This window comes from Bradyrhizobium sp. USDA 4541 (genome assembly GCF_024171085.1).
GTDB classification, from domain to species: domain Bacteria; phylum Pseudomonadota; class Alphaproteobacteria; order Rhizobiales; family Xanthobacteraceae; genus Bradyrhizobium; species Bradyrhizobium australafricanum.
In genome coordinates this window covers 5,946,455-6,000,253 of the sequence record NZ_JALJZF010000001.1, presented here as the reverse complement: position 1 = coordinate 6,000,253, position 53,799 = coordinate 5,946,455, and the positions used below count along the sequence as shown (strand labels likewise).

At 64.2% G+C, this 53,799-nt stretch carries 62 protein-coding genes and 1 tRNA gene (2 of these 63 only partly in view); 28 read left to right on the top strand and 35 right to left on the bottom strand.

The features are described from left to right. Positions 1-181, top strand: the end of a protein-coding gene (locus J2R80_RS28550; protein WP_141342390.1) for a DHA2 family efflux MFS transporter permease subunit. It extends 1,433 nt beyond the left edge of the window; the window shows 181 of its 1,614 coding nt (coding positions 1,434-1,614); the start codon falls outside the window, past its left edge; its stop codon occupies positions 179-181. Between the two features lie 80 nt (positions 182-261). Next, positions 262-1,605 (top strand): sorbosone dehydrogenase family protein, encoded by a 1,344-nt coding sequence (locus J2R80_RS28545; protein WP_141342389.1) that lies wholly within the window; start codon positions 262-264, stop codon positions 1,603-1,605. 18 nt (positions 1,606-1,623) lie between these two features. Here J2R80_RS28545 and J2R80_RS28540 read toward each other — a convergent pair whose 3' ends face one another. Next, the gene (locus tag J2R80_RS28540; protein ID WP_028340659.1) at positions 1,624-1,881 is read right to left on the bottom strand and encodes a hypothetical protein; all 258 of its coding nucleotides are present in this window, start codon (positions 1,879-1,881) and stop codon (positions 1,624-1,626) included. A 201-nt stretch (positions 1,882-2,082) separates the two neighbouring features. Between J2R80_RS28540 and J2R80_RS28535 the strand changes: the two genes are divergently transcribed. Continuing rightward, a complete protein-coding gene (locus J2R80_RS28535) occupies positions 2,083-2,901 on the top strand; it encodes an aminoglycoside phosphotransferase family protein (protein WP_141342388.1) in 819 nt (272 codons plus the stop codon). A gap of 12 nt (positions 2,902-2,913) precedes the next feature. Here J2R80_RS28535 and J2R80_RS28530 read toward each other — a convergent pair whose 3' ends face one another. Together J2R80_RS28530 and J2R80_RS28525 are read right to left on the bottom strand one after the other, a co-directional pair. Further along, entirely contained in the window at positions 2,914-3,081 is a 168-nt protein-coding gene (locus tag J2R80_RS28530) for a hypothetical protein (RefSeq protein ID WP_200844494.1), read from the bottom strand. A gap of 86 nt (positions 3,082-3,167) precedes the next feature. Beyond that, positions 3,168-3,626: a helix-turn-helix domain-containing protein gene (locus J2R80_RS28525; protein ID WP_082653901.1), complete on the bottom strand. Its 459-nt coding sequence runs from the start codon at positions 3,624-3,626 to the stop codon at positions 3,168-3,170. A gap of 150 nt (positions 3,627-3,776) precedes the next feature. Here J2R80_RS28525 and J2R80_RS28520 point away from each other — a divergent pair, with 150 nt between their 5' ends. Beyond that, positions 3,777-4,697 (top strand): alpha/beta fold hydrolase, encoded by a 921-nt coding sequence (locus tag J2R80_RS28520; RefSeq protein WP_141342387.1) that lies wholly within the window; start codon positions 3,777-3,779, stop codon positions 4,695-4,697. 7 nt (positions 4,698-4,704) lie between these two features. Here the strand turns inward: J2R80_RS28520 and J2R80_RS28515 are convergent, their stop codons facing one another. From J2R80_RS28515 to J2R80_RS28495, 5 genes are all read right to left on the bottom strand, one after another. Next, positions 4,705-5,259: an SGNH/GDSL hydrolase family protein gene (locus tag J2R80_RS28515; RefSeq protein ID WP_253590256.1), complete on the bottom strand. Its 555-nt coding sequence runs from the start codon at positions 5,257-5,259 to the stop codon at positions 4,705-4,707. Between the two features lie 297 nt (positions 5,260-5,556). Beyond that, positions 5,557-5,646 (bottom strand) — tRNA-Ser (locus tag J2R80_RS28510). Between the two features lie 72 nt (positions 5,647-5,718). Further along, on the bottom strand, positions 5,719-6,009 hold the full coding sequence (locus J2R80_RS28505; RefSeq protein WP_253590232.1) for a tyrosine-type recombinase/integrase: 291 nt from the start codon (positions 6,007-6,009) through the stop codon (positions 5,719-5,721). Between the two features lie 100 nt (positions 6,010-6,109). After that, on the bottom strand, positions 6,110-6,586 hold the full coding sequence (locus J2R80_RS28500; protein ID WP_141343490.1) for a hypothetical protein: 477 nt from the start codon (positions 6,584-6,586) through the stop codon (positions 6,110-6,112). A gap of 269 nt (positions 6,587-6,855) precedes the next feature. After that, a protein-coding gene (locus tag J2R80_RS28495) for an IS630 family transposase (RefSeq protein ID WP_141343507.1) occupies positions 6,856-7,798 on the bottom strand; the annotation gives its coding sequence in 2 pieces (ribosomal slippage) (positions 6,856-7,458 and positions 7,460-7,798; 942 coding nt in all). A gap of 796 nt (positions 7,799-8,594) precedes the next feature. Here J2R80_RS28495 and J2R80_RS28490 point away from each other — a divergent pair. Continuing rightward, complete coding sequence (locus tag J2R80_RS28490) at positions 8,595-8,840, top strand: hypothetical protein (protein WP_141342008.1); 246 nt, start codon at positions 8,595-8,597, stop codon at positions 8,838-8,840. A gap of 296 nt (positions 8,841-9,136) precedes the next feature. Here the strand turns inward: J2R80_RS28490 and J2R80_RS28485 are convergent. Continuing rightward, positions 9,137-10,079, bottom strand: a protein-coding gene (locus J2R80_RS28485) for an IS630 family transposase (RefSeq protein ID WP_141343507.1) whose coding sequence is annotated in 2 segments (ribosomal slippage) — positions 9,137-9,739 and positions 9,741-10,079 — 942 coding nt in all. Because the reading frame shifts where the segments join, the coding sequence is not laid out codon by codon here. 703 nt (positions 10,080-10,782) lie between these two features. Between J2R80_RS28485 and J2R80_RS28480 the strand changes: the two genes are divergently transcribed. Beyond that, positions 10,783-11,253 carry a low molecular weight phosphatase family protein gene (locus J2R80_RS28480; RefSeq protein WP_253590231.1) on the top strand — a complete coding sequence of 157 codons (471 nt, stop codon included), beginning with the start codon at positions 10,783-10,785 and terminating at the stop codon, positions 11,251-11,253. Here J2R80_RS28480 and J2R80_RS28475 read toward each other — a convergent pair. Then, a complete protein-coding gene (locus J2R80_RS28475) occupies positions 11,207-11,641 on the bottom strand; it encodes an NUDIX domain-containing protein (protein WP_141342005.1) in 435 nt (144 codons plus the stop codon). The genes J2R80_RS28480 and J2R80_RS28475 overlap by 47 nt on opposite strands. Before the next feature lie 787 nt (positions 11,642-12,428). On the opposite strand from J2R80_RS28475, the gene J2R80_RS28470 reads away from it, so the two are divergent. Further along, the gene (locus J2R80_RS28470) at positions 12,429-13,361 is read left to right on the top strand and encodes a septal ring lytic transglycosylase RlpA family protein (protein ID WP_141342002.1); all 933 of its coding nucleotides are present in this window, start codon (positions 12,429-12,431) and stop codon (positions 13,359-13,361) included. A gap of 33 nt (positions 13,362-13,394) precedes the next feature. On the opposite strand, the gene J2R80_RS28465 is transcribed toward J2R80_RS28470, so the two are convergent. Next, positions 13,395-14,330, bottom strand: coding sequence for an alpha/beta fold hydrolase (locus J2R80_RS28465; protein ID WP_076828838.1), 936 nt, complete (start codon positions 14,328-14,330; stop codon positions 13,395-13,397). A gap of 267 nt (positions 14,331-14,597) precedes the next feature. On the opposite strand from J2R80_RS28465, the gene J2R80_RS28460 reads away from it, so the two are divergent. The 6 genes from J2R80_RS28460 to J2R80_RS28435 all read left to right on the top strand — a co-directional run bounded on the left by J2R80_RS28460 (position 14,598) and on the right by J2R80_RS28435 (position 21,168). Further along, entirely contained in the window at positions 14,598-15,752 is a 1,155-nt protein-coding gene (locus tag J2R80_RS28460) for a D-alanyl-D-alanine carboxypeptidase family protein (protein ID WP_200844659.1), read from the top strand. A 1-nt stretch (position 15,753) separates the two neighbouring features. Beyond that, a complete protein-coding gene (gene tmk, locus J2R80_RS28455) occupies positions 15,754-16,440 on the top strand; it encodes a dTMP kinase (protein WP_076828834.1) in 687 nt (228 codons plus the stop codon). Next, complete coding sequence (locus tag J2R80_RS28450; RefSeq protein ID WP_076828832.1) at positions 16,437-17,477, top strand: DNA polymerase III subunit delta'; 1,041 nt, start codon at positions 16,437-16,439, stop codon at positions 17,475-17,477. Before tmk ends, J2R80_RS28450 begins: the two co-directional genes overlap by 4 nt. A gap of 87 nt (positions 17,478-17,564) precedes the next feature. Beyond that, on the top strand, positions 17,565-19,559 hold the full coding sequence (metG, locus tag J2R80_RS28445; protein WP_141341996.1) for a methionine--tRNA ligase: 1,995 nt from the start codon (positions 17,565-17,567) through the stop codon (positions 19,557-19,559). 14 nt (positions 19,560-19,573) lie between these two features. Beyond that, positions 19,574-20,365 carry a TatD family hydrolase gene (locus tag J2R80_RS28440; RefSeq protein ID WP_141342014.1) on the top strand — a complete coding sequence of 264 codons (792 nt, stop codon included), beginning with the start codon at positions 19,574-19,576 and terminating at the stop codon, positions 20,363-20,365. Continuing rightward, positions 20,362-21,168 carry an MBL fold metallo-hydrolase gene (locus J2R80_RS28435; RefSeq protein WP_057018661.1) on the top strand — a complete coding sequence of 269 codons (807 nt, stop codon included), beginning with the start codon at positions 20,362-20,364 and terminating at the stop codon, positions 21,166-21,168. Before J2R80_RS28440 ends, J2R80_RS28435 begins: the two co-directional genes overlap by 4 nt. Positions 21,169-21,172: 4 nt before the next feature. Here J2R80_RS28435 and J2R80_RS28430 read toward each other — a convergent pair whose 3' ends face one another. From J2R80_RS28430 to J2R80_RS28410, 5 genes are all read right to left on the bottom strand, one after another. Continuing rightward, entirely contained in the window at positions 21,173-22,822 is a 1,650-nt protein-coding gene (locus tag J2R80_RS28430; RefSeq protein WP_141341993.1) for an acyl-CoA synthetase, read from the bottom strand. Between the two features lie 25 nt (positions 22,823-22,847). Next, positions 22,848-24,734, bottom strand: a complete 1,887-nt coding sequence (locus tag J2R80_RS28425; RefSeq protein WP_141341990.1) for a TRAP transporter large permease subunit — start codon at positions 24,732-24,734, stop codon at positions 22,848-22,850. A 23-nt stretch (positions 24,735-24,757) separates the two neighbouring features. Continuing rightward, positions 24,758-25,777, bottom strand: a complete 1,020-nt coding sequence (locus J2R80_RS28420) for a TRAP transporter substrate-binding protein (protein WP_018271684.1) — start codon at positions 25,775-25,777, stop codon at positions 24,758-24,760. A gap of 568 nt (positions 25,778-26,345) precedes the next feature. After that, positions 26,346-26,954 (bottom strand): cysteine hydrolase family protein, encoded by a 609-nt coding sequence (locus J2R80_RS28415; RefSeq protein ID WP_082653898.1) that lies wholly within the window; start codon positions 26,952-26,954, stop codon positions 26,346-26,348. A gap of 101 nt (positions 26,955-27,055) precedes the next feature. After that, positions 27,056-27,259, bottom strand: coding sequence for a CsbD family protein (locus J2R80_RS28410; RefSeq protein ID WP_028331989.1), 204 nt, complete (start codon positions 27,257-27,259; stop codon positions 27,056-27,058). Between the two features lie 238 nt (positions 27,260-27,497). On the opposite strand from J2R80_RS28410, the gene J2R80_RS28405 reads away from it, so the two are divergent. The 5 genes from J2R80_RS28405 to J2R80_RS28385 all read left to right on the top strand — a co-directional run bounded on the left by J2R80_RS28405 (position 27,498) and on the right by J2R80_RS28385 (position 30,907). Further along, complete coding sequence (locus J2R80_RS28405; protein ID WP_028344048.1) at positions 27,498-27,986, top strand: ferritin-like domain-containing protein; 489 nt, start codon at positions 27,498-27,500, stop codon at positions 27,984-27,986. An 87-nt stretch (positions 27,987-28,073) separates the two neighbouring features. Then, positions 28,074-29,321, top strand: coding sequence for a DUF763 domain-containing protein (locus J2R80_RS28400; protein WP_057018657.1), 1,248 nt, complete (start codon positions 28,074-28,076; stop codon positions 29,319-29,321). A 33-nt stretch (positions 29,322-29,354) separates the two neighbouring features. Further along, complete coding sequence (locus tag J2R80_RS28395; RefSeq protein ID WP_057018656.1) at positions 29,355-30,107, top strand: DUF72 domain-containing protein; 753 nt, start codon at positions 29,355-29,357, stop codon at positions 30,105-30,107. A 21-nt stretch (positions 30,108-30,128) separates the two neighbouring features. After that, positions 30,129-30,347: a hypothetical protein gene (locus J2R80_RS28390; RefSeq protein WP_057018655.1), complete on the top strand. Its 219-nt coding sequence runs from the start codon at positions 30,129-30,131 to the stop codon at positions 30,345-30,347. Positions 30,348-30,475: 128 nt separating this feature from the next. After that, positions 30,476-30,907, top strand: coding sequence for a CBS domain-containing protein (locus J2R80_RS28385; protein ID WP_057018654.1), 432 nt, complete (start codon positions 30,476-30,478; stop codon positions 30,905-30,907). 192 nt (positions 30,908-31,099) lie between these two features. Here the strand turns inward: J2R80_RS28385 and J2R80_RS28380 are convergent, their stop codons facing one another. The 14 genes from J2R80_RS28380 to J2R80_RS28315 form a co-directional block, all read right to left on the bottom strand. Further along, a complete protein-coding gene (locus J2R80_RS28380; protein WP_225647588.1) occupies positions 31,100-31,429 on the bottom strand; it encodes a four-helix bundle copper-binding protein in 330 nt (109 codons plus the stop codon). Positions 31,430-31,438: 9 nt separating this feature from the next. Further along, positions 31,439-31,663 carry a hypothetical protein gene (locus J2R80_RS28375; RefSeq protein ID WP_028331984.1) on the bottom strand — a complete coding sequence of 75 codons (225 nt, stop codon included), beginning with the start codon at positions 31,661-31,663 and terminating at the stop codon, positions 31,439-31,441. A gap of 60 nt (positions 31,664-31,723) precedes the next feature. Next, positions 31,724-32,809 carry a YihY/virulence factor BrkB family protein gene (locus J2R80_RS28370; protein WP_253590227.1) on the bottom strand — a complete coding sequence of 362 codons (1,086 nt, stop codon included), beginning with the start codon at positions 32,807-32,809 and terminating at the stop codon, positions 31,724-31,726. A 2-nt stretch (positions 32,810-32,811) separates the two neighbouring features. Further along, on the bottom strand, positions 32,812-33,312 hold the full coding sequence (locus tag J2R80_RS28365; RefSeq protein ID WP_253639811.1) for a hypothetical protein: 501 nt from the start codon (positions 33,310-33,312) through the stop codon (positions 32,812-32,814). A gap of 108 nt (positions 33,313-33,420) precedes the next feature. After that, a complete protein-coding gene (locus tag J2R80_RS28360; protein ID WP_253590225.1) occupies positions 33,421-33,864 on the bottom strand; it encodes a hypothetical protein in 444 nt (147 codons plus the stop codon). 4 nt (positions 33,865-33,868) lie between these two features. Beyond that, positions 33,869-34,090, bottom strand: coding sequence for a hypothetical protein (locus tag J2R80_RS28355; protein ID WP_050385371.1), 222 nt, complete (start codon positions 34,088-34,090; stop codon positions 33,869-33,871). Positions 34,091-34,123: 33 nt separating this feature from the next. Continuing rightward, positions 34,124-34,972 (bottom strand): hypothetical protein, encoded by an 849-nt coding sequence (locus J2R80_RS28350; protein ID WP_253639810.1) that lies wholly within the window; start codon positions 34,970-34,972, stop codon positions 34,124-34,126. 245 nt (positions 34,973-35,217) lie between these two features. Then, positions 35,218-35,472 (bottom strand): hypothetical protein, encoded by a 255-nt coding sequence (locus J2R80_RS28345; RefSeq protein ID WP_156436345.1) that lies wholly within the window; start codon positions 35,470-35,472, stop codon positions 35,218-35,220. A 359-nt stretch (positions 35,473-35,831) separates the two neighbouring features. After that, the gene (locus J2R80_RS28340) at positions 35,832-36,032 is read right to left on the bottom strand and encodes a hypothetical protein (protein ID WP_028331978.1); all 201 of its coding nucleotides are present in this window, start codon (positions 36,030-36,032) and stop codon (positions 35,832-35,834) included. A 303-nt stretch (positions 36,033-36,335) separates the two neighbouring features. Beyond that, positions 36,336-37,082 (bottom strand): Crp/Fnr family transcriptional regulator, encoded by a 747-nt coding sequence (locus tag J2R80_RS28335; RefSeq protein ID WP_253623872.1) that lies wholly within the window; start codon positions 37,080-37,082, stop codon positions 36,336-36,338. Next, positions 37,083-40,253 (bottom strand): CheR family methyltransferase, encoded by a 3,171-nt coding sequence (locus J2R80_RS28330; protein WP_253639809.1) that lies wholly within the window; start codon positions 40,251-40,253, stop codon positions 37,083-37,085. It lies immediately after the preceding gene. A gap of 148 nt (positions 40,254-40,401) precedes the next feature. Further along, positions 40,402-40,554, bottom strand: a complete 153-nt coding sequence (locus J2R80_RS28325) for a hypothetical protein (RefSeq protein WP_253639808.1) — start codon at positions 40,552-40,554, stop codon at positions 40,402-40,404. A 62-nt stretch (positions 40,555-40,616) separates the two neighbouring features. Then, a complete protein-coding gene (locus J2R80_RS28320; RefSeq protein WP_057018646.1) occupies positions 40,617-40,886 on the bottom strand; it encodes a hypothetical protein in 270 nt (89 codons plus the stop codon). After that, positions 40,886-41,896, bottom strand: coding sequence for a chemotaxis protein CheB (locus tag J2R80_RS28315; RefSeq protein ID WP_253639807.1), 1,011 nt, complete (start codon positions 41,894-41,896; stop codon positions 40,886-40,888). Before J2R80_RS28315 ends, J2R80_RS28320 begins: the two co-directional genes overlap by 1 nt. A gap of 97 nt (positions 41,897-41,993) precedes the next feature. Here J2R80_RS28315 and J2R80_RS28310 point away from each other — a divergent pair, with 97 nt between their 5' ends. Both J2R80_RS28310 and J2R80_RS28305 read left to right on the top strand, forming a co-directional pair. After that, on the top strand, positions 41,994-42,410 hold the full coding sequence (locus J2R80_RS28310; protein ID WP_057018717.1) for a response regulator: 417 nt from the start codon (positions 41,994-41,996) through the stop codon (positions 42,408-42,410). Positions 42,411-42,496: 86 nt separating this feature from the next. After that, positions 42,497-42,676 (top strand): hypothetical protein, encoded by a 180-nt coding sequence (locus tag J2R80_RS28305; protein ID WP_229192086.1) that lies wholly within the window; start codon positions 42,497-42,499, stop codon positions 42,674-42,676. 316 nt (positions 42,677-42,992) lie between these two features. Here the strand turns inward: J2R80_RS28305 and J2R80_RS28300 are convergent, their stop codons facing one another. The 3 genes from J2R80_RS28300 to J2R80_RS28290 form a co-directional block, all read right to left on the bottom strand. Next, positions 42,993-43,172, bottom strand: a complete 180-nt coding sequence (locus J2R80_RS28300; RefSeq protein WP_057018644.1) for a hypothetical protein — start codon at positions 43,170-43,172, stop codon at positions 42,993-42,995. A gap of 217 nt (positions 43,173-43,389) precedes the next feature. Continuing rightward, entirely contained in the window at positions 43,390-43,587 is a 198-nt protein-coding gene (locus tag J2R80_RS28295; RefSeq protein ID WP_253639806.1) for a hypothetical protein, read from the bottom strand. A gap of 274 nt (positions 43,588-43,861) precedes the next feature. Then, positions 43,862-44,209, bottom strand: a complete 348-nt coding sequence (locus J2R80_RS28290; RefSeq protein WP_253639805.1) for a response regulator — start codon at positions 44,207-44,209, stop codon at positions 43,862-43,864. A gap of 107 nt (positions 44,210-44,316) precedes the next feature. Here J2R80_RS28290 and J2R80_RS28285 point away from each other — a divergent pair, with 107 nt between their 5' ends. The 4 genes from J2R80_RS28285 (at position 44,317) to J2R80_RS28270 (ending at position 49,080) form a co-directional block, all read left to right on the top strand. After that, positions 44,317-44,457: a hypothetical protein gene (locus tag J2R80_RS28285; RefSeq protein ID WP_253590219.1), complete on the top strand. Its 141-nt coding sequence runs from the start codon at positions 44,317-44,319 to the stop codon at positions 44,455-44,457. A 414-nt stretch (positions 44,458-44,871) separates the two neighbouring features. After that, positions 44,872-47,277, top strand: a complete 2,406-nt coding sequence (locus J2R80_RS28280) for a phosphoketolase (protein ID WP_253639804.1) — start codon at positions 44,872-44,874, stop codon at positions 47,275-47,277. 3 nt (positions 47,278-47,280) lie between these two features. Beyond that, the gene (locus tag J2R80_RS28275; RefSeq protein WP_253639803.1) at positions 47,281-48,465 is read left to right on the top strand and encodes an acetate/propionate family kinase; all 1,185 of its coding nucleotides are present in this window, start codon (positions 47,281-47,283) and stop codon (positions 48,463-48,465) included. 42 nt (positions 48,466-48,507) lie between these two features. Continuing rightward, on the top strand, positions 48,508-49,080 hold the full coding sequence (locus J2R80_RS28270; protein ID WP_253639802.1) for a DUF6496 domain-containing protein: 573 nt from the start codon (positions 48,508-48,510) through the stop codon (positions 49,078-49,080). Between the two features lie 256 nt (positions 49,081-49,336). Here the strand turns inward: J2R80_RS28270 and J2R80_RS28265 are convergent, their stop codons facing one another. Then, a complete protein-coding gene (locus tag J2R80_RS28265; protein ID WP_253639801.1) occupies positions 49,337-50,143 on the bottom strand; it encodes an enoyl-CoA hydratase/isomerase family protein in 807 nt (268 codons plus the stop codon). A 74-nt stretch (positions 50,144-50,217) separates the two neighbouring features. On the opposite strand from J2R80_RS28265, the gene nthA reads away from it, so the two are divergent. From nthA to J2R80_RS28250, 3 genes are read left to right on the top strand one after another with little or no spacing between them, the layout of a single operon-like run. Then, positions 50,218-50,847 (top strand): nitrile hydratase subunit alpha, encoded by a 630-nt coding sequence (gene nthA / locus J2R80_RS28260; protein ID WP_028344028.1) that lies wholly within the window; start codon positions 50,218-50,220, stop codon positions 50,845-50,847. After that, positions 50,844-51,503, top strand: a complete 660-nt coding sequence (nthB, locus tag J2R80_RS28255) for a nitrile hydratase subunit beta (RefSeq protein ID WP_253639800.1) — start codon at positions 50,844-50,846, stop codon at positions 51,501-51,503. Before nthA ends, nthB begins: the two co-directional genes overlap by 4 nt. Continuing rightward, a complete protein-coding gene (locus J2R80_RS28250) occupies positions 51,503-51,880 on the top strand; it encodes a nitrile hydratase accessory protein (protein ID WP_253639799.1) in 378 nt (125 codons plus the stop codon). The genes nthB and J2R80_RS28250 overlap by 1 nt, the downstream gene beginning before the upstream one ends. A gap of 449 nt (positions 51,881-52,329) precedes the next feature. Here J2R80_RS28250 and queC read toward each other — a convergent pair whose 3' ends face one another. Further along, positions 52,330-53,049, bottom strand: a complete 720-nt coding sequence (queC, locus tag J2R80_RS28245) for a 7-cyano-7-deazaguanine synthase QueC (protein WP_168856406.1) — start codon at positions 53,047-53,049, stop codon at positions 52,330-52,332. Positions 53,050-53,177: 128 nt separating this feature from the next. Here queC and mazG point away from each other — a divergent pair, with 128 nt between their 5' ends. After that, on the top strand, positions 53,178-53,799 hold the 5' portion of the coding sequence (mazG, locus tag J2R80_RS28240; protein ID WP_253639798.1) for a nucleoside triphosphate pyrophosphohydrolase. It continues 224 nt past the right edge of the window; the window shows 622 of its 846 coding nt (coding positions 1-622); its start codon is at positions 53,178-53,180; its stop codon lies off the right edge, out of view.

Sequence of the window (53,799 nt, the reverse complement as noted above, 5' to 3'; positions counted from 1 at the left end):
GAACGCATCGGACGCCGCGTCCCAGGCGGTCGCCTGGGTCGGCCAGACCTTGCAGCGGCAGGTCGACCTGCTCGCCTATATCGACGTGTTCTGGATGCTCTCGATCATCGGCCTCGTGATGATCCCGCTGGCGCTGATCATCAAACCGGTCGATCTGACGGCGCCACCCAAGGGACATTAGAGCAGACGACATTGTGAACGCGGGAGCGGCCGAACCACGCTATGAACGGCGTGGCCGAAGGGAAATCGCGCGAGGAGCATATGCCCAGGACGAGTCTTGTCGGTGCGGGTCTGTCGGTCGTCTTCCTCGCGGCGATCAGCATCACGCGGTCGGGCGCCGAGCCCGTGCTGAAAGGCGCGGAAGCCTTCGGCGACTGGCAACGCGACAAGCCGGGCACGGTGCGCCTGATCACGCCGCAGGACTTGCCCAAGCCCGGGGCAACGGCGTCGAGCAGCAAGTTTCCGCGCGTCATGCCGAGACCTGCGTCGGCCGCGCCGCAGGTGCCGGCAGGGTTCAAGGTCGAACTGTTTGCGAGCGGGCTCAGCGGTCCGCGGATCATCCGGACCGCGCCCAATGGCGATATCTACGTGGTGGAAACGGGCTCCGGCCGCATTCGTATCCTGCGCAGCGCCGAGGGCGCCACCAGGCCTGCGACCAATGAAGTCTACGCAACCGGCCTGAACCAGCCGTTCGGCATCGCGTTCTTTCCGAGCGGTGACAATCCGCAATGGCTCTATGTCGCCAACACCGACAGCGTCGTGCGATTTGCCTACCGTAACGGCGATCTCAAGGCGTCGGGAAAACCCGAGACGATCGTCGCCCGGCTGCCGCCCGGCTACGGCCATTCCACGCGTGATATCGTGTTCACGCCGGACGACAAGCGGATGCTGGTGTCTGTCGGCTCCGCCGGCAACGCAGGCGAGGGGCTGGGTCGCCCGCCGAAGGGCATCGAGGCCTGGAGCCGCGACCATGCGCTCGGCGCTGCATGGGGCGACGAGACCGATCGCGCCGCCGTGCTCGCCTTCGATCCTGATGGCAAGAACCAGAAGCTGTTTGCCACGGGGATCCGCAACTGCGTCGGACTTGCGATCCAGCCCGGAAGCGGTACGCCGTGGTGCTCGACCAACGAGCGCGACGGCCGCGGCGACAACCTCGTGCCCGACTATGTGACGCGGGTCCGCGAAGGCGCGTTCTACGGCTGGCCCTGGTACTACATCGGCGGCAACGAAGACCCCGCGCATGCCGGCGCGCGGCCCGACCTGAAGGACAAGGTGACGGTCCCTGACGTGCTATTGCAGGCCCACTCGGCGTCGCTTGGCCTGACCTTCTACACCGGCAGCAGTTTTCCGCCGGAATATCGCGGCGATGCTTTTGCTGCCGAACACGGCTCGTGGAATCGGTCGAAGCGCACCGGCTACAAGGTCATCCGCATCAGGCTGAAGGACGGCGTGCCGACCGGCGAGTACGAGGATTTCGTCACCGGCTTCGTCATCGGCGACAATGAGGTCTGGGGCCGTCCGGTCGGTGTGACGGTCGCGCGCGACGGCGCACTGCTGGTCTCCGAAGACGGCAACGGCACGATCTGGCGCGTCAGCCGCGACTAGCGCTGCAGGCGGCGCGCGCTAGCCGAGCCCGTCCTTGAGGCCATACTCCTCGTAGATGGTCAGGGGATCGGTGTCGGGAAACAACCGGCACTTGGCCTGCGCAAGATGCAGCGTGACGGCGCCGGCCTCACATCTGGCGGTCAGGATTTTTCGGACATCCTCCATATGCGCGCGCGGCTGATGCTTTGACGGCAATTGTTCGAGCGCCACCAGCGCTGTGGCCAGGGCCTCCGTGACCACCCATTCGTCGTGTCCGGTAATTCCCTTTCGCGGCATCGCCACACCCTCCGTAGCACCGGCTGCGACATTGTAGCGCGAGATGGGTGGGGGCTGTCATCAGCCAACATGGCCAGGGCAGCGGGGAACCGGTTCGCGTGGCCCTGCCACGATGCGCCGCAGGGAACCGGCGTGGCAGCGCGCGGAAGCAATGATTAGAACCACGAGGCTCGCTTCTTCGTCTCGGGTCAGTCCACCCAAATGTTCGCTCCCTATCTTTTGGCCTGGAGTCTTGTCCCCGACGGCGCCCCGATCGTGACGCATGCCGCACGGTTGCTGCCGGTGCGCCGGCATGGGGAGCCGGCCATGCTCAAGCTCTCGCACGAGCCGGACGAGCGCCTCGGTGCCATCGTGATGGAGTGGTGGGACGGCGAAGGTGCGGCGCGGGTTCTTGCCCGTGACGGCGACGCCCTTCTGCTCGAGAGGGCGACGGGATCGGCTTCGCTCAGCGAAATGGCGCGAACCGGCCGGGACGACGAGGCCTGCAGGATCCTCTGCGCAACGGCTGATCGGCTTCACGCCGAGCGAGCGAAGCCGCGGCCGGATCTGACGCCGCTGACGCATTGGTTTCGTGAGTTGTGGCCCGCGGCGAGGGCGCATGGCGGCATTCTGAACCGATCGGCGGAAGTTGCCGAAGCTCTGCTGGGCAGTCAGCGCGAGATCGTGGTCCTGCATGGCGACCTGCACCATGACAACGTGCTCGACTTCGGCGCGCGCGGCTGGCTTGCGATCGATCCGAAGCATCTCGTCGGCGAGCGCGGCTTCGACTTCGCCAACATCTTCACCAATCCGGATCTTGCGGATCCGACACGGCCGGTCGCGACCGAACCCGGACGCTTTGGGCGGCGGCTCGACATCGTCGTTGAAGCCGCGCGGCTGGATCGCCGGCGCCTGCTGTCATGGATCGTAGCCTGGACCGGCTTGTCGGCCGCATGGTTTCTGGGGGATGACGATCCGCTCGCCGAAATCGACCTTACGATTGCACAGCTCGCCGCCGCCGAACTCGACCGGATGGCGTAGGGCGCGCAGCGACTACGCCGCCTCGGCGCTGGCTCCACTCAGCGACACGCTCAGAATCCGCCACTTCGAGATATCGAAGAAGTAGGCGGCCTTGATGCGCGCGGAAGCGGGGTCCGGCGCCTGAATCACGGTGTGGAATTGCCGCGTCCCATCGCTCAGCGAAATCCGGAATGTCTGCATTGGTCGAACCTCCACGCGCGGATGCTGCGGCACGGGGAGTTAACATCCAGTTGCTGTTGACGGCGCGCGCGACACGCTTGCTTCACTCACTCAGGTGAAGCCGGCGGCAGCCGCACCATCGTGTCCTCTGCGCCAACGACGCGTCCATCCTGCGCGCGCAATTCGAGCCGTCGCACCGGCAGCCCGTTCTTGCGGTCGACCAGCAGCACATGCGCCTCATCGGGCTCAAAGAAGAAATCCTCACCCCACTGCCGGAGCGCGACAAGAAGAGGGAAGAGCCCGCGTCCCTTTTCGGTCAGCACATATTCCTGGTAGGGGCTGCCGTCGCTTGCGGGCATCGTCTCCATGATGCCGTGCGCCAGAAGATTGCGGAGCCGGGCCGAGAGAATGTTCTTGGCAAGCCCGAGGCTCTTCTGAAACTCGCCGAAGCGGCGCAGCCCGTCGAACGCATCGCGGACAATCAGCAGCGACCACCAGTCGCCGATCGCATCCAGCGGCCGGGCAACGCCGCACATCGAGTCCCTGTGGCTCACTCGCTTGGCCATCGTGATCCTCAACACTCATTCCCTGGGGGATGATCGGCGCTCAGAGCCGCGGCCGGAAAACCACCCGATCGTGGGTTCGATATATTGGTTGCAAAGTAAAACCTCAAGCGATACACGATGGTTGCAAATTAAAACCTCCTGAGGTGCGCCATGATCCAAGCCGACGCCGCGTTCGACGGCACTTTTCCTTTCGCACCGCATTTCAGCGCGGCGCCGGGCTTTCAGATGCATTATGTCGACGAAGGTCCGCGGGACGGCGAGGTGGTGCTTTGCCTGCACGGCGAACCAAGCTGGGGCTATCTGTTCCGCCACCTCGTGCCGAGCCTCAGTGCGACGCACCGGGTGGTCGTTCCGGATCACATGGGTTTTGGCAAGAGCGCGACGCCGGCGCATCGCAGCTATTGGCTGCAGGACCATGTCGACAATCTCGAAGCGCTGGTCCGCGCGCTCGATCTCACCGACATCACGCTGGTCATGCATGATTTCGGCGGCCCGGTCGGCATGGGGCTGACGGCCCGGCATCCGGGCCGGATTCGCCGCATCGTCTCCGCCAACGGGCCAACGCCGTTCGGGCAGAGCGATCTGTTCGATCGCGTCGCCGCAAACGCGCAGGTCTCGCCGTGGTTTCAATGGATCGCAAAGGCCGAGGCGAGCGGCGACCTTGAGCCGGTTCTCGGACAGCTCGGCTTCAACATTTTGAGCACGCTGAAGCTCAACGGATTCGAGAACAACGCCGTCATCACGGACGCCTGGCTCGCCGCCTACGGCGCGCACTTCGCCCGTCCGGCGGACTGCCTCGGTGCGATCGGCTGGGCCAAGGGTTTTGCGATCGGCGCGCATCAATTCCAGGCGCCCGATCCCGCCGCCGACCGCTTGATCCGCAGCAAGCCTGCGCTCGCGATCTGGGGCGAGGCGGACCGCACGCTGCGCGCGGAGCATTTCCTGCCGCTGTTTTCCGCAATCTTCCCGACGGCGCCGGTCAGGCGCCTTGCCGGCGTCGGGCATTACTGCTTCGAGGATGCGCCTGGGGAAATCGCCGGCCTGATTGCGGAGTTCATGCGGCAGACGTGACTACGCGTCACATCGTGCATTCCGCCGAGATCGCAGCCTCAAGTGCCGGCACCCAGGCCTTGTAGGCGGCGGCGGTGAAGTGAATGCCGTCGGCCATCTTCGCGCCCGGCGGCAGATGCGGGTCGATAAACCGAACACCACGCGCAACTGCGGCGGCTTCGATCGCCCGGTTGGTCGATTCGTCAGCTGCGACGGCGATGGCCACCAATGGCCGCGTCGAGAGCGACTTGACGGTCTCGATGAGGTTGGCGAAGTCGCGTTGCGCCGTTGGCGATCCGGCGTCGTTGGCGCCGACCGCGAGCACGAGCAAGAATGCGCCCTGGTCCTGCAGCACGCGCCCGGCGAGCTGCTTTGCCTCCGCGATGGTCTGACCGCCAACACCGGCATTGATGACCGGACGTCCGCAGAGCTGCCGGGGCAGCGGAGCCATTTCGGTGATGCTATCGCCAAGCACGACGATCGGCGCCGGCGCGTCGGCGATCGCAGCGCGTATCATGAATTCGCGCACCGCGGCATGATCGTGAAAGGCGTGCTGAGACACTTCGCCGAAACGGTTGCGCATCCTCTGCAGCTCCGCAAAGGAAGCGACAAAACCAATCAGAAAAGTAACGGCCAAAACCCAAGGTAGTGCGCGACGCATTGCTCCTCAGAGCTATCATCACGGCTCCAGCCCGAGCAATATTCGGAAACAACCGCACAACGCCGAAGCGATCACTTTCTGCGGATCACGTCCTGCGGGAGGTGGCTGGATACGGCGGCGCACAACACGTTACTTCGTTGCGGCCATCTGGTGGTTGGCTATCGCGGCCGCTTTGGTCTCAGCTCCGAACCCGGCTGGACAGCGCCCAATCGAAAGCAATGGCGGAAGGGGTGGGATTCGAACCCACGGTACCCTTGCGGGCACGCCGGTTTTCAAGACCGGTGCCTTAAACCACTCGGCCACCCTTCCAATCCAACAATTTCAATCGCTTAGCAGCTTGTTTGAATAGAACAAACTGCGAAATTGGCACCCGATTGGCACCTAACGCGCAAACGCCGCATTGATCGCCGCCGCCTTGCCGTCGTCGTTCCTAAACAAGTGGGCGTTGACGCGCAAGGTGATGTCCGGCTTCGCGTGGCCGAGCAAGATGGTGAGGATGTCCACGCCGGCGTCGATCAGCTGAGATGCGTGGGTGTGCCGGAGATTGTGGAACCCTATCTCGGGCTGCAAGTCGCTCCACGCCTTGCTGTAGCGCTTTGGTACGGTATCCTCGGCTGGTTTTGCGAATCGAATTGGCGAAGCAGCCGGGGTTGGGCTTTTTCTGGCCGCCAAGTATTCAATCACACAACGGCAGATGGTTCTCCGGCGGTGACGGACATATTGTCCAATGCGGCTTGCGGTAACGAAGTCGCGGATTTCGCATTTTCCCCTCCTATACGAGTATTGTTGTTCCATCGGTGAGATGAACGAGGTTCGTGGCGGAGAACGACGTATTCGTGCTCAGTGTGTCGAAGACGTATGCGTCAACGGATCGAAAGTCGGTGTATGCCGAAGCTAAACTATTCACGATGGAGGGATCGTCGTCCGTAGGTGGAAACCCTTTAATCATCGCCACGTTCGTTACGTTCTCGTAGGTGAAATCACTTGGAGCATTTATGAAGGCGATGACATCACGATCAGCTTCGAAGTTGTCGATTGCGTCAACGCTATTGCCTTGGTACTGGCTCAAATCAAAAACGAAGACGTCAGTTGCGCCGGTGGTACCAGTATAGAGTTGGAATTGGATACTTGCGTCGTCATGAACGATGTGCACCGCCGGAGAAATGTTTGACGGCAGTTGCTGCTGACCTATCGTCGACATGTGATCGGTAGCAGCTTGAGGAAGCGTAATTAGAGGCCTGTTGGGCATAACTTTAATCCTCCAATGGGTGCGCACGGCAAGAGACGCCGAGCAGGTGTGAAGGCACACGCAAAAAACATTGCCCGTCGATTTCAAAGAGGATTCTCAAAGACAGGGCGCGGTCGAGGAGCCCCGGCGGCATAGACGCCGGAGCAGTCTCGCTCCCATGGGCGCCCCGCGGTGCACCTATGCAAAGTGTATGGGGAAAAGGTGGCAATCGGAGATGCGGCGGGTTGTCATAACTCTAAATAGCTAGAGCATTTTCCACATGATGTGGATCATCTGGTGTATCCAGCATGCCTAAAGTAGTTGGCACACATCTGCGGCGCAAACGACTTGACGAGTTTGCCGATGAGTTTGAGCAGGGCTTGGACCGTGCGGGTGGCGCCTTTGCGCAGCGCAGCTTTCAACCGGGAGAAGGCCTGTTCGATTGGATTGAGGTCGGGCGAGTAGGCCGGCAGATAACGCACGCGGGCGCCGACAGCCTCGATCGCCTCGCGGACACCGGCGATCTTGTGAGTGCGCAAGTTGTCCATGAAGACGATGTCGCCCTTGCGCAAGGTCGGCGCCAGGACTTGCTCGACATAAGCCAGGAACGAGGGCCCATCCATTGCACCGTCGATGACATAGGGCGCCGTGAGGCCATCGATGCGCAGCGCGGCGACAAGCGTCAGCGTCTTCCAGTGACCATGGGGCACGCCAGAGACGAGGCGCTCACCGCGAGGAGAGCGCCCATAGTGCCGGACCATCTTCGTCGTGACCGCAGTCTCGTCGATAAAGATGAGGCGCGGTGCACGCAGCTTGGGCTGCTCGGCTTTCAGCGCGGCACGCTCGGCAGCGACGTCAGGTCGATCCTGCTCGGCGGCGTGCAGTGTTTTTTTTGAAGGTGATGCTGTGACGGTCGAAGAAACGCCAGATCGAACCGATGCCGGCCTTTTGCTTTCTCTGAGAGCGCAGACGCGCGCGGATCTCCTCGAGCGTCAGGTCCGGCTCCGCGGCGATCAGCTCGATCAGCCACTGCTTGTGCTGCTCCAACGGCGAGCGGCTGTGCCCGGTGCCGGGCTTGGCCTCAACGTTTCCGGTCTTCCTCCAACGATCCATCCATCGGATCGTAGTCGAAGCGCCGAGATTGAGAATGCGCGCAGCCTCACGTGCGCTTTCGCCGGACTCAACAAGCTCAACCGCACGCACCCTGAGGTCCTTGGAGTATCCCTTCGCCATCGCATGCCCCGCATGTTGTCGCGGGCAACACCGAATCTGATTTGCGTGCCCGTGGGAATCCCCTTTGACTGTTCCGATTCACCTCAACTGGAAACCGCTCTAGGCGACGTCAGGGAAATTGCGACCTCCATCCCTGACTGAGTGTCACCGCGTGACCAATTCTGTCATGCCAATCCGGAACGATGTTCGCAACGCCGGCCGCGCCGCAAGCTGTGCAGACCAGGCGCGCCAGCCAACGCGCGACCACGGCTCTGCGCGGGGGTAGCCCCAAGCGGCCCTAGGAGCATCCGGAACGATGAGGGCGCCAAGGTCAGACTAGCTAAATGCGATAACGAGCAGGCCCGAGCACAACAGCACAAGGCAGGTCGCGATTAACGCGAGGAATCCATCGGACACGAAGTCATGGTTACGCATGATACACCTCCCTGTCGCGGAAGGAGGCTGGTCCGAATTTATTAAAGATTTTGTAATCGGGCTTTTGGTGAGGGGCGGCTAGCTACTGTCTTTGCTGCCCAGCAGCTTCACGATACCCCTGTGGATCATCGAAATAGTTCCAGGAAAAGACGCCGCCAGTCTCACAAATACACTCCCCGGCGGCGTTTCCTTCCTAAACTGGGACGCTGAAATCCCCAGCACCGAGCAAACTGCAGGGGGCTATGCGGCTATGCCACGGCCAATGACCTGAAGCCGAACGCTCCGGCATCAAGTGTGCGTGATGTGTGAGGCCGTTCACACTCGAGCATCGCGAGTTGGCCTAACGCACGGATGGGTGGCAACTCGGTGTCGGAGAATCATGATGCCGTTTTTTAGCAGCCAAAGCTTGCCGTCAGCAGCCGCCGCTTCAGTGCTCAGTATTCTCATCGTGGGAGCGTTCGCCTTTTCGGCTATTGGTTATGTGGAGTGGTCATCGGGCGTTAATCTGACCCATTTCATTGGCCGGACTGCCCCGGATGCCTCGACGCCGGTTCTACCGGTCAAGGGGCGAACAGGTTGCGAGCAGGGCAATAAGCCGCTGCCGACGCTTTCTCTACCGCTCGAATGACGGCGACCTAAACCGACAGCGCCCAATCTACCAAGTAGGGGGCCTCATCGCCTGCTGGCGACGTGCATCGGCGAATTTGTGCCTGGCTCGGGCGCCCCCATAGTTGCCCATACGGCAATGCCGATGGCCAGCGCGAACAGCACGGTCTCTGCAGCAATCTTGTCGCCAGACATCTCGAGACGCCTCTCACGCGTCAGCGCGGCAAATCTCAAAAATTACGCCGCCGGGCCCGAAATGGTTTGTCCCGGCGGCGCCCTGTCATTCCCAGCGCTAGAGCATTTTCCACATGATGTGGATCATCTGGTGTATCCAGCATGCCTAAAGTAGTTGGCACACATCTGCGGCGCAAACGACTTGACGAGTTTGCCGATGAGTTTGAGCAGGGCTTGGACCGTGCGGGTGGCGCCTTTGCGCAGCGCAGCTTTCAACCGGGAGAAGGCCTGTTCGATTGGATTGAGGTCGGGCGAGTAGGCCGGCAGATAACGCACGCGGGCGCCGACAGCCTCGATCGCCTCGCGGACACCGGCGATCTTGTGAGTGCGCAAGTTGTCCATGAAGACGATGTCGCCCTTGCGCAAGGTCGGCGCCAGGACTTGCTCGACATAAGCCAGGAACGAGGGCCCATCCATTGCACCGTCGATGACATAGGGCGCCGTGAGGCCATCGATGCGCAGCGCGGCGACAAGCGTCAGCGTCTTCCAGTGACCATGGGGCACGCCAGAGACGAGGCGCTCACCGCGAGGAGAGCGCCCATAGTGCCGGACCATCTTCGTCGTGACCGCAGTCTCGTCGATAAAGATGAGGCGCGGTGCACGCAGCTTGGGCTGCTCGGCTTTCAGCGCGGCACGCTCGGCAGCGACGTCAGGTCGATCCTGCTCGGCGGCGTGCAGTGTTTTTTTTGAAGGTGATGCTGTGACGGTCGAAGAAACGCCAGATCGAACCGATGCCGGCCTTTTGCTTTCTCTGAGAGCGCAGACGCGCGCGGATCTCCTCGAGCGTCAGGTCCGGCTCCGCGGCGATCAGCTCGATCAGCCACTGCTTGTGCTGCTCCAACGGCGAGCGGCTGTGCCCGGTGCCGGGCTTGGCCTCAACGTTTCCGGTCTTCCTCCAACGATCCATCCATCGGATCGTAGTCGAAGCGCCGAGATTGAGAATGCGCGCAGCCTCACGTGCGCTTTCGCCGGACTCAACAAGCTCAACCGCACGCACCCTGAGGTCCTTGGAGTATCCCTTCGCCATCGCATGCCCCGCATGTTGTCGCGGGCAACACCGAATCTGATTTGCGTGCCCGTGGGAATCCCCTTTGACTGTTCCGATTCACCTCAACTGGAAACCGCTCTAGGGCCCTGAAATTCCCAGCATCATCTCCTTAGCAGGCACGCGGAGTGACGGCTGTTGCCTAGCTCACACAAGGTCCAAAAAGAGGAGCCGACGCTCAGGGCCGGCGTGCCAGCTCCTCCGAAACGTGATCATGCTGCGTCCCCAACGGTCCCGTCCCTCAGAGGAGCCTGCATCGCCGGGGTTGCTGATTTGCTAACGGCCCCACATTTCGGGATGCGCCCTGTGGGGTACCCCATGAGACCTCGGCAAGCACGCGCGACGTCGAATACAATTCAGACTGCCGCGGATGTACCGGCGCTCTGCTGAATCGAGGCGGCCTACTCACTGGCGCCCGCGCCCCCAGCAGACGAAACGACGGCCTCAGCGATCCCCAAGCTGGGGCCGTTTTCGTTGTCCACCGCCGCTTAAAATTGGGCACCACAATTGGCACCCAGCTCATCGGGACGGGCAGGGATGATTGAGGATTGGTTGGTTCCGAACGCAACGCGAACCTGGCAGCGAAACCCGGGCCGACCCGTCATTCGCCCGGTCCGTGAACTCAAAGGGCTCATGCTCGCAACGCCGTTGACCGCGAGGGTCCACCTTGGCCATCATGACGCCCATGAAGCGTGTCCTCTTTCTCTGCACCGGCAACTACTATCGCAGTCGATACGCCGAGGAACTGTTCAATCATCTTGCAAGAGCCGAACAACTGGCGTGGCGCGCGTCCTCCAGAGGCGCGGCCGAGCGGGGATCGCCCGACAATGTCGGGCCGATGTCAGTCTTCACCGACGATCGTCTCCGCGCGAGCGGCATCGTTCCGGAAGGCGCGACGCGCTTCCCGCAGCCCTGTTCATTGGCCGACTTCGACGACGCCGACCTCGTGATCGCGCTCAAGGAGACCGAGCACCGTCCGCTGATCGAGCGCCGGTTCCGAGAGGTCGCCGACAGGGTGACTTACTGGCACGTGGACGATATCGACTTTGCTCATCCGTCAGTCGCGTTGGCCATGATCGACGATCACATCCGCACGCTGGTTTCGGCGCTCAGGTCATCGGTTCGCGCTTCAGGAAGATCTCCGGCGCAAACGTAGCCGGGCGCGCGAGCCTGCCGCTGATGCGTTCGAGGTCGTCGATGGCGACGATCTCGAGGCGGCCTTCGATCACCGTCAATTGGTCGATGGGCACGTCGCGCGCGAGGAACACCTCGCCGCGAAGCGTGCCGTTTGGCGTTGCATGATCGGGATCGGAATAGCGGCCGATCAACTCGAAACGCTCGGGCGGCAGGTAGTAGCCGATCTCCTCGTGGATCTCGCGAACGACGCATTCGAGGAAGGTCTCGGCGCCCTCCCGCCGTCCGCCAAACAGGCTGATCTTTCCGCGATCGGTAACATGCGGGAGGTCGTCGCGCAGTTGCATCAGCAGCCGGCCATCTGTGCTGACGAGAAGGGCGGACGTTCCCTCCCTGACACTGCCGGTCATCCGTACATCCTCTTCGGGAAACGGCGAGGATGCGTCACGAGTGGGGCGGGGAGAAGACAGCGCGTCTGCCGCAACCCGTTTGGCGGGGAATGAGTAGGGGTAACCGATGCCCGTCGCACGGGCGCCGGTAGAATCTCAAAAACGTTCAGCCGAAAGCGAACGCCAGCAGGCTCGAGCACAGCAGCACGAGGCTTGCTGCGGTCAGGGTCAGAAACCCGTCGGAGACCAAATCGTGATTACGCATGATACACCTGCCTTCAATCGATGCTCATCCGAATTGATTAAAGCTTTCCGAACATTCACTCCTGGAAAGAGGTGACGCGTCTTTCCGCCTTCAACGGACTGTCAGGCCCGGTACCGATAGCCTTCCACGGCGTGCGCCAAGAAGATCGCCGCACTCACCAAGCCCATCACCGCTGTAACCGTCTCGATCATCGCAAACTTCCTTTGCGCCCCACACGGAGGAGAGAACGATTGCAGGCTTGCACAGTCAAAAAGATTCAATTGTTGGAATCCAAGATGCGCCCCGACTGATGATTTGCTGCAACAGTGTGTCTGATCGCGGGACAGGCGAGGGCGTTTGGCGGAGGCGACGGTCAGTAGAACGACGGAGGAGGCGCAACAGACCATTCACCAAGACGCCACCGCCCGCCGGCTCTCCCCATTTCCGCCGTGTTCCGGTTGCGATATCGTCACGCTCTGGTGCGGAGGTGGGCCGCACAGCGACGGCAAGCGACTTCGACGCCTCGGAGTAGGCGCACTTCTGGCAGAATGGTACTTGGGGCAGATGGGGATTAGACGGCCAGATTCGATGATCCGGACGGCACGCGGCGCCGTTGCGGTGGCGACGTGCCTCGTCCTCGCCAATTGTGCCTCCTCGAACAAGTTTGCCAGCCGGGTCGACCCCAAATACGGGGTGTCGTCGAGCCCGCGCGTGGTGGCGCTGGGTGATCCCGTGCCGAAAGGCGGCGGCACCTATCGCATCGGCAAGCCGTATGTTGTCGCCGGCCGCACCTATGTGCCGGAGGAAAACGAGAACTACCGCGCCGAGGGCACGGCGTCCTGGTACGGCGACGATTTCCATGGCCGCCTGACCGCCAATGGCGAGGTGTTCGACATGGGCTCGCTCACCGCCGCCCATCCGACCTTGCCGATGCCGAGCTACGCCCGCGTCACCAATCTGAGCAATGGCCGATCGCTCGTCGTTCGGGTCAATGACCGCGGCCCGTACCACGGCAATCGCCTCATAGACGTCTCGAACAAAGCCGCAGAACTGCTTGAATTCAAAGGCAATGGCGTGGCTCGCGTCCGCGTCGAATATGTCGGCCGGGCGCCGCTCGAGGGGTCCGACGACCGCCAGCTGATGGCGACCTTGCGCACCGGTACTCCAGCGCCGTCCCCGTCGATGGTCCGCGTCGCCTCCGCACGGCCGTTCGTGCCGGAGATGTCGTCCTCCTCGGGCCGGGTCCGTGGCGACGTTCCGTTGCCTGAGGGGCGGCCCTACAGCCTCGGCAACACCCAGGCCGACTACGCCTCGGTGAGCGCCACCTCGGAAATGTCGGCCTCGAGCCGGTCACACCGCCGCGCCCTGAACAATCCGCGCGAAGTCTCCTATGAGGGCGACGCGCGCTACGCCGCAAGCCCGAGCCCGGCGGCCGCCTATGTCCCGATCGACGCGCGCGGACCGGCCGAAGTCCTGAGCGGGCGCGGGCTCTACTGAGCCATGCGTTTACAGATCAGGCTGTTGGCCTGATCACTTCAGAAACGCGATCAGCGCCGCGTTGACCTCGTCGGGACGCTCCTGCTGGATCCAGTGGCCGGCGCCCTCGATGATCAGCTTCTGCTTGAGGTTCGGCAGCACGCGCTCCATGTCCGCGACCCGCTTGGCGCCGATCAGCCCGGTGATCACCGAATCATTCGAGCCGGCGATGAACAGCGACGGCTGATGGATCTGCGCGTCCTGCCAGGGCGCGGTCAGCTCCCAGTTGCGGTCGAGATTGCGGTACCAGTTCAGGCCGCCGCGGAAGCCGGAGTGCCGATAGCCTTCGGCGAATTCGGCAATGTCGGCCTCGGTCAGCCAGGCCGGCAATGGCATTCCGGCCGGCAGCTTGCCGAGGAAACCCTTGGCCTCGTCGACGAACATCGAGCTTGGATCGGAGACGCCACGCCCGAGCACCAGGCGCATGGTGTGGGCGATGTCGCGCTCGAACTCGGCCTCGGCCACGCCGGGCGGCTGGAAGTACTGCCAATAGAAATTGGTGATGCCGCTGTCGCGCAGGGTCTCGAGCGGGCGACCGCGGCCGCGGAACGGCGGCGGCACGCTGAGGCCGGCGACTTTCGTGAAGATGTCGGGACGGAACAGGGCCGCGTGCCAGGCCACCGGCGCGCCCCAGTCATGGCCGACGATCATCGCGCGGGTCTCGCCGAGCGCGGCAACCAGCGCCACCATGTCTCCGACCGTATCGAAGATCGTGTAGGCGCCGACCTCGGCCGGCGCGCCGGTGCGGCCGAAGCCGCGCATGTCAGGCGCGACGACCCGAAAGCCTGCCGCGGCCAGCGCCGCGATCTGGTGCCGCCATGAATAGGACAGTTCCGGCCAGCCATGGCAGAGCACGACCAGCGGGCCTTGCCCGGCCTCGCGCACGAACATGTCGATGCCGTTGGCGGAGATGGTGCGGGAGGATGACATTCGCGTTTCCGCCTTGTTTGCCGGTTCTGCTGACGTTAGCTGGTTCCAAGGATAGGGACGTTCAACGCAACCGGCAATCCGGCCGGCCGTGCACAAGCGCAGAAACCTCAGTTGTTTGCGATACTTCCAGCTGTTAGAACGCAGTCTCTCAGGACATCGCCGATGGCAGCCCAGACCGCAGTTCCCCGCACGTTGTCAGCTCGCGCCGGGCGTTGCTGGCGCGGCCTGGTCGCGGCCGCGGTCGCGCTGGCGATCGGTTTCGGCGGAATGGTCTATGCCGCCAACAACAGCGTCCAGGGCGCCAAGAAGGAAGAGGGCGGGTTCGACGGCGATGCGCCGACCGCGATCCTGGTCGAGGCCTCAAGCGGCAGCGTGCTGTTCGAGAAGAACGCCGACGAGCTCCGCGCGCCCTCCAGCATGATGAAGCTGATGACGGCCGAGGTGGTGTTCGACGCCATCAAGAAGGGCGACGTCAAGCTCACGGACGAGTACCGGATCAGCGAGAACGCCTGGCGGCGGGGCGGGGCGCCGTCCGGCACCTCGACGATGTTCGCGGCGATCAACAGCAAGGTCTCGGTCGACGATCTCCTGCATGGCGCGATCATCCCGAGCGGCAACGATGCCTGCATCGCGCTCGCCGAAGGCATTGCCGGCAACGAGCATAGCTTTGCGACCGAATTCATGACCAAGCGCGCCCGCGAGCTCGGCATGACCAAGTCGACCTTCGGCAATTCCAACGGGCTGCCCGACCCGGCCAACAAGATGACGGTGCGGGAGCTCGCAACGCTGGCGCGCCACATCATCCTGACCTACCCGGACCGGTACAAGCTGTTCGGCGAGAAGGAATTCACCTGGAACAAGATCCGCCAGCAGAACCGCAATCCGCTGCTGAACGCGTTGCCCGGTGCCGACGGCTTGAAGACCGGCTACACCAAGGAAGGCGGCTACGGCATGGTCGGCTCGGCGGTGCAGAACGACACGCGGCTGATCGTCGTGGTCAATGGCCTCGAGGATTCCGAGGACCGCGCGACCGAAGCCAAGAAGATGCTGGAATGGGGGTTCCGCAGCTTCGAGACCCGGACCCTGATCGCGGCCAACCAGCCGGTCGGCTACGCACGGGTGTTCGGCGGCGAGAGCCGCTCGGTCAAGCTCGTCAGCCCCGATCCGATCAAGGTGATGGTGTCGAAGAACGGCAACGACAAGCTGCTCGCGCGCATCATCTATAGCGGCCCGGTCAAGGCGCCGATCACCGCCGGCCAGAAGATCGGGGTGGTGCGGGTGTGGCGCGGCGCCAATGTCGCGATGGAGGCTCCGGTCTTCGCAGCGGACGCGGTCGGCACCGGATCGACGATGCGTCGCGCGCTCGATGGCGCCCAGGAGCTGGTCATCGGCATGTTCCGCGCAGGGGTCGAGAAGCTCTGACATGGCGGAAGCAGCAGTCCAACGGCCGAGCTTGCGCGGTCGCTTCATCACCTTTGAGGGCGGCGAGGGGTCGGGCAAATCGACCCAGATCCGCAAGCTCGCCGAACGGCTCGATGCCGCCAAGCTGCGCGCGATCGTGACCCGCGAGCCGGGCGGCTCACCGGGGGCGGAGATCATCCGTCACCTCGTGCTGTCGGGGATGGGCAAGCTGCTGGGGCCGGAGGCCGAGACGCTGCTGTTCGCCGCTGCGCGCGACGACCATGTCCGCACCGTAATCCTGCCGGCGCTCAACCAGGGCATCTGGGTGCTGTGTGATCGCTTCTTCGATTCCACGCGTGCCTATCAGGGCCAGCTCGGGCAGGTGTCGCCCGAACTCGTCAACGCCATGCAGCGCGTGACCATCGGTGATCTCAAGCCCGATCTGACCTTCATCCTCGATGTGCCGGTCGAGGTCGGACTGCAACGCGCCGCTGCGCGCCGCGGCGACGCCACCGCCGATCGCTTCGAAGCCGAAGGCATCAAGTTCCATCAGGATTTGCGTGACGCGTACCGCCGGATCGCGGCCGAAGATCCGGAGCGCTGCGTGCTGATCGACGCTACGGCCGATCCGGACACGGTCACGGCCAGGATATGGGCCGCGCTGCGCGAACATCTGCGCGCAACGCTTGCGGCGGACAGCATCGCATGAGCGCGCGCAAGGTCGAACAGGAGAGCGCCGCCCGCCATCCGCGCGAAACGCCGGATTTGTTCGGGCATCGCGAGGCGGAGACCGCCTTGCTCGATGCCTATCGCAGCGGACGAATTCCGCACGCCTGGCTGATCGGCGGGGCGCAGGGCATCGGCAAGGCGACGCTGGCCTACCGCATGGCGCGGTTCGTGCTGGCGTTTCGCAATCCGAAATCGTCCCAGGTGCAGCAGGCGCCGACGCTGCTGGTCGATCCGGCCGACCCCGTGGCGCGGCAGGTCGCGGCAGGCGCTCATGGCGGGCTCCTTGTGCTCGAGCGCGGCCTCAACGATCGCGGCGTGATGCGCACCGTCATCACCGTCGACGAGACGCGCGAGACCATCTCGTTCTTCGGCTCGACCGCTGCGGTCGACGGCTGGCGCGTCTGCATCGTCGACACCGTCGACGAGCTCAATCCCAACGCCGCGAACGCGCTGCTGAAGATTCTCGAGGAGCCGCCCCAGCAATCGCTGTTCCTCCTGGTCAGCCACGCACCGTCACGGGTGCTGCCGACCATTCTGTCCCGCTGCCGCAAGTTGCTGCTGCGGCCGCTGGAGACGGACGATGTGGTGCGCGCGGCCGCGGCTGCAACCGATATCGAAGCCGACGATCCCGCGCTGGCGGAAGCCGCCGCAGCATCCGAAGGCAGCGTCGGGCGGGCGCTGTCGCTGCTCGGCGGCGATGCGCTGAAACTGCAGCAACGCACGGCCGCGCTGCTCGCGACGCTTCCGAGTGTCGATCCGCGTGAGCTGCATGCGCTGGGCGAAGCGCTCGGCACCAGCGACCGCGTCGCGCTCGCCGCCTTCATCGACGGCATCGATCGCTGGATGAGCGAGCGCATGCGCACGGGCGATGCCAATGCCAATCTGCCGCGCCTTGCACGGCTGGCGGAGGTATGGGAAAAGATCGTCCGCGCCGCGCGCGATACCGAAGCCTACAATCTGGAGCGCAAGCCGCTGGTTTTCTCGGTGTTTTCGATGCTCGCGGATGCGACCCGATAGACACCGCGTCTTAAACGCATCTGCTGAAAACACATCCGTCTGACAACACTCCCGACAATCTCGTTTCGATCTGCAAAGGATTCCGTGGTGGCGACCGCTAAGAAGAAATCGTCGAAAAAAGCCAAGAAGACGAAGAAGGCATCGCCCGCTCGCGCGACCAGCAAAGCAACGGCGAAGGCGCGCGCAGCCAAGAAGGCCGGGCGCGTCGCCAAGAAAGCGAAGAAGGCCGCCAAGTCCAAATCCAAGACCGGAGCCAAGGGCGCCAGGAAATCGGCGGCAAAGAAGGTCGTCAAAAAGGCCGTCAAGAAGGCTGCGAAGCAGACGGCCAAGAGCACGGCCAAGAAGGCTGCTGCGAAGGCCACCAAGGCTGCGCCGAAGAAAGCAGCCGCAGCCGCCGCCGCACCGGCGGCAAAGAAGCCCGCTCTGCCGATGGCTCCCGTTACCGAGAAGGCGCAGAGACCGGCAAAGGTTCGCGCGCCGAAGCAGCCCAAACCCGCGGCGGTGGCTCCTGCGGCCGCTTCCGTTCCGGTGCCCGCCGCGGACCGCGGCAACGTCTTCTACATCACGACCGCGATCGCCTATCCGAACGGGCAGCCGCATATCGGCCACGCCTATGAGGCGATCGCGACCGACGCATTGGCGCGCTTCCAGCGGCTCGACGGCAAGGACGTATTCTTCCTGACCGGCACCGACGAGCACGGACAGAAGATGATCCAGACCGCGGCCGGCGAGGGCATGACGCCGTTCGATCTCGCGACCCGCAACGCCGCGCGGTTCAAAGAGATGGACGAGCGGCTCAACGTCTCGTTCGACCGCTTCATCCGCACCTCGGAGCCTGCTCACCACAAGTCGGTGCAAGAGATCTGGCGCCGCATGCAGGACAATGGCGACATCTATATCGACACCTATGCCGGCTGGTACTCGGTGCGCGACGAGGCCTATTACGCCGAGGAAGAGACCGTCGTCGGCGAGGACAATGTCCGCCGTGGCCCGCAGGGCACGCCGGTCGAATGGGTCGAGGAGAAGAGCTATTTCTTCAAGCTGTCGGCCTACCAGGACAAGCTGCTGCACCTTTATGAGAGTCAGCCCGATTTCATCGGCCCGGATTCGCGCCGCAACGAGGTGATGAGTTTCGTGCGCGGCGGGCTCAAGGACCTCTCGATCTCGCGCACCACGTTCGACTGGGGCGTCAAGGTCCCGGACGATCCCGAGCACGTGATGTATGTCTGGGTCGACGCGCTGACCAACTACATCACCGGCGTCGGCTATCCCGATGAGAACGACAAGCATTGGCGCTACTGGCCGGCCGACGTGCACATCATCGGCAAGGACATCATCCGCTTCCACGCCGTGTACTGGCCGGCCTTCCTGATGTCGGCAGGCATTCCCGTGCAGAAGCGGGTCTATGCACACGGCTTCCTGTTCAACAGGGGCGAGAAGATGTCGAAGTCGGTCGGCAACGTGGTCGACCCCTTCAATCTCGCCGAGCAGTACGGCGTCGACCAGATGCGCTACTTCTTTCTGCGCGAAGTGCCGTTCGGCCAGGACGGCAACTACAACCACGAGGCCATCGTCGCGCGTATCAACGCCGACCTCGCCAATGATTTCGGCAATCTGGCGCAGCGCTCGCTGTCGATGATCGCCAAACAACTCGGCGGCGTGCTGCCGGAGCCCGGCGAATTCAGCGACAACGACAAGGCGATTCTGGCGCAGGCCGACGCCATGCTGGAGACGTCGCGGACCGCGATGGCGACGCAGCAGATCCATCAATGGCTCAACACGGTCTGGGCCGTGGTCGCCGAGGCCAACCGCTATTTTGCCGGCGAGGCGCCGTGGGCGCTGGCGAAGACTGATCCCGCGCGCCAGAAGACGGTGCTGTATGTCACCGCCGAAGTCGTGCGCCAGATCGCGATCATGGCGCAGGCCGTGATGCCGGAGTCCTGCGGCAAGATGCTCGACAGCCTCGGTATCGCTGCTGACGCGCGCAGCTTTGCCGCGGTCGCCGAACGGATCAAGCCGGGTACGGTTTTGCCGGCGCCTGTCGGCGTCTTCCCGCGCTATGTGGAACCGAAGACCGAGTGAGCGGTTCGAAATTCATGCTGGTCGACAGTCATTGCCATCTCGATTTCCCTGATTTCGCCGACGATCTCGACGGGATCGTCGGGCGCGCCGAGGCGGCCGGCATTGGCCGCATGGTCACGATCTCGACCCGGGTGAAACGGCTCGGCGGTCTGCTCGCGATCACGGAGCGCTTTCCCGACGTCTACTGCTCGGTCGGCACCCATCCGCATCATGCCGATGAAGAGGACGGCATCCCGGCCAGCGAACTGATCGAGCTGACGAAGCATCCGAAGGTCGTGGCGCTCGGCGAGGCGGGGCTCGACTATTTCTACGAGCACGGGTCGCGCGAGGCGCAGGAGCGCGGCTTTCGCGCGCACATCGCCGCGGCGCGCGAGACCGGCCTGCCGCTCGTCATCCATACCAGGGAGGCCGATGAGGATTGCGGCCGCATCCTGGAGGACGAGGTCGCGAAGGGCCCGTTCAAGGCGGTTCTGCATTGCTACACCGGCGGGCGCGAACTCGCGATGAAGGCGATCGCGCTTGGGCTGTCGATCTCGTTCACGGGCATCCTGACCTTCAAGAAGTCCGACGCGCTGCGGGCCCTGGCAGCCGAGCTGCCGGCCGACCGCATCATGGTCGAGACCGACGCGCCATATCTTGCGCCCGGCAAATTCCGCGGCAAGCGCAACGAGCCTTCCTATGTCGTCGAGGTCGCCAGGGTGCTCGCGGAAACCCGCGGCGTCTCCCTGGAGGAGATCTCGCGGCAGACCACCGAAAACTTTTTCCGGCTGTTCTCCAAGGTGCCGGCGCCGAAGGTTGCTGCATGACGCTGACACTGACCATTCTGGGCTGCGGCTCGTCCGCCGGCGTGCCGCGCCCGGCACTCGGCTGGGGCGCCTGCGACCCCAGCAATCCCAAGAACCGCCGCCGCCGCTGCTCGATCATGGCCGAGCGCACCATGGAGCACGGCACCACGCGGGTCGTGATCGACACTTCGCCCGATCTGCGCGAGCAGCTGATCGACAGCAATGTCGAGCACATCGACGCGGTGTTCCTGACGCATGAGCATGCCGACCAGACCCACGGCATCGACGATTTGCGCTCGGTCGTGCTGCATCAGCGCCGCCGCATCCCGGTCTACTTCAACCAGTCGACCGCCAAGGACATGATGGCGCGGTTCTCCTATTGCTTCATCTCGCCGGAAGGCAGCGACTATCCGCCGATCCTGACGCGGCATTCGATCGAGGCCGGCGAGAGCCATACGGTCCAGGGGAAGGGCGGTCCGCTGAAGCTCGCGGCCTTCCTGGTGCATCATGGCAAGATCCCGGCGCTCGGCTACCGCATCGGCGGCGCCGCCTACACGCCCGATCTGCACGACATCCCCCAGGAAAGCTGGCCGGCGCTCGAAGGTCTCGATCTCTGGATCGTCGACGGCTTGCGCTATGCGCAGCATCCCAGCCATTTCAGCGTTGCGGACGCGCTGTCGTGGATCGAGCGCTTCAAGCCGAAGCGCGCGGTCATCACCAACATGCATTCCGACCTCGACTACGAGGTGCTGCGGCAGAGTTTGCCGGCCGACGTCATCCCGGCCCATGACGGCATGCGGCTGACGCTCGACCGGGCAGGCTGAAGACTCAGGCCGAGATCGCCTTGGCGGATCCGACCTGGTTGCGCAGCAGGAATTTCTGGATCTTGCCGGTCGAGGTCTTCGGGATCACGCCGAACACCACGGATTTCGGCGTCTTGAACCCCGACATGTACTCGCGGCAATAGGCGATGATCTCGGCCTCGGTCGCCTTGGCACCGTCCTTCAGCTCGATGAAGGCGCAGGGCACTTCACCCCATTTCGGGTCGGGCTTGGCCACGACTGCCGCAAACAGCACGGCCGGGTGCTTGTAGAGGATGTCCTCGACCTCGACGGAGGAGACGTTCTCGCCGCCGGAGATGATGATGTCCTTGGAGCGGTCCTTGATGATGACGTAGCCGTGCTCGTCGAGCACGCCGAGATCGCCGGTGTGAAACCAGCCGCCGGCAAAGGCTTCCTGCGTCGCCGTCGCGTTCTTCAGGTAGCCTTTCATCACGATGTTGCCGCGGAACATGACCTCGCCGATGGTCTCGCCGTCGCGCGGCACCTCGCGCATGGTCTCGGGATCGAGCACCGTGACGCCTTCCTGCAGCGGATAGGACACGCCCTGGCGCCGCTTCAGCTGCGCGCGCGCATCAGCCGACAGCTCGTCCCAGCCCGGCTGCTCGGCGCACACGGAGGCGGGGCCATAGACCTCGGTCAGCCCGTAGACGTGGGTCAGCTTGATGCCGATGCGCTCGCCACCCTCGAGCACGGCAACCGGCGGCGCCGCGCCGGCGATCAGGCCGACAACGGGCTTTGCCTTACCGGCCTTCGGCGCATCGGGCGCGTTGATCAGCGTGTTGTACACGATCGGCGCGCCGCACATGTGGGTGACGCCGTGCCTCGGGATCAGTTCGAAGATCTTGGCCGGGTCGACCTTGCGCAGGCAGACATTGACGCCGGCGGCTGCCGCGATCGTCCAGGGGAAGCACCAGCCGTTGCAATGAAACATCGGCAGCGTCCAGAGATAGACCGGATGCTGGCCGAGATTGCCGGCGAGGATGTTGCTGACCGCGTTGAGATAGGCGCCGCGGTGATGCGTCACGACGCCCTTGGGATTGCCCGTCGTGCCCGACGTATAGCTCAGCGCGATCGCGTCCCATTCGTCGGCCGGCGGCCGTTCCACGAAGCCGGGATCGCCCGCCGCGACGGCTGCCTCATACTCGATCTCGCCGATCCGCTTGCCGCCGAGAAAGGCCGCGTCATCGACGTCGATCACGAACGGCTTAGCGCCCTTCATCAGGGTCAGGGCCTCCGCGATCACGCCGGAGAATTCGGGATCGACCAGAATGATCTTTGCGCCGCCATGCTCGAGCTGGAACGCGATCGATGCCGCGTCGAGGCGGATGTTGAGCGCGTTGAGCACCGCGCCGGTCATCGGCACCGCGAAGTGCAATTCGTTCATCGCCGGGATGTTCGGCAGCATCGCCGCGACCGTGTCGCCATGGCCGATGCCACGGCCCGCGAGATAGGACGCAAAGCGCCTGCAGCGCTCGTAGGTCTCTTTCCAGGTGAAGCTGCGGCCCTCATAGACCGCGCTGAGATGGTCGGGATAGACGGCGGCCGACCGCGCCAGGAAGCTCAGCGGCGAGAGCGGCACGTAGTTGGCCGGCGTCTTGTCCAACCCGATCGAGTACTGGTTCTGAGCTGCACTCATGGCTCTATCCCATCCGCAAGGTGCTTTACAGGAAACCGATCGATATCCAGGGGAAGATGGCGACGATGATCAGGCCGATCAACAGCGCCAGCATGTAACCCCAGATCGGCCGGATACCCTCGGCCGGATCGACGCGCCCGATGGCGCAGGCGGCATAATAGCCGACCCCGAACGGCGGCGCGAACAGCCCGATGCCCATCGCCAGGATGATGATCATGGCGTAGTGCACCTCGTGGACGCCGACCTGGTGCGCAATCGGAAACAGCAGCGGCCCGAACAGCACGATCGCCGGGATGCCCTCGAGCACGCTGCCGAGGATCACGAAGGCCAGGATCGAGACCGCAATGAAGGTCGCTGAACCGCCCGGCAGCCCGGTCATCGCCGCCGCCAGCGCCCGCGAGAAGCCGGACTGGGTCAGGCCCCAGGCCATGCCGGTCGCGGTACCGATGATGAACAGGATCGCCCCCGACAGGCATGCCGTGTCGATCAGCATCGGCAACAGACGTCGCCAGTTGAACTGGCGGTAGATCAAGAGGCCGATGACGAAGGCGTAGACGATGCCGATGGTCGACACTTCGGTGGCGGTGGCGATGCCTTCGACCACGGCGTAGCGGATCACGAAGGGCAGGGCCAATGCGGGCAGGGCGAACACCAACGCCTTGCCGATCTCGCTGCCGGTGGCGCGCTGGACGTGGCTGCGGTCTTCGCCGCGGTAGCGCCACCACACCAGCCCCGACAGCGTGATCGCCAGCACCACGCCGGGCAGCAGGCCGCCGGTGAACAGCGCCGAGATCGAGACGCCGGTCACCGAGCCGATCGTGATCAGCACGAGGCTCGGCGGAATGGTTTCGGTCTGCGCGCCGGTGGCGGCGAGCAGGGCGACCAGATCGCCCGGCTTGGCGCCGCGCTGCTTCATCTCCGGGAACAGCACGGGCGCGACCGCGGCCATGTCGGCGGCCTTCGATCCGGAGATGCCGGAGACCAGATACATGGCGCCGACCAGCACGTAATGCAGGCCGCCGCGGACATGGCCGAGCAGGCTCGCCAGGAACGCCACCATGGCCCGCGCCATGCCGGTCATCTCGATCAGGAGACCGAGGAAGACGAACAGCGGCACCGACAGCAGGATCAGATGGCTCATGCCCTCATCCATCCGGCCGACCAGCACCATCAGCGGCGTTCGGGTCGTCAGCGCCAGATAGCCGAAGATCGCCATGCCGAAGGCAAAGCCGATCGGCACGCCGGCGAACACGCAGAAGCCGACCACGCCGACGAAGAAGATGATCAGGTTGAGATTGCCGAGCGGCCGCAGCATCGGCTGTGCCAGCCAGAACAGCCCGATCAGCGCAGCTACGGTCAGCGCGGCCAGCAGGAAGGTCCTGAAATCGCCGACCCGCGCCAGCCGCAGCAGCGCGAACAGCGCCATCAGGCAGGTGCCGACCGGCAGCGCCGCCGCGCGCCAGGTGTTGGATATCTGCAGCGCCGGCGTGGTGATGAAGCTTTCCTCGTAGGCATATTCATAGGCCGGCCGCACGATTAGGATCAGGAACGCCAGTGCGGCGCAGGTCGCGACGACGTCGAGATAGGCCCAGAGCCGCGGTCCCGCGCTTGCGACCAGCGCCGTCATCCGCATGTGCTCGCCGCGGCGAAACGCCACCGCCGAGCCGAGCATCGCGAGCCACAGGAACAGGATCGACGCCAGTTCGTCGGACCAGATCAGCGGCGCATGGAGCACGTAGCGCGACACCACGCCGGCGAACAGGATCACGACCTCGGCGACGACAAGGATCGCCGCCGGGATTTCCACCAGCATTCCGAGCGCCGCGTCGATGGAACCGAGAACGGAGCGGCGGCGAGGGGGCTGCGACGCCGCCTCGCCGGCCACGGCCGGCGTCATCTCGACATGAGCCATGGCAAGCCTCCTGCTTTGATCGATCAGGACAGTTTGCCGACGGACTTCTCGAGCAGATCCCAGGCCTTCTCGCCGTACTTGCCCTTCCACTCGGCGTAGAAGCCGGCGGCGCGGAGCTTGTCGCGGAACGGCCCGACCTCGGGCTGGTTGAAGACGAGCCCCTTGCCCGTGAGCTCCTGCTTCACGGTGGCGTTCAGCTTCTCGGTGTCCTCACGCTCCTTGACGGCCGCCGCGTTGACGTTCTTGGCGACGATGGTCTTGATATCGTCCGGCAGCGCCGCCCAGGCCCGGCGGTTCATCAGGAACCAGAAGCCGTCCCACATGTGGTTGGTCATCGAGCAGTATTTCTGCACCTCGTAGAGCTTCGCCGCCGAGATCAGCGCCAGCGGGTTTTCCTGGCCTTCGACGATCTTGGTCTGCAGCGCCGAATAGACCTCGCTGAAATTGATCGAGGCGGGCGATGCATCGAACGCCTTGAACATCGAGGTCCATAGCGGCGACACCGGCACGCGGATCTTGAAGCCCTTGAGGTCGTCGGGACCGGTGATCGGCTTGGTCGACGACGTGGTTTGCCGGAAGCCGTTGTCCCAGATCTTCTCCATGACCTCGAGGCCGGCCTTGTTGATCTCGCCGCGCACATAGGCGCCGAGCTCGCCGTCCATGGCCTTCCAGACCGTGGGATAGTCCGGGAATGCGAAGCCGATGCCGTTGATCGAGGCGGCCGGCACCAGGGTTGCCAGGATCAGGCCGGACAGCGTGAAGAACTCGACGCCGCCGGAGCGCACCTGGCTCAGCATGTCGGTATCGGAACCGAGCTGGCTGTTCGGGAACACCTGCAGGTCAAACCGGCCGTTGGTCTCGGTCTTGATCGCCGCGGCCATCTCCCGGGCGCGCGCCACGAACGGATGCGACTCCGGCAGGTTGTTGGCGAACTTGTAAGAGAATTCGGCCGACTGGGCGCGCGCGACATAGGGCGCGCCGATCCCGCCGAGGACGGCGGAAGCGGCGGAAACCTTCAGCAGCGTGCGTCGTGAAAAGCTCATTGGTTGCTCCCTCAAGAGGCTTGTTGTTGTTCTGAGATGCCATCCTATACGGACCTGATGCCGCGGGGTCACCAGCGATCTCTGCACAGCTGGGGCTTATTGCAGCGTCCGTACGCGGCGGCAATATCGGCTTTCAGACGAGATGCGCGCGCGTGCATCGCTGCGGCACCAGCACCGGCTAGGCGACAGTTCGGGACACACCATCACGCGCGCCAACTTGCGGACCAGTGCGAAGATTTCCCACTAAATATCTGATCTAATTGTAGATATAAATGTTCCATAATATACCTTATGCGAATTACGGATATGGCGTGACTACGATCGCCGGCAGCTTTCCCATTGCTCCGCTCACCTTCGCCGCGACGCCGAGAATCAGGAACCTTGGCTCCGTCTGACAGATCGACGGCCCAGTCCTACCTTCCAGCGGTTGAGCGATGAGCCGTATCAGCCAGGCACGCCTGCCTCGCAGCTACGCATCGCCAGCGTCAGCTCAGCCCCAGGAAGCAGGTATTGCCACCCCTGCTCCGATTGCCCTGATTCCGGTACCTCGTTTCGGCCCGTTGTCGCTTCAGTCGTCGAGGGTCCACATCCGGAGGATATCGGCCGTGGATGCCACCTCGATCTGGATGCTGAAGCGTTCGGCATAGAGCTGCAGCAGCGCGTCATGGCTTTGATCGGAAGAGCTGCACAGGGCGTCCTCGGCCACGATCACCCGGTAGCCGATATCGATCGCGGCCAGCACGGTGGCGAGCACGCACACGTCGGTCTCGCCGCCCGACACGATCACCGTATCGATCCCATGCGCATCCAGATGAGCTTGCAGGCGCCCGTTGCCGAACGCGTTGTAGATCGGCCGGTCGATGATGGCGGCCGGCGGCACACAGGCGGCGAGCGCCGGCACGAGCTCGATCAACTCCGGATCGAGCCGCTCGCGGGTCACGCATTCCCATTTCTCATAATAAGCCCGCCAAATCCCTCGCGCGTCGTGCTTCGAGCGCGGCGGAATGAAGCGGGTGAACACGGTACGTTCAGGCGCATGCCGCGCCAGCTCGATGATGCGCGGCAGCACGCGGTCCATCCAGGGCGTCGCCCAGGGCGCTCCGGGCTCGAACAGCCGCTGCATATCGATGCAAAGGTGCGCCGCGCGCGGACCTGGCGGGCTCAGAAGCTGTCCCATCGCTCACTCCTGCGCGCGCCGACCGGATGCCGTCACACGCAAGCTCAGCCGCCCAGGCCGCGAAAGGCCCCGCCGAAGCGGGGCCCGGAACGCGGTCCCGTTCACCATTTCTGGCGGCCGTACCAGTCGTTCACTTCCTTGGCGGCTTGATCCTTGGCATAGCCGTAGCGCTGCTGCAGACGGCCCTCGAGCTGGTCCTGCTTGCCGTCGATCACATCGAGATCGTCATCGGTGAGCTTGCCCCACTGCTCCTTGACCTTGCCCTTGACCTGCTTCCAGTTGCCTTCGACACGATTCCAATCCATTGCGGTTCTCCCTTGAACGATGAGACCGACCAACGGGCCGGCCGAGGCTTCGTTCCGAAGGCACGTTGCGGCAAGACTTCGCAATCCAGACTTCGCAATCCGACCAAGCTCCATCGTGACCCGCTCGAATGTGCGACGGCCGACGAGGCGCTTTGCCACGCATCGATCAAGGATAGGAACTTGCTTTCCGCACTCGTGTTGGCACTCCGGACTATTCACCCAACACACGGAGCGACCAATGCCGGACAAGGATCTCAGCGCCCTCTTCCTCGATACCCTCAAGGACATTTATTACGCGGAAAAGCAGATACTGAAGGCGTTGCCGCGGATGGCCAAGGCCGCCGAGTCCGACGATCTGCGTGCGGCGTTCGAGAAGCATCATGACGAGACCGAAGGACAGATCGAGCGGCTCGAGCAGATCTTCGACCTGATGGGCAAGCCGGCGCGCGGCAAGAAGTGCGACGCCATCGAGGGGATCATCGACGAGGGTAAGGAGATCATGGAGGAGTATGCCGACACGCCGGCGCTCGACGCCGGCCTGCTCTCGGCAGCCCAGGCGGTCGAACATTACGAGATCGCCCGCTACGGCACCTTGAAGGCTTGGGCCAACCGGCTCAGCATGAAGGATGCGGTCAAGCTCATCGACCAGACCCTGGCCGAGGAAAAGAAGACGGATGAAGCGCTCACCAAGCTTGCCGTCAGCGGCATCAACGCCGAAGCCGCCTGACGAGACGCGCGATGAAGCGACGTCCGCTTTGTACACATGCTCGCATTTGCTGGTAGATTGGACGCCGATTCAGCATCTGGGAGCCCGATGGCCCGACGCACCGGCAGCGCCGATCTTCCGCTCCATGGCGGCCGCGTGCCGCCATGGCTGGCGGCGCGCATGGCGACGCTGGGTGGCATCATCACCCAGGCCGTCGTCCACCATTACGGCCGCGATGCCTTTTTGCAGCGACTGTCGCATCCATTCTGGTTCCAGTCGTTCGGCGCCGTGATGGGCATGGACTGGCACTCGTCCGGCATCACCACCAGCGTCATCGGTGCGCTGAAGCGAGGTCTGGCGCCGCTGCAAGGCGAGCTCGGAATCCATGTCTGCGGCGGGCGCGGCAAGCATTCGCGCCGCACGCCCGATGAACTGTCCGCCCTCGGCGACCGCGTCGGATTCGACGGTGCCGCCCTGACCCGCGCGAGCCGGCTGGTGGCCAAGGTCGACAGCGCCGCGGTGCAGGACGGATTCGAGATCTACCTGCATGGCTTCTTCGTCACCGACGACGGCAAATGGACCGTCGTCCAGCAAGGCATGAACGGCGACAAGCGGCAGGCCCGCCGCTATCACTGGCACTCCGAGGGCCTGCGCAGCTTCGTCGACGAGCCGCACAGCGCGATCGACGGCCCGGCGCAGGGCGAGATCGTCAATCTCACCGATCACCGCGCCGAAAGCTCACGCCAGGCGCAGCTCGATCTGCTCGCTGCGCTTGGGCCGGACGGCATCACGCGCGAATATGCCGAGCTGACGCAGAGCGCGACCGCGCAACCGGATCTCCTGCACCTGATCATGCCCGCGCATCACGACGTGCGCTCGAGCGACGTGTTCGTGCGCCGCCTGCACGGCACCTTGGCCGCGGCTGCCGATCGCGGGCCGCTGGATTTTCCCGAGCTGCTGCTGACGCCCGGCGTCGGCGCCCGCACGGTGCAGTCGCTCGCGATGGTCGCCGAGGTCGTTCACGGGACGCCCTATCGCTTCCGCGACCCGGCGCGCTTCTCGCTCGCCCATGGCGGCAAGGACCGTCATCCCTTCCCGGTGCCGATCAAGGTCTATGACGAGACCATCCGCGTGCTGAAGTCGGCCGTGCAGCAGGCAAAGCTCGGCCGCGATGAGGAGATGCAGGCCCTGAAGCGGCTCGACGATCAGGCCCGCAGATTGGAACGAACCGCCACCGGCCCCTCCTTCGAGGCGTTTGTCGCGAACGAGCGGGCCCGTTCTCCTGCGCTCGACGGCCGCTCGGTGTTCGGCTGGGAAGCCGACCTTGCCGAGCGCGACGGGATCACCAAGCCTTAAAGCGAAGGCTTGATCCACCGCTTGGACCATCGCATGGCGCGCGTATTGATTGGCACCTCCGGCTGGCACTATTCGTCCTGGCGCGGTCCGTTCTTTCCGAGGGGCTTGCCGCTCAAGCGGCAACTCGACTACTACGCGACGCAGTTTCCGACGACTGAGCTGAACGGCGTCTTCTACCGCACGCCGACCGAACAGGCGGTGACAGGCTGGCGCGATGCGACCGATGCGGATTTCGTCTTCGCCTGGAAGGCGTCGAAATTCATCACGCACTGGAAGCGCCTCTCCGCGAACTCGGTCAACAGTCTCCAATTGCTGGAAGAGCGTCTGTCGTTGCTGCGCAACAAGGCCGGCCCGGTCCTGTTTCAGCTGCCGCCGAACTTCACGATCGATGCCGATCGGCTAGCCTCGTTCCTGAAGCTGTTGAAGCGGCGGCGGCGCTATGCGTTCGAATTCCGCCACTCCAGCTGGTACGAGCCGCATATCCTGAAGCTGCTGGCGGATCGCAATATCGCGCTCTGCATCTCCGATCACCACGACGCGCCGGCGCCGTGGAAACGGACCGCGGATTTCGTCTACGTCCGCGGCCACGGCCCGGGCGGCCGATATCGCGGGCACTACAAGCCGGCCGAGCTTTCCGACTGGGCCAAACGCATCCGCGGCTGGAAGCGGCAGGGATGCGACATCTATGTCTATTTCGACAACGACCAGAAGAGCGCAGCGCCGGCGGATGCCAAACGGCTTTGCGCGCTGCTCGGCGCCACCGTTCCTCGGCGGCGTTCGCAATAGGAACGAACGGTTCCAGCCTGCATGGCTGCCAAAGAGACGAGCCGACGCGATGCCATCCGATCGTTGAAAGCCATTGCGCTGAACTACACGCTGAAGCGGGGCAAGGATCCCTCCCCGACCCACTACAAGGACCTCAAAAAGCCCTACGACAAGACTGTGCAGACCACCGCCATGCTTGCGGCCAACGCGGCACATCTTGCACGCCTGCTGAAGTCGGCGACCTATCCCGGCGTAGCCTAGGCACAGGCCGGGACATGCCGCTTCATCCGACCTGGACCAACATTGCCATCCGCCTCGCCTTGTTAGGAACGCCGTTCCGGGCGGCATCGTTAGGCCGTTGACGCAACCAGCCAAATGGAGAGGCTATCATGAAGGTTTGCGACGCGATGACACCTGACGTCCAGCTGTGCACCCCCGACGATACGCTCCGCGATGCTGCAGAAGCGATGGCAGCGCTTGGCGTTGGCCTGCTGCCGGTTACCGATAGCGAGCGCCTGGTCGGCATGATCACGGACCGCGACATCGCGCTTCGCGGCATCGGAATGGGTCGCGGCCCCGACTCGCGGGTCGGCGACGTCATGACGGCCGAGGTGAAGTATTGTTTCGAGGATCAGGAGCTCGACGACATCGCGCAGAACATGGGTGCGATCCAGGTTCGGCGCCTGCCGGTGCTGAGCCGGGACAAGCGCCTGGTCGGAATCATCGCTCTCGGGGATATCGCCCTGATCCAGGCCAGCGATGGTACGGGCATGGCGCTCAGCCAGATCTCACGCCCGACCACCCAACACGCGCAACTCTAGACTTACACGGCTCCGCTTCGCGGCTCTGGCTCGCAAAGGCCCGGTTCGCGAAGCGGAGCGTCAGGCGGGCCCATGGCCGACTATGTACCGTGGATTGTGATTGCCGCCGGGGTCATTGCCCTGATCGTCACGGCGCTGCTCTGGCGCGCCCATTACGTCAGCTCCGATTGACCGAACGGGGAGCTCGCGCCGTCAGGCCGCCATCCTGCGGCAGGATTCCGCGCAGGCACGGCACATCGCCACGCATTCGTCCATGCCGCCGATGCGAGCGCAATCCTCGGCGCATTCACTGCAGATCTCCGCGCATTCCCGGCAGGTGTGCTTGTGGTGCGGGGTGTTGATCAGCATGAAATGGGCCGCCGTCCGGCACATTTCCGCGCAAGCCATCATCAATCGGAAATGCGCCGGCTCGACATGCTTGCCGCCGGTGACGAGACAATGGTTCATGGCCGTGCCGAGGCAGGTCCTATAGCAGGACAGACAGGTCTCGACGCACCGGTTCATTTCCTCAGAGAATGCCATGTCGATACCTCACGCCTGCGCCAGCAGCTGGCGCAGGTAGCAGAGCCCGTCAAGGGTCAGCTTCGACTCGCGGACCTCGCCCTGTGCGATCTCGGCTTCGAGGAAGGTCTCGAGCTCGGGAAGCGCGCGGTCGAACCTGTCCGCGATGCCCATCAGCTCGCAGGTTTGCTTGATCCGCTCGATCGGTTTTTCCAGCACGTTGATCTCAACCATTTTGGCATAAGCGCGGGTCATGCCGTTGGTTCCTACGCTCATTGCCGGGGGGGGGGTGTGCTGCTGCGGGGTCTGCGCCGGCTAAGATGCCCTGCCGACCGTGTCGGCCATGGTTGCGCCACGCGCTCCGAGCGGCTTGCGGCGGCCCTCGGTCGAATCGAGCATGGTCTGATGCTCGATCTCTGAATTCAGCTCTGCCCCGCACAGCACAATGATGGCGGACATCCACATCCACGTCATCAGACCGATGGCAGCCCCCAGCGAGCCATAGGTCGCGTTGTAATCGCCGAAGTTCGCCAGATACCAGGAGAGCAGCACCGAACCGGCCAGCCACAGCACGGCCGCTGCGACGGCGCCGACGCTGAGCCACTGCCAGCGCGGCCTGGTTCGGCTCGGACCATAGCGGTACAGCACCGCGAGCGCGGTGAGGAGCAGGAGCACCAGGATCGGCCACCGTCCGAACCGGATGACGAGCTCGGCCGTCGTGCCCAGTCCGACCTGCTGCAGCACAAGCGGGACGACGACCACCGCTCCGACCATCAACATGATGGAAATCAGCCCGGCGATCGTGAACGAGAGAGACATCAGATTGAGTTTGACGAAGCTGCGCTTTTCCTTCTCGTCATAGACGACGTTGAGCGCATCGAAGATCGCCTTCATGCCGGCATTGGCGCTCCAGATCGCGATCAGCAGGCCGGCGGCAAAGGTCAGGCCGAGCGTCGAGGTCCCCTTCGCGAGCACGCGCGCGATCTGGTCCTGGACGATCGCAAACGAGCCTTCCGGCAGCATCAGCGCCAGGCTCTGCAGGTTCGATGAGATCGTGGACGGATCGGCGAACAGGCCGTAGCTCGAGACCAGCGCGGTGATCGCCGGGAAGATCGCCAGCAAGCCGTAGAACACGACGCCGGCCGCGGTTGCCAGCAGACGGTCCTCGTCGATCTGCTGATAGGTGCGGAGCAGAATGTCCTTCCAGCCGGCAGTCGGAATCTCGAGCGGCGTGTCGGCGAGCCGTCCACGATCTTGCGTTTCCGCTAGCATGGGTTCGACGCCCTGTTCCAGAACGGACGGCCGCTCCGATCGGGACAGCTGGCGAGAGATCGCCAACGTCGCCAGAGCCGTTGCACCGGCGAGCATCAGGTCGTTCGGCCAATTGCGCAGCGTAGCCATCGCTAGTCCTGGATCGCGTCGCGCTGACGCCGGGCGCGCGATGCAGCAAACCAGCCGACAAGCATGATTGCAGCCCCGGCGGCCAGTGCGCGGGTGGTGGGATCTATGCTCGCCCCTGCTCCCGTCCGAGTGGTGGCGATCAGCCGCGCGGCGACGGGCACTGCGATCGCGCGCTTGAGCATGTCGGCCTGTCGGCCCGGGCGCGGCACGGCCGGCCCAGGACGCGCGAGCAGCACGCGGCCCATGACGAGCCCCAGGATCCCGAGGAGGACAAAGGCGCCGCCGATCACGGCATATGCGATCCAGATGCCGTAATGCACTTCAAGGGCGTGGAAAGCCGCGCCAACGCCGATCCCGATCGCGATCAGAAGCGAGACCGCACCCGCCAGCATGAAGCTGCATGCAAACGCGTAGCCGGTCACGAGGCGCGTCATCCATTGTCGCAAGTCCGCAAGGTAGGAGCGGAAGATCAGGCTCAGCGAAGATGACGTGTTGACGCGCATGACGAGGTCCATTGCAAGTCGGCATCCGACAACCCGGCGGGAAGATCGACGTTCCTCCCCCGGCAACGCGCAACAGTTCGCGCCAATCGGGGCCGCCCGGTCCGAGCGCTAACTGACCGGAGGGAGATTTGCGCGTGGTGGCATGGAGCTCGGGAATGGCTTGGCGACCAAGAGCGTCCCGCGCTCGTCGGTTTCGAGCGCGATCTTCTGGGCAAGCATCACGTCGCCCGCCGCCAGCGCACCGACGGGCCGGAAGCACCAGCCCAGCACGATGCGATCGCCGCTGTCCATCTCATAGACGTTGGTCGAGGTGCCATAGCAAATCCGGTATCGCTTGCCGGACTCCGAGCCGATGACGTCGAAGCGCTTATACTTTTCGAACTGCGCCCGCTGCTCGGGTGACAGCCACGCGGACAGCAGCGCAAGTCCGCGCGCCTCAATTCGCTCATAGGCCTGCCAGCGATCCCAGATCGCGGCCAGCGTCGCACCCAGCGTGCTGGCGGCGCGCCAGAGCACGGACCGCAGGGACATCTCGCGCAGACGGGCGAGCATGGCGTCAGCCGCCGACCAGCCTCGGATAGAACAGGGTTTCCTCGGCGGTCGGATCGAGCGCGCGGACCAACTTCGCCTCTCCGGTCGCTTGCCGGATTGCGGCGGTGTAGCCATCCGACGTGAGCTGGGTGAAGCGAGCATTCGCCCAGGCCAGCTGCTCACTGTTGTCGGGATCGAACTGCTGCCGCGTGTCGCCGGAGTGATCCATCACCAAGATCGTTGCCATCATCGTCTCCTTTGAAGGACATTCACAACTGCATCAGACAATCGGCACGGCCGTCGTCGGCCTGCCGCCCATCCACTCCGGCACCGCGGCGCCGTCGCGGTGACGGCCGCCCGCGCCGGCGGCGGCCCACGCGGCGACCGCACCGAACAGCAGTGCCGCCGCAACCGAGAACGCCAAAATCACCGCGCTGCGCCGCGACCGCTGGATGGCGGTCCTGGCATCGCCCATCACGCTGTCGACGCGCTTCTCCGCCTCCGCAGCAGGCAGACCGGTCGCGGCCGCCACCTGCTGGATCAGATAGCTGCGATCGTCGGAGCTGACGCCACTGCGGCTGGAGCTCGTCAGCAGGATGCGACCGGCCTCTGCCCGCTCATAGCCGATATCGAGATTGGCCGGACGCCGCACTGACCGGTACAGGCGGTCGAGCTCGGCGCTCAGCAGCGGCTCCGCGGCCGTCGCAGATGGCCGGTTCTGAACCACCGGACGCGCGGTTGACAGGCCAACCAGCGCGACGATCGTAGCACCGAGGATGACGGCGAGCGCCCAGGCGGTCAGGCCGTGAAGCCCGTCGCGGCTGTCGATCTCGTCGGATGGCGTCGCGCCGATCACGCGCTGGGCCCGGCCGGCGATGTAGCCGCCGACGCCGAAGCTCACCAATGCCTGCAGGATCAGATACAGCCCCGACAGCAACGCGAGCGCGGCTGATGCGTCGCGCCATGACGGCGAGCTTGAACTGACGCCCAACCCGACCGCCGCGCCGAAGCCGATCAGGATCACCGACAGCGCCGCCGCGGCCAGCGCGCCGGCGATGACCGGACTCCATTGCAGCCGAAGCCCGGTCCTGTTGGCGGCGGACACGGCAAGCCCTCGCTCGTTATCCATGACGCGCCTACCGCAGCCCGAAGAACGACAATATCGCCAAAATGACCACGATCAGTCCGACCAGATAAATCAACTGGTTCATGAAAACCTCCTCCGTCCTTCCCGTCCTGACAATCTGGTGGAGAAGCCAAGGTTCCTACGCGGACGAACCGGCGCGATGCGGCAGGCCAATAAAAAGGGCCCCGCCGATGCGAGGCCCTCATTGGTCGTCGCGATCTGCTGATCGCGACGTGCTACCAGCACCGTTAGTCGTCGTCCCAGTCATGACCACGGATCACGAAGCCGCGGTCGCGGTAGTAGTCGCGATGATGGTTGTACCAGCCGTGGTGCCAGCCCCGGTCATGCCGGTATACGTCGACGCGCGGGCCACCATAATATCGATCGCCGTAGTAGCCGTGGTCGCGGCCGACATAGATGCCCACACCCTGCGCGCTCGCAACGGTCGGTGCCGCTATCGAGAGTGCCGCAGCCGCGGCAAGAGCGTAAGTAAGCTTCGTCATGGCATCCTCCTTTCTAGTACGCCGTGATAACGACCGGCGTCCGCGCATGTTGCAGGAACAGGATCGGAACTTTCCTGAACGTTCCTTCACCATCATGGCGGCTGGACGTGACCGGAGGACGAGATCGAGGAGCCCTCGACGAGCTCTGCTCGATCGCTGTGGCTCCACTCCCTGTTCGACACAAGTGACCCCAGCTCAGGGGTGGAGAGCTGGGGTCGTAGCGGGGTTCTCCTGGTTAGCGCTGACGGCCGGTCGGCGCGTCAGCTCGCGAGAGCATGCGCGTCGCAATCAGTTCCGGCACTAACGTCTGCAAATGTGCGACGCACAATCGTGCCGCTGCGATTGCCCGATCAGACCGCCTAGCGCCACATGCTCGGGGCGGTGCGCAACGCGGCCTGGCCTGCGATGCGCAGCTCATCGATTGACGAGCGTCCCTCGCGAATGGCCTGCAGCAATCCAGAGGCGACGTTGGTCCGCTTTGTCGTATCCGAACGCGGCACGCCTCCGCAGACCTCGTCGAGCACCGCGCGAAGCACTGCGGCCGTCTCTCCATCGAGCATGATTGCCTCCCTGCCCTCGTGGATCGAACTGCATCGTAGCGCGACACCGCGCGAGAGGAGTTCAAGTATGTTAACAGCCGTATCCAAATCTTGCGCGGCCGACCGTCGCGCTGTCTTCGTCGCGACAAATCACTGTCATGTTCAGATCGTCAGTGCGCTCTGCAAAATGACGCGCCTCCGCGTCAGTCCCGCTGCGACATTTCAAGGATCGCATCAGCGAACGCCTGCGGCGCCTCGCGCGCCCGCCGCACCGGCATCCGTCGCGATTTCAGGGAGAGCAGCATAGAGCCGCCTTGCCGCGTCTCAGCCGCGCCGCTTGGTGTGCAGATAGTCGGCCGAAAACAGCGCCGTGTCCTTGAGCAGCTTCAGGTCGTTGATCGTCAGCATGCGGTCGCGCAGCACGATCAGGCCGGAGCCGCGCAGCTCCTGCAGCGTCCTGTTGACGTGGACCACCGACAGGCCGGTGGCATCTGCGAGATCCATCTGCGTGACCGGGAACAGGCAGGAATCGCCGTCGATCATTCCAACCGGCAGCAGGCGCTCATAGAGTTCGCACAACAGATGCGCGACCCGCTCCAGCGCCACGCGCCGCCCGATATTGACCGTCCATTCCCGCTGGATCGCGCTGTTCACCATGGTTTCGCACCACAGCGCTTCCTCCAGCGAACGGTCGCCCGCCAGCAACTGCTCGAACGCCGGGCGCTTGATGTCGGCGTAGGTGACCGGGGTCAGCGCGCCGATCGAATGATCCATCACCGACAGCAGATAAACGCAGGCGTCGCAGCTGTCGCCCGGCAGGATGAAATTGACGATCTGGCGGCGGCCGTCCGGAAGCGTCTTGTAGCGGCAGAGCCAGCCCGACAGGATGATCCTGACGCTCTCGACCGGATCGCCCTCGGTGGCGAGGTCTTCGCCCGGGCGGGCCCGGTGCAGCCCTTCCTGGATCGCCTGTTGCAGCAACGCGATCCCGCGTTCGGACAATTGCCGCAGGGCATTGAGCCGCCGGATCACCGGCAGCGCCAGATTTCCCTCGAGGATCGGGGGATGCATCTAGCTCCCCATGCTCGGCGTATGGATGGCTTGCGGGTTCATCGGTATGGCGATCGTGCAGTGCAGTCCCGACGGATTGAACTCGAGCGTGCTCTTGCCCTTGAACTCGAACGCCAGCGTCCGCTCCAGGAGATCGGATCCAAATCCCCTGCGGCGCGGCGGCGCCACCGCGGGCCCGTTGCGCTCGCGCCAGTCGAACAGCAGTTGCCGCGGATCGGCCGCATCATCGATGCGCCATGAGACGTCGATGCGCCCGGCCGTATCGCTCAGCGCGCCATACTTCAAGGCATTGGTTGCGAGCTCGTGGAGTGCCAGCGCGAAGGTCTCCGCGGCCTTGGGCTGGAGCCGGATCCTGGGACCTGCGACCTTCAGTTGCTCGCCTTCCTTCGCGTTGTACGCAAGCAATTCCTCGACCACGAGATATTCGAGGTCGACGCCGCCTTCCGGATCGCGGGTCACGAGCGACTGGGTCCGCGCGAAGGCGTTGAGCCGGCCGTCGAGATGCGATGCGTAGTCCTCGACGTTCGCGCTGGTCTCGGCCGAGCGGCGCGCGATCGAGCGGACCACGCCGAGCGTGTTGCGCACGCGATGCTGCAGCTCGGCAAGCAGCAGCCGCTGCCGCTCCTCGGCCCGCGTGATCGCGGTGACGTCGATGAAGGTGATCACGACGCCGGCGATGAAATTGTCGATGCTGCGGTACGGCAGGATGCGCACGATATAGCGCGTGCCGCTGTCGGGCGCGGTCAGCTCGCGCTCGGCGCTGGCCAGCGTCCGCAGCACGCGCCGCACATCGTCGTAGAGTTCCTCGATCGGGATGCGCGCCTTGATATGCGCGATCGGGCGGCCGACATCGGTCTCGACCAGATGCAGCAAATGCGTGATCGCCGGCGTGAAGTTCATCACCTTCAGATCGTTGTCCAGGAACACGGTCGCGATCTGCGTGCTCTCGAGGAAGTTCTTCAGGTCGCTGGTAGCGCGGGTCAGTTCCTGCACCCGATGCGCCAGCTCGCCGTTGACGGTCGTCAGCTCCTCGTTGACCGACTGCAATTCCTCGCGCGAGGTCTCCAGTTCCTCGTTGGCGGATTGCAGCTCCTCATTGAGCGATTGATACTCCTCGTTGGAGGATTTCAGTTCCTCATTGGTGCTTTCGAGCTCCTCGATCGTGGCCTGCAACCGCTCGCGGGTGGCGCGCAGCTCGCTCTCCAGCCGCTCGACATGCTCGGTCCTGACCAGAACGTTGGGATTGGTTTCGGCGCGATCCACAGGGCGGATCGGCCCATCCTTGAACAGCACGACGAAATTGCGGTGACCCGCAGGGCCGTCGAGAATTGGTTCGGCCGTGATGTCGACCAGCACGCGATGCCCGTTGACGCCGAGTTGCACCTGCTCGGCATGCGCGGCCTCGTTGGTTTCCGCGGCACGGCTGAGTGTCGTGCGCAGCTCCAGCCTGAGATCGCGATGCACGAGCTGCAGCAGATCGAGCGTCGCCGTGCCCGCGGTGGGCTCGATATAGCGGCCGGTGCGGCCGGAGAAATGCAGGATGTGAAAGTGGTCGTCGGTGATCACATAGGCCGGCGCATAGCGCTCGGCGATGCGCTGGGCGCGGCGCTCGAGGCCGACATCGGGACCGATGGAGCGGACCGGTGGTATGTCGATCGCGGCTCGCCCGGCCGCCGTCGTGATCGGGAATTCCGGCGGCAGCCGCGTCCCGGTCTCGAGCTTCTTGAAGATGCGTGCGCGCCGGTCGACCGGCGCGAACAGCTTCGGATGCCGCGTGACGTTCTCGGAATTGCCGAGAAACAGGTACCGGTCCGGCAGCAGCGCAAAATGGAACAGCGGGATGACGCGGTTCTGCAGCTCGGCATTGAGATAGATCAGGAGGTTGCGGCACGAGATCAGATCGAGCTTGGAGAACGGCGCGTCCTTGATGACGTTGTGCTGCGAGAAAATGCACATCTCGCGCAGCTCCTTGACGACGCAGTAGGTGTCGCCTTCGCGCACGAACCAGCGCGCCAGCCGTTCCGGCGTCATATCGTTCTCGATGCTGGTGCGATAGCGCCCGACGCGCGCGGCGGCGAGCGCGCGCCCGTCGATGTCAGTCGCGAAGATCTGCACCTGCGGCACCGAGTCGAGACCGGCCATATGCTCGCGCAGCAGGATGCCGATCGAATAGGCCTCTTCGCCGGTCGCGCAGCCAAGCACCCAGACACGCACCTGCTGGCCGACGCCCTTCCCTTCGAAGATCTTCGGGATGATCTGGGTTTCCAGGACATCGAACTCCTTCTTGTCGCGGAAGAATTCCGTGACGCCGATCAGAAGGTCGTTGAACAGATGTTGCGCCTCGTCCTTGTCGTTTCTCAGGAAATCGACATAGGCAGAGATATCGTCGATCTGCACCACCTGCATGCGGCGCTGGACGCGGCGCAGGAAGGTGTTCTGCTTGTAGCCGTGGAAATCGTTGCCGGTCTTGTTGCGAAGGATATCGGCAATGCGCGCAAGCGAGGTTGCCGCCGCGGCCAGCACCTCGTCGAACCCCTGCTTCTCCTCGAGCCGGCGCAGGTGGCGGGCATAGACGTCGATATGCTCGGGAATGGCCTCGGGCGGCAGCACGAAATCCGCGATCGCCACGGCCGAATTGCCTTCCGCGTGCGGATCGGGTTCGCCATCCCCGATGCGCTCGGCGATCGCCAGGCCGCCATGATCCTTCAGGGTCGCGACCCCGAGCGTGCCGTCGCCACCGGTGCCGGCCAGCACCACGCCGATCGATTCCTCGGCGCGCTCCTCCGCCAGCGACACCAGGAAACTGTCGATGGTGGCCCGCTCGGCGCGCGCCTGCTCGGCGCGCCGCACGGCGAAACGGTCGCCATGAACGGTGGTGATCATGTCGGACGGACACAGATGGATCGTGCCACCCTCGACGAGCTGTCCGTCGCTGATCTCGGACAGCCGGGCGCCTTCCGATCGCTGCAACGCTTCGCGCAACCGGGTGTCCTCGATGGCATCCCGGTACTGCAACACGAGCACGACGGCCTGGTCCGGATTGAGCCTCAGCTTCGAGAAGAACCGCTCGATGCTGTCGAGGGTGCCGGCGGACGCGCCCACACCTATGATCAGCGGCGCCTTGGACTGGCGCTCTTCGTCTCCGCTCTGGGATTGGCCAACATCATCCATGATTGCAGCGGCTCTCATTCTCCTGCTGGCGTCTCGCCCGCGTCTTTTGATAGCAGAGTTTAGTCCTATCCCAATGGGATAGGTAGGAATTCTCCAACCTCCTGGGAACCTCGACTCCGGGATCGATTGCTCTCCAAAACCGGAAGGGTCATAGTAGGTGATGGCAGCCGACCCGACCATAGATGGATCCGGAGAGCTCACGGCCCTGATCAGGCGCGCGGAACGGGCGACCGCAGAAGCCCATCGCCTCATCGACGAGAACGACCTCTGGCGCCAGCACGTCCTGCAGCAGTTTGACCACATGTTCGAACTCGGAGCGGCGTTCAGGGCGCAGAGGCGCATCCCCGATCCTCCTCCCGGGCGCTAGTGCGATGTCACCCGCTCCTCGAGATATGCGACCCGCTGCACGATCAGGGTTCGATGCCGCTCCCACTCGATCAAGGTCTGCTTGAGCAAGCCGACCAGCCGCTCGGCTTGCACCGTATCGTGACCGGCCCGTTGCAGCCAATCCAGCAGATCCTGCTGGCCGCGCAGCCGCCTCCAGCCCTCCTCGATATCGACGTCCGCCTTGACCAGCAGCGCACGTTCGGACCGCAGCTGTTCGGCCCAGTTCGCATGCTCAGCGCTGGCCATCACGGTTCCTTCCGCACCGGTCGCTTCGGATCGAGCGATTGTAGCATGACTCGCCGGATCATATCGGCGTATTCGCGATATTCAGCGGCGCGCGCGTCATACATTTGCGCGACCGCCGGGCGACCGCTCTGGCGGCCGTCCTCGGCCATCCGGTGCACCAGTTCGGCGCGCTCCTCGATGATGCGGAGTGCGACCCGAAGCGCCTCGTCAACCCGGCCCTCCTGCTCCTTGGCAAGCGCGTCGGCCGTATAGGCGTGACCGACCTGACAGCGGAATCGCAGCGGGTGCCCGACCTTGAGCTCGGAAAGGACGCCGCCGCACCCCGGACAGGTCAGCGGCGCGGGATCGGCAATATCGACCAGCGTATCGCTGCCGACGCGCTCGCCCGCCGCAATTTTCACCTCCAGCACGATCTCCGGCGGAATCGGCAGGATCGCGCCGGGCCGCTCCCGGACCAGATCGGACAGCACATCGCCAAGCCGTGCACCCGGGATACAGAGGTCAACCGTGGTCGCTTCCAATGCCCTGAGCGGCATTTCATCGGAAATAGCGTCCTGGGGCTCCTGAACCAGCGCGACCCCACCGCAGCGCTTGATCGCGTTCAGGCCCGCCGCGCCGTCGGACAGCAGGCCGCTGAGCACAACGCCGATCACGCGCGGTCCATAGTGCAGTGCGGCCGAGCGAAACAGCGCGTCGATCGCCGGCCGGACCAGATTTTCGCGTGGCCCGCGGCCGAGCATCAGGTGGCCGTTCTGGATCAGCAGATGGTGGTCCGGCGCCGCCAGATAGACGTGACCATTTTCGATGACCATGCCGCTTTCCGCCTGCCGTACCGGCAGCTTGCCGGCTGCGCTCGCGACCGTGGAGAGAATGCCGATGCCGTGAGAAGGTATGTGCAATACGATGAAGACCGCGGCCGGCAGATCCACCGGCAGGCGCCCCAGAATCTGCTTCAACGGTGCCGTCGCCCCAGCCGAACCGCCGATGACGATGATGTCCCGATTGGACATGGAACCTGCCTTTTCCAATATTGTTTACAACAAGGCGAGCATTCGGCTTATGTTCCAATTTTGCGACGACATCACACCGGGTACGGCCCGAATCGACATGTCTGAATTTGCACCTTTGCGCGAACGCCCTCTCCTGACCGGACGGCGCGTCCTGATTGTCGAAGACGAATATTTCCTTGCCGACGACATGCGCGGCGCGCTGCGCGCGCTCGGTGCCGATATCGCCGGGCCGGCCGGTGATATCGACGATGCGCTTCGCATCCTGCAGGACGGCTGCGTGATCGATGGTGCGGTGCTCGATGTAAACATCCGCAAGCAGATGATCTATCCGGTCGCGCGCGAGCTAAAGGCGCGCGGCGTGCCGATCGTGTTCACCTCGGGATACGACAAGATCGTGCTGAGCAGCGAGTTCGCGGACGTTCCGTTGTGGGAGAAGCCGTTCGATCATCGCGCCATGGCGCACGGGCTCGCCGGCATGATCCTGCGTGGCAATGACGCTGCTGGACACGAATAATCCGCTGGAGCATTTGCAAATGTTAGTGCGGAGGTCTGCAGAGGGCCTCACGATACCCAGGTCACGATATCGGACGGGGGTGCGTAATGACCGAGATCGAAAGACGTATCGAGCTGCTGGAGCAGACGGCCGCAGAGAGCGCGCTGATCGCCGACCTCTCAACCGTCACGGAAACCCGCATCCGTAACGCCCAATTGGCAAACGAGTTGCGCCTCGTCGTCGCGCAGCTCAGGACCTTGAGGCCGGGTGACGCTCATATTGTCTGATTGTCTCGGTCCACGATCTCCGGCGAACCGGCGGCGTGATGCATCCTCCCATCGTTTTCAGGAAGGACAGCGACACTGCACGATTCAACGGATCGGATCGCGGAATGCCGGCAACTGGCCGACGAGGCCGACCGTCTGGCCTCGACGTCCGGCGTCGAAAGGACGCGCAAGGATTACGAGTTGCTGGCCAAGTCCTGGCGACGATTGGCGCTGAGCTACGAATTCTCCATGCATCTCGAACGCTTCATCAAGGCCCGCTAGTCGACCCACCGGCCGGTCGGGATATTGCAGGTGCCCGCCCGCACCAGCGAAAGCCTTACGTATCGTTGTCGCGGTGGGCTTTGATCTCCATGCGCGTGCTCGCGGAATTACGCACCGATTGCCGCAACTCGGCGAGCTGATCGTCTCGCTGATCCGCGAGCGATCGCTTCTGTGCGCGCAACGTGAGACTTTCTTCGATGGCAAGCTGAGCGCGGGCGAACAGGGGATCGATCATCGACGAAACATGTCATCCGATCGCTGCCGCCGCCCTGTCATGTGATAAGTCCGAAGCGGGTTTGCTCCGAGGCAGCGCGACAAACGTATCTCATGAGACATCGAAGATTGTTCGACCGCGGTCGTCGCCGGCGTCGATGCGCCGCTTCATGGCCTGCTCCCTGGCGGGGGTGACACGGTAATCACTCCATGGTTCCGCCTCCGCAAGGTGCGAAAGCTCAACCCAGGTCAGGATTCAGGATTCCATATTGGCTTTCCGCCTGCGGGAAGGGTTCCTGCGTCTTGCGGCCCAGAAACGTGCTGGCGCGGCTTTCGGCGAGGAGCTTGCGCGCGTGCTCGACGACCCGGATCATCCGCTCGGTATCGTCGAGATCACGGTAATTGGAAAGACGATAGATTTGCCGCTCGATGGGCATGACGTACTCCCTGTTATGCAGGCGGGAGCACAATCGGTCTCTCAGCCACCGACGCCTACGGGCAGAGCCTTGGCCGGTGATGAGGAGAAAACAAACCTCGACCAGGAAAGTTGCCAACAAAGTGCTGTGCCGGAAGCCCGAGGCGCCGGAGATGGCCATTCGGCCAAGCGACAGGCGCCGACGGGCAACTCAGCAAAACAGTTCCTACGGCGTCCTGCCGGATCGGACGCGGCCAGCCCGCGGCGCGTGCACCGATCTGCGTTGAGCTCGCCGGCTATTCGGCGACGCTCATCTGCTTGCACAAGATCCCGAGAGCCTCCGCACACCCGCGCGGCTTGGTTACCACGGGGAGGTGCGCATACTTCTCGGGCAGCGTGCTGGGGTCGTAGCCGGTATACAGGGTGACCGGTGTTCCCATCGCAAGCAGGGTATCGATCAACTTGTAGGACGAGGTTCCATTGACGTTGATGTCGATCAGCGCGCCGGACGCTCCGGACGCGTGCGGGCGGGCTTCGTCGACCGAAGCGAACGGGCCGACGACGTGATAGCCGGCCTGTCGTGCCAGCGTGGCACAGTCATCGGCAATGAAATACTCGTCCTCCACGATCAAGATCGTACGCATAGCAGTACCTCTGCCAGTTGATCTTCGCGGATGATCGAGGCGTTAACGTTCTCCCGCCGGTTGGGTTTCCCAGGCGCGTCGTTCCGCGCACCGTTAGGACAGCGGTCATGGCCCATTTCAAAGAGCGGGAATTCAAGGCGGAGGGTGGTCCCGATTTTCCAGGCGCGCGCCGTCAGCTACCGGCCACCAGCAACCCGAGGTACAGCCAGAGTACAATTGTCACAGTGATCGTTGCGGCGAAAAAGTAGCGGTCGATGAGATTCATCAACTGCACCTTCGGCTGACTATGGCGGATATCGAATCGCGGTCGAAACATCAGTCGCTGCCGCTTGTCATCTCTCTGCCTGGTTCCGGCATTTACATATGAGAGACCGGTGATCCCGCCCGGAGATGGCTCGTTTGCCGATGCCGAAGAACAAACCAGTCGCCGTCACCGCTAGGGTGTGCGGGTGCGCGGCTCCAAGGCGGCAAACGAAGGAACGAGGATCGGCGCCTGCGGTTGGAGCCGGCGAACGCAATGCATCAGCCAAGAACCGCAGCCAAGAACCGCCGCCGCTATCGCTGCCCGACGTCCCGCCCGGCCCCGCCATCAGTCGAACGCGATCATCACCGGCCGGATCAACCTGTAGCTGTTGTGATAGTTTTGGGGAGGAGTTGGCTCCATGAAAGCAACCATCGAACAAAGAACGACCGCCGGCAATCTCGACCTGCTCGACCGCTACTGGCGCGCCGCCAATTACCTTTCGGTCGGGCAAATCTATCTTCTCGACAATCCGCTGCTCGGCGAGCCGCTGCGCAAGGAACACATCAAGCCCCGCCTGCTCGGGCATTGGGGCACCACGCCGGGCCTGAATTTCGTCTATGCCCATCTCAATCGGGTCATTCGCGCGCTCGATCTCAACGTCATCTACATTTGCGGTCCGGGACATGGCGGTCCGGGCATGGTGGCGAACACATATCTCGAAGGCACCTATAGCGAGATCTATCCCGATGTCGGCCGCGACATCGACGGTCTGCGCAAACTGTTCCGGCAGTTTTCCTTCCCCGGCGGTATCCCAAGCCACGCAGCACCGGAAACGCCCGGCTCCATCCATGAGGGTGGCGAACTCGGCTATTCGCTGGTCCACGCCTATGGCGCGGCATTCGACAATCCCGATCTGATCGTGGCCTGCGTCGTCGGCGACGGCGAGGCGGAAACCGGTCCGCTGGCTGCATCGTGGCACTCGAACAAGTTCTTGAATCCCGCGCGTGACGGCGCGGTGCTGCCGATCCTGCATCTCAACGGCTACAAGATCGCCAATCCGACGCTGCTCGGGCGGATGGGCGACGAGGAAATCCGCAGCCTGTTTCGCGGCTACGGACATGAGCCGCTATTCGTCGAGGGCGACGATCCGATGCCGATGCATCGCGCCATGGCCGCTGCCCTGGATGAGGCGCTTGCAGCCATTCACAAGATCCAGACCGAGGCGCGCGACGGCAAACGATCGGAGCGGCCGCGCTGGCCGATGATCGTGCTGCGCAGTCCGAAGGGCTGGACCGGTCCGAAGGAGGTCGACGGGCTCAAAGTCGAGGGCTTTTGGCGCGCGCACCAGGTGCCGATCGCGCAAGTCCGCGACAACCCCGCGCATCTCAGGCTGCTTGAAGACTGGATGCGCAGCTATCATCCCGAGGACCTGTTCGACAAGGACGGTGCGCTGATCCCGGAGCTCCAGGCCCTCGCCCCGACCGCGAACCGCCGGATGGGCGCTAATCCGCATGCCAATGGCGGCCTTCTGAAACGTGAGCTCCGGCTGCCGGACTACCGCGCATTTGCCGTCGAGGTGAAGCATCCGGGCCAGACGGTCGCCGCAGCGACCCACGAGCTCGGAAAATACCTGCGCGATGTCCTCAAGCTGAATGCCGATGCCGGCAATTTCCGCATCATGGGGCCTGACGAAACCGCCTCGAACCGGCTGGATGCCGTATTCGAAGCCACAGACCGGGTCTGGATGGAGCCGACCGAGCCGTATGATGTCCATCTCGCTCAAGACGGCCGTGTCATGGAAGTCCTCAGCGAGCATCTCTGCCAGGGCTGGCTGGAGGGCTATCTATTGACCGGACGCCATGGCTTCTTCTCCTGCTATGAAGCGTTCATCCACATCGTGGATTCAATGTTCAACCAGCACGCCAAATGGCTGAAGGTCTCGCGCCAATTAGCGTGGCGGCGTCCGATCGCCTCGCTCAACTATCTGCTGACGTCGCATGTCTGGCGCCAGGATCACAACGGTTTCAGCCACCAGGATCCCGGCTTTGTCGATCTGGTCACCAACAAGAAGGCCGACATCGTCCGTGTCTATTTCCCGCCCGACGCCAACACGCTGCTATGGGTCGCCGATCACTGCCTGCGGACCTACGATCGGATCAATGTCATTGTCGCCGGCAAACAACCGTCCGCGCAATGGCTTTCGATGCAGGACGCCGCCACCCATTGCGACGCCGGCATTGGCATCTGGACGTGGGCCGGAACCGGGGATGCCACAAGCGAGCCCGATGTCGTGATGGCTTGCGCGGGTGACGTTCCGACGCTGGAGACGCTCGCCGCCGTTGATCTGCTGCACAAGGCCCTCCCCGACCTCAAGATCCGCGTGGTCAACGTCGTCGACCTGATGACGCTGCAGCCGAGGCAACAGCACCCTCATGGCCTCAGCGATCGCGACTTCGACAGCCTGTTCACGCGCGATCGCCCCGTCATCTTTGCCTACCACGGCTACCCTTATCTCATCCACCGACTCACCTATGGCCGGGCCAATCACGACAACATGCATGTGCGCGGCTTTGTCGAGGAAGGCACGACGACCACACCTTTCGACATGGTCGTTCTCAATGGATTAGACCGCTATCATCTCGCGATCGAGGTGATCGAGCGCGTGCCGGGGCTCGCCACCAAGGCCGCACAGATCAAGCAAGGATACCGGGATGCCCTGATCGCGCATGCGCGATATGTGCGCGAACATGGCGAGGACATGCCGGAGGTTCGAGACTGGGTCTGGCCGAACGGCACCGGCGGCGCCACACCTGCGGGCGGTTGAGCCATGCCGACCTCCAATGCGGTTCTGGTCGTCAACTCCGGCTCGTCGAGCATCAAGTTCGGCGTTTTCGATGCTTCGCATGCCGATCCCAAGCTGCTCTGCAAGGCGCAGATCGATGAGCACGAGGGCGCCTCGCGATTGGTCTTCACCGATCCGGCCGGCCGCGCGTCGTTCGCGTTGGAGCAAGCCGAACCAGATGCGTCGCCCGATCGGCTGTTCGCCGACGTCCTGGCACGGATCGAACATCATCTCAGCCAGCGGCTGCGTGCCGTCGGGCATCGCGTCGTACATGGCGGCCGCGAATTTTCGCGACCGGTCGAAGTCAACCGGACGGTGCTTGCCGTCCTCGACGCCCTCACCCCGCTGGCGCCGTTGCATCAGCCTCGCTGCCTGACGCCAATCCGGGCAATCAGCGCGATCCGGCCGGAACTGATGCAGGTCGCATGCTTCGACACGTCGTTCCATCATGGCCTCGCGCCGCCCGTCAATCGGTTTGCGATCCCGAGACATCTCGAACGCGCCGGCATTCGGCGCTACGGCTTTCATGGGCTCTCCTTTGAATATGTCGCAGGCCGCCTTGCCGACATCTCGCCGGAGTTTTCCGCAAAGCGCACCGTGGTGGCGCATCTCGGCAATGGCGCGAGCCTCTGCGCCATGCGCAACGGCCGGAGCATCGACACCACGATGGGTCTGACGCCGCTCGACGGCCTGGTCATGGGAACCCGTTGCGGCACGATCGATCCGGGCGTTCTGCTTTACCTCCAGCAGCAGAACGGCATGTCGGTCGACGACCTTGAGCAGCTGCTTTATCACCAATCGGGGCTGCTCGGCGTTTCGGGCATCTCCTCCGACATGCGTGTCCTGCTCGCCAGCCAGGAGCCCGCCGCGAAGGAAGCGGTTGATCTCTTCACGTTCCGCATCGCGCAGCAGGTCGTCGCGATGGCTGGCACGCTGGGCGGACTGGAATGCCTGGTGTTCACCGGCGGTATCGGCGAGCACGCGGGCGAGGTTCGCAGCCAGGTCTGCGAACGCCTGCGATGGCTGGGTGTTGAGCTCGATCCATCCGCCAACACCGCGGCAGAGCTGCACATTGCTGGCAAGGACAGTTCGGTGGACGTGCTCGTCATGGCGACAAACGAGGAAGCAATGATCGCTCGCCACTGCGCAGCCTTGATCCCGGGAACCTAGGATCGACGAGAGGCGCTCCTGCGGCCGTGGCTAAATCGATGCTTGAAGGACCGTTTCCTTGAGCCGGACGTTGATGTCCCGGAAACCGAAATCGGCAACGGGAGAACGATGATGCCGGAACGAAAGACGATGCAAAAGGCCAGACAGGACCGGCGCGCGGGAAGGTCGACGACCACCCAGGCGGGCGAGTTCGTGCACGAGGAAATTCGCAAGGTTCGCCGCGGCAGGCACGGAGCGCGATCTTCCAAACAGGCCATTGCAATCGGCCTGTCGAAGGCGAGGCGCGCGGGCGTTCCGCTCCGTCCCCCCAAGAAAGGCGCGGCCAAGGCGACCACCCGCAAGAGCGCGGAGTACGCCTATGAGGCGGGCCAGGGCAAACGAAAGACCAGACGCAGGCCGCGCGTCTCGCGAGCGGTGTCCAACGTCCTGAAACGGGAATCGCGCAGCGCGGCGTCGCACACGGCGCTGTCGAAACAAACGCGGCGCGCGGCCTCGCGGCGTTCTGCATCGGCCCGCTCGGCCGCGGCGCGCAAGGCGGCAAAAACCAAGGGATCGGCCGTTCGTTCGGCCGCAGCAAAGAAAGCAGCCCGTACCAGAGCGCGGCGGCGAAAGTAAGCCCAGCGGTCCGAGAGGGCGACGATCGCGATTCACATAGGCAAATGCGGATGCCGGTGATGGGCGCATGGTGCGCGCTGTCTGCTCGGTCTCGACAACGGTGCAGGCGGATGACCCCAGCGTCGGCCCCAGGGCCCGCAAAGGTGCTGAGGTCGTCTCCGCACCGCAAAGGCCCTGACGCACCGGCCCGGCGTCAGGGCCTTCGCCATTCCGAAGCCTGGATCCGAAGCTTGGAAAGGCTCTTGAACGACACGCGTCAGCGCCCCTTGAAGTGCGGCTTCCGCCGTCCGAGGAAGGCCGCAACGCCTTCCTTGTGATCCTCGGTCAGGCTCGCGAGCGCGAACTGGTCGAGGTCCATGTGGCTCGCGAGATCGTCGAGCGCATGTGCGAGCCGGTTGACCGTCAGCTTGGTCATCGCGACCGAGATCGGCGGCTGGGCGGCGACCTTGGCCGCGAGCGCCATCGCTACGTCATATGACTTTCCAGGATCGGTCACCTGCTCCACCAGGCCCCATTCGTAGGCCTCCTCGGCCGAGATCCGGTCGTCGGCCAGGATCACAGCCTGCTTGGTGCGCGCCGGTCCCATCAGATGCAGCATGCGCGGCACGCTTTGCCAGCTCATGTTCATGCCGAACGCTATTTCCGGCACCCGCATATGCGCGTCGCGCGCCATGACGCGGAAATCCAGCGCGACCGCGAGTGCCACGCCGCCGCCGACGCAAAAGCCCTCGATCGCGCCGATCGTGACCTGCTCCATGTCCTGCCAGGCGCGCGTCAGCCGCGGCCCGAGCTTCAGGTGCCGGCGCAGCGTGCCCATGTCCATGGTCTGGCGCGAACGCCCTTCGGCATCCTTGAGGTCGAAGCCGGCGCTGAACGATTTGGCGCCGCCGGTCAGCACCACCACCGAGGTCTCGCCATCGTCCTCGAAACTGCGCGCCGCGTCAGTCAGCTGCCGCAGCGCCTCCGGCGACAGCGCGTTGATACCGTCGCCGCGATCGAACCGCACCACGGCGATGCGGCCGTCCGGCCCGAGGCCCTTCTCGATCGTCACATAGTCAACCACGCATACCTCCCCGCTCGCATTCTTGTGTACTGCCTGCCTCGACATAGCACGACGGTTTCGCCTATTCTGTTGATATGAGCGAACATGATCATCACCACCACGATCACGACCATTCCGAACTGTCGGAGACTGAACTGCGCGTCCGCGCGCTGGAATCGATCCTGACCGAGAAGGGCTATGTCGAGGCTGCCGCGCTCGACGCCATCGTGCAGGCCTACGAGACCAAGATCGGGCCGCATAACGGCGCCCGGGTCGTCGCCAAGGCCTGGACCGATCCCGCCTTCAAGAAGGCGCTGCTCGAGGACGCCAGCAAGGCGGTCGGCACCCTCGGCCATGTCAGCCGGGTCGGCGACCATCTGGTCGCGATCGAGAACACGCCCGGCCGCCACAACATGGTCGTCTGCACATTGTGCTCCTGTTATCCCTGGGAAATGCTCGGGCTGCCGCCGGTCTGGTACAAGGCCTCGCCGTATCGCTCGCGCGCGGTCAAGGATCCGCGCGGCGTGCTGGCCGATTTCGGCGTCAGCCTGCCGAAGGAGACGGAAATCCGGGTCTGGGATTCGACCGCGGAGACGCGCTTCCTGGTGCTGCCGATGCGGCCCGAAGGCACCGAGGGCTGGAGCGAAGACCAGCTCGCCGAGCTGGTGACGCGCGATTCCATGATCGGCACCGGCTTTCCCAAGAAACCGGGGGCGCCGTCATGAACGGCGTCCACGACATGGGCGGCATGGACGGGTTCGGCAAGGTCGAGCCCGAGCCGAACGAGCCGATGTTCCATGAGGAATGGGAATCCCGGGTGCTCGCCATGGTCCGTGCGATGGGCGCAGCCGGCGCCTTCAACATCGACGCCTCGCGCTTCTATCGCGAGACCCTGCCCCCGCAGGTCTATCTGTCGAGCTCCTACTACAGGAAATGGCTGCTTGGGCTGGAAGCCCTGCTGCTCGACAAGGGCTATATCTCCAAGGACGACGTCGCCGCCGGGCATTCCGTCGCGCCGGCGAAATCGCTCAAGCACGGCAAGTTCTGCGTCGCCGATGTCGAGCGCGTGATGGTGCGCGGCAAGTTCGGCCGCGCCGCGCCGGGACCTGCGAAATTCAAGGCCGGCGATCGGGTGCGGGCGAAGAACATCCACCCCGCTACGCACACGCGGTTGCCGCGCTACGTGCGTGGTCACGTCGGGGTGGTCGAGCGCGATCATGGCTGCCACGTGTTTCCCGATACGGTGGCCAACGACGCCGGCGAGCATCCGCAGTGGCTGTACACCGTCGTGTTCGACGGACGCGAGCTGTGGGGACCGGACTCCGATCCGACCATCAAGGTCTCGATCGACGCGTTCGAGCCGTATCTGGAGGCCGTGTGATGGATGCAGGTGCCGCCGCGCGCGCCACCAGCGCCATCTCCAGCATTCCCCGCGACCAGGACGGCCCGGTGTTCCGCGCACCGTGGGAGGCGCAGGCGTTCGCCATGGCCTTGACGCTGCATGACCGCGGCGTGTTCACCTGGTCCGAATGGGCCGCCGCACTCGCCGACCATATCAAGCGCGCGCAGGCTGCCGGCGATCCCGACACCGGCGAGACCTATTACCAGCACTGGCTCGCGACGCTCGAACATCTCGTCGCCGCCAAGGGCGTCACGACGCATGAGACACTGCACCGCTACCGCGACGCCTGGGACCACGCCGCCGACCGCACCCCGCACGGCCAGCCGATCGTGCTGACGGCGGGGGATTTCGAGTAGCCTCGAATGCCATGATTACCTACATGCGCATGCGCGGGTGATGTCATCGCGTGGTGGGTCGCCTTGAATCGCGAACTCATCCTCATCGTCGTCCCGGCGAAGGCCGGGACCCATAACCCCAAATGCAAATTGTTACGCGATGCTGGAACGACGAGTCCCACCCACAACGCCTGCCGCGGCGTATGGGTCCCGGCCTTCGCCGGGACGACGACGGGGAGAGAACCGCGCGCACGGATTCCAGAGACGGGAGTGCTGGAGCCGAGAAGCCGCAGCATACCGGATCGCCCGGTCGAGCCGGGCCTGGGACGATTTCTGGATAATAGAAGAATACCGCTGAGTTGCCCGACGTGTCAAGTTGCCGTGTCGAACGCCGGCAGCCGCCGACTCCTTTGCATGGGGTTGTTTTCGATATTTTGGCCGTGCGCCCCTGCGGGGCCATCAGTCCACGGTTACGGGCCACCCTGCGCGACGTACTCCCGCCAGCCCTTGGCCCGCAGGCTGCAGGCCGGGCATTCGCCGCAGCCATAGCCCCAATCGTGCTGCGCGCCGCGTTCGCCGAGATAGCAGGTGTGCGAGTGCTCGCGGATCAGGTCGACCAGCCCTGCTCCGCCGAGCTCGTGCGCGAGCCGCCAGGTCGCGGCCTTGTCGAGCCACATCAGCGGCGTGTGCAGCTCGAAATCCCTGGCCATGCCGAGATTGAGCGCGGACTGCAATGCCTTGATGGTCTCGTCGCGGCAATCCGGGTAGCCGGAATAGTCGGTCTCGCACATGCCGCCGATGATGTGGCGGATCCCCCGCCGATAGGCCAGCGCCCCAGCGAAGGTGAGGAACACGAGGTTGCGGCCGGGCACGAAGGTGTTCGGCAAGCCGTCCGCGCCCATTTCGATCGCGACGTCGCGGGTCAGCGCGGTGTCGGAAATCTCGGACAGCGTCGGGATATCAAGCGTGTGGCTGTCGCCGAGTTTCGCAGACCATTCCGGCCGGACCCGCCTGATCCCGGCCAGCAGCTGGTCCCGGCAATCGAGCTCGATCGCGTGGCGCTGGCCGTAGGTGAAGCCGAGCATCTCGACGCGGGCAAAGCGCGACAAGGCCCAGGCAAGGCACGTGGTGGAATCCTGGCCGCCGGAAAACAGCACCAGCGCGGTGTCGGAAGCATTCTGATCGGTCATGGAACGCGATTTAGCACCTGACGGCGCCGTGGCCAATCCGTGGACAGCGTCGCGATTCCGGCGTGTTTTACTGGGATCGGGAGGGGTGTTTTGGCATAAAGCCAATACCTCTTTGATGCCGGTGCCCCATGACCCCATCCCGCGACATTTCCCGCCTGATCGAGATCATGGCTGCGCTGCGCACGCCGGTGACCGGCTGCCCCTGGGACCTCGTGCAGAATTTCGAGACTATCGCGCCCTACACGATCGAGGAGGCCTATGAGGTTGCGGATGCGATCACGCGCGGCGATCTCGACGATTTGCGCGAGGAGCTCGGCGACCTGCTGTTGCAGGTGGTCTATCACGCCAGGATGGCCGAGGAGCAGAACGCGTTCGCGTTCGGCGATGTGGTCGAGGCGATCACCAGGAAGATGATCCGCCGTCATCCGCACGTCTTCGCCGACAAGGACGGCAATATCCAGCCGGCCGGCGTCAAGAGCGCCTGGGAACGGATCAAGGCCGAGGAGAAGGCCGAGCGCGCCGCGCGGCGGCCGCCCGAAGAGACTGCGCACAAATCGCTGCTGGCGAGCGTGAAGGCGGGCCTGCCTGCCCTGACGCGCGCGATGGAGCTGCAGCGCAAGGCGTCCACCGTCGGCTTCGACTGGAACGACCCGCGCGCGGTGCTCGCCAAGATCCGCGAGGAGGCCGACGAGATCGAGGCCGCGCTCGACCGCAACGACAAGGCGGAGATCGCGGAGGAAACCGGCGACC

What these genes read in the sequence shown, in the direction of transcription:
- J2R80_RS28545 (WP_141342389.1), top strand. Translation starts at nt 262, where the DNA reads ATGCCCAGGACGAGTCTTGTCGGTGCGGGTCTGTCGGTCGTCTTCCTC.
- J2R80_RS28540 (WP_028340659.1), bottom strand. Translation starts at nt 1,881, where the DNA reads ATGCCGCGAAAGGGAATTACCGGACACGACGAATGGGTGGTCACGGAG.
- J2R80_RS28535 (WP_141342388.1), top strand. Translation starts at nt 2,083, where the DNA reads ATGTTCGCTCCCTATCTTTTGGCCTGGAGTCTTGTCCCCGACGGCGCC.
- J2R80_RS28530 (WP_200844494.1), bottom strand. Translation starts at nt 3,081, where the DNA reads ATGCAGACATTCCGGATTTCGCTGAGCGATGGGACGCGGCAATTCCAC.
- J2R80_RS28525 (WP_082653901.1), bottom strand. Translation starts at nt 3,626, where the DNA reads ATGGCCAAGCGAGTGAGCCACAGGGACTCGATGTGCGGCGTTGCCCGG.
- J2R80_RS28520 (WP_141342387.1), top strand. Translation starts at nt 3,777, where the DNA reads ATGATCCAAGCCGACGCCGCGTTCGACGGCACTTTTCCTTTCGCACCG.
- J2R80_RS28515 (WP_253590256.1), bottom strand. Translation starts at nt 5,259, where the DNA reads ATGCGCAACCGTTTCGGCGAAGTGTCTCAGCACGCCTTTCACGATCAT.
- J2R80_RS28500 (WP_141343490.1), bottom strand. Translation starts at nt 6,586, where the DNA reads ATGCCCAACAGGCCTCTAATTACGCTTCCTCAAGCTGCTACCGATCAC.
- J2R80_RS28490 (WP_141342008.1), top strand. Translation starts at nt 8,595, where the DNA reads ATGCCGTTTTTTAGCAGCCAAAGCTTGCCGTCAGCAGCCGCCGCTTCA.
- J2R80_RS28480 (WP_253590231.1), top strand. Translation starts at nt 10,783, where the DNA reads ATGAAGCGTGTCCTCTTTCTCTGCACCGGCAACTACTATCGCAGTCGA.
- J2R80_RS28475 (WP_141342005.1), bottom strand. Translation starts at nt 11,641, where the DNA reads ATGACCGGCAGTGTCAGGGAGGGAACGTCCGCCCTTCTCGTCAGCACA.
- J2R80_RS28470 (WP_141342002.1), top strand. Translation starts at nt 12,429, where the DNA reads ATGGGGATTAGACGGCCAGATTCGATGATCCGGACGGCACGCGGCGCC.
- J2R80_RS28465 (WP_076828838.1), bottom strand. Translation starts at nt 14,330, where the DNA reads ATGTCATCCTCCCGCACCATCTCCGCCAACGGCATCGACATGTTCGTG.
- J2R80_RS28460 (WP_200844659.1), top strand. Translation starts at nt 14,598, where the DNA reads ATGGTCTATGCCGCCAACAACAGCGTCCAGGGCGCCAAGAAGGAAGAG.
- tmk (WP_076828834.1), top strand. Translation starts at nt 15,754, where the DNA reads ATGGCGGAAGCAGCAGTCCAACGGCCGAGCTTGCGCGGTCGCTTCATC.
- J2R80_RS28450 (WP_076828832.1), top strand. Translation starts at nt 16,437, where the DNA reads ATGAGCGCGCGCAAGGTCGAACAGGAGAGCGCCGCCCGCCATCCGCGC.
- J2R80_RS28440 (WP_141342014.1), top strand. Translation starts at nt 19,574, where the DNA reads ATGCTGGTCGACAGTCATTGCCATCTCGATTTCCCTGATTTCGCCGAC.
- J2R80_RS28435 (WP_057018661.1), top strand. Translation starts at nt 20,362, where the DNA reads ATGACGCTGACACTGACCATTCTGGGCTGCGGCTCGTCCGCCGGCGTG.
- J2R80_RS28430 (WP_141341993.1), bottom strand. Translation starts at nt 22,822, where the DNA reads ATGAGTGCAGCTCAGAACCAGTACTCGATCGGGTTGGACAAGACGCCG.
- J2R80_RS28425 (WP_141341990.1), bottom strand. Translation starts at nt 24,734, where the DNA reads ATGGCTCATGTCGAGATGACGCCGGCCGTGGCCGGCGAGGCGGCGTCG.
- J2R80_RS28420 (WP_018271684.1), bottom strand. Translation starts at nt 25,777, where the DNA reads ATGAGCTTTTCACGACGCACGCTGCTGAAGGTTTCCGCCGCTTCCGCC.
- J2R80_RS28415 (WP_082653898.1), bottom strand. Translation starts at nt 26,954, where the DNA reads ATGGGACAGCTTCTGAGCCCGCCAGGTCCGCGCGCGGCGCACCTTTGC.
- J2R80_RS28410 (WP_028331989.1), bottom strand. Translation starts at nt 27,259, where the DNA reads ATGGATTGGAATCGTGTCGAAGGCAACTGGAAGCAGGTCAAGGGCAAG.
- J2R80_RS28405 (WP_028344048.1), top strand. Translation starts at nt 27,498, where the DNA reads ATGCCGGACAAGGATCTCAGCGCCCTCTTCCTCGATACCCTCAAGGAC.
- J2R80_RS28400 (WP_057018657.1), top strand. Translation starts at nt 28,074, where the DNA reads ATGGCCCGACGCACCGGCAGCGCCGATCTTCCGCTCCATGGCGGCCGC.
- J2R80_RS28395 (WP_057018656.1), top strand. Translation starts at nt 29,355, where the DNA reads ATGGCGCGCGTATTGATTGGCACCTCCGGCTGGCACTATTCGTCCTGG.
- J2R80_RS28390 (WP_057018655.1), top strand. Translation starts at nt 30,129, where the DNA reads ATGGCTGCCAAAGAGACGAGCCGACGCGATGCCATCCGATCGTTGAAA.
- J2R80_RS28385 (WP_057018654.1), top strand. Translation starts at nt 30,476, where the DNA reads ATGAAGGTTTGCGACGCGATGACACCTGACGTCCAGCTGTGCACCCCC.
- J2R80_RS28380 (WP_225647588.1), bottom strand. Translation starts at nt 31,429, where the DNA reads ATGGCATTCTCTGAGGAAATGAACCGGTGCGTCGAGACCTGTCTGTCC.
- J2R80_RS28375 (WP_028331984.1), bottom strand. Translation starts at nt 31,663, where the DNA reads ATGACCCGCGCTTATGCCAAAATGGTTGAGATCAACGTGCTGGAAAAA.
- J2R80_RS28370 (WP_253590227.1), bottom strand. Translation starts at nt 32,809, where the DNA reads ATGGCTACGCTGCGCAATTGGCCGAACGACCTGATGCTCGCCGGTGCA.
- J2R80_RS28365 (WP_253639811.1), bottom strand. Translation starts at nt 33,312, where the DNA reads ATGCGCGTCAACACGTCATCTTCGCTGAGCCTGATCTTCCGCTCCTAC.
- J2R80_RS28360 (WP_253590225.1), bottom strand. Translation starts at nt 33,864, where the DNA reads ATGCTCGCCCGTCTGCGCGAGATGTCCCTGCGGTCCGTGCTCTGGCGC.
- J2R80_RS28355 (WP_050385371.1), bottom strand. Translation starts at nt 34,090, where the DNA reads ATGGCAACGATCTTGGTGATGGATCACTCCGGCGACACGCGGCAGCAG.
- J2R80_RS28350 (WP_253639810.1), bottom strand. Translation starts at nt 34,972, where the DNA reads ATGGATAACGAGCGAGGGCTTGCCGTGTCCGCCGCCAACAGGACCGGG.
- J2R80_RS28345 (WP_156436345.1), bottom strand. Translation starts at nt 35,472, where the DNA reads ATGACGAAGCTTACTTACGCTCTTGCCGCGGCTGCGGCACTCTCGATA.
- J2R80_RS28340 (WP_028331978.1), bottom strand. Translation starts at nt 36,032, where the DNA reads ATGCTCGATGGAGAGACGGCCGCAGTGCTTCGCGCGGTGCTCGACGAG.
- J2R80_RS28335 (WP_253623872.1), bottom strand. Translation starts at nt 37,082, where the DNA reads ATGCATCCCCCGATCCTCGAGGGAAATCTGGCGCTGCCGGTGATCCGG.
- J2R80_RS28330 (WP_253639809.1), bottom strand. Translation starts at nt 40,253, where the DNA reads ATGGATGATGTTGGCCAATCCCAGAGCGGAGACGAAGAGCGCCAGTCC.
- J2R80_RS28320 (WP_057018646.1), bottom strand. Translation starts at nt 40,886, where the DNA reads ATGGCCAGCGCTGAGCATGCGAACTGGGCCGAACAGCTGCGGTCCGAA.
- J2R80_RS28315 (WP_253639807.1), bottom strand. Translation starts at nt 41,896, where the DNA reads ATGTCCAATCGGGACATCATCGTCATCGGCGGTTCGGCTGGGGCGACG.
- J2R80_RS28310 (WP_057018717.1), top strand. Translation starts at nt 41,994, where the DNA reads ATGTCTGAATTTGCACCTTTGCGCGAACGCCCTCTCCTGACCGGACGG.
- J2R80_RS28305 (WP_229192086.1), top strand. Translation starts at nt 42,497, where the DNA reads ATGACCGAGATCGAAAGACGTATCGAGCTGCTGGAGCAGACGGCCGCA.
- J2R80_RS28300 (WP_057018644.1), bottom strand. Translation starts at nt 43,172, where the DNA reads ATGATCGATCCCCTGTTCGCCCGCGCTCAGCTTGCCATCGAAGAAAGT.
- J2R80_RS28295 (WP_253639806.1), bottom strand. Translation starts at nt 43,587, where the DNA reads ATGCCCATCGAGCGGCAAATCTATCGTCTTTCCAATTACCGTGATCTC.
- J2R80_RS28290 (WP_253639805.1), bottom strand. Translation starts at nt 44,209, where the DNA reads ATGCGTACGATCTTGATCGTGGAGGACGAGTATTTCATTGCCGATGAC.
- J2R80_RS28285 (WP_253590219.1), top strand. Translation starts at nt 44,317, where the DNA reads ATGGCCCATTTCAAAGAGCGGGAATTCAAGGCGGAGGGTGGTCCCGAT.
- J2R80_RS28280 (WP_253639804.1), top strand. Translation starts at nt 44,872, where the DNA reads ATGAAAGCAACCATCGAACAAAGAACGACCGCCGGCAATCTCGACCTG.
- J2R80_RS28275 (WP_253639803.1), top strand. Translation starts at nt 47,281, where the DNA reads ATGCCGACCTCCAATGCGGTTCTGGTCGTCAACTCCGGCTCGTCGAGC.
- nthA (WP_028344028.1), top strand. Translation starts at nt 50,218, where the DNA reads ATGAGCGAACATGATCATCACCACCACGATCACGACCATTCCGAACTG.
- nthB (WP_253639800.1), top strand. Translation starts at nt 50,844, where the DNA reads ATGAACGGCGTCCACGACATGGGCGGCATGGACGGGTTCGGCAAGGTC.
- J2R80_RS28250 (WP_253639799.1), top strand. Translation starts at nt 51,503, where the DNA reads ATGGATGCAGGTGCCGCCGCGCGCGCCACCAGCGCCATCTCCAGCATT.
- queC (WP_168856406.1), bottom strand. Translation starts at nt 53,049, where the DNA reads ATGACCGATCAGAATGCTTCCGACACCGCGCTGGTGCTGTTTTCCGGC.